Raw genomic sequence first — 55,613 nt, 5'->3', positions numbered from 1 at the left:
GGGCAGGCGTGGGCCGATTGCACACCGCCTGCGCTCAGTGGGGAAGCGGACTTTTCTTTGTGCAAGAACTGGCCGGCTTATCCGCAGCTGACGATTACCGCGCTATCGACGTTTGTGCCCGATCCCGTCTATGACCAGGACGGCAGGGTGGGTTCATACGATCTGGCTCTGGCCGTCACTACCGCTGGCAGCCCCAAGCCGCTGGCGACCTATCATCAGCGGTCGGCGTTTCTCTCCGATGCCATCGCGCTGGAGAGTCTGGAACTCGACACGGCGCGTTATAAACTCACGCCCGACCTTCGTGCATTCGGCGTCCGCGCCCATTTCAAAGGCTCGTCGCGCGTCAATCCGCTGGATGAAACCCTGCTGTCGCTCTACGTGAAAGAGGGCGACAAACTGCGCTCGGTGCTGGATCGCTTGGTCGTCTACAGCTTCAGTGGCGAATGGGATGGCAATTGCGCAGGAGAGCGCTCGGAGACGGTGCGTACGCTTGAGATGGGCAAAACCAGTTCCCATGGTTACGCCGATATCATTGTCCGCTCGGTCACCACGGGGCTGGTCGGTGAGGGGCCACCCGACACCTGCGAATCGAAAACTACCCACGAAAAGCCGGTGCTGACCACGTTGCGCTATGACGGCAAAACCTACGTTTTGCCGCAAGGTTTCAAGGGCATGTGACTGGTGTTACTGATACGAATAGTTCAAGGAAGAATCATGAATCTGCATCTCCGAATCTATATCGCCCTCGGCTTGTTCGCGCTTACGGCCCAGGTCCATGCCGCTTGCGAAGTAAAAAAATTCGACGGCCATACTCTCTCGCGCTGCAAAATCTGGCCTGCGTTCAACACTCAATCAATTGCAGCGAAGGCCACCTTCGTTCCCGATTCCGCGGGTGCTCAAGACGGCGTGTTCGATCTGGCACTGTCAGTAATCAACGCCACGACGGGCAACACAGTCGCCAGTTATGCCAAACCCGGCGCTTACAACTCCGATGCGATCAGCTTCGATGATCTGATCATCGATACGGCGCGTTACCGCTTAACGGCGGATGTCCGTGCGTTCGGGCTGCGATCGACGTTCATGAGCCACGGTTCCAGAGCGAATCCGTACTCCAAAACCGACCTGGCTTTGTATGTTCGCGAAGGCAATCGCTTACGCCCAGTGCTGGAAGGCTTGGTGGTGCGCAAGGATTTCGGTGAGGGTACCGGGGAGTGCGATACGCGAGACACACGCATTCGCAGGACTGTCGAAATCGGCTCATCCAGCCACAACGGGTTTGCGGATCTGATCGTCAGTTCCAGCGGTTCGTTGATGAAGTCTTTCACTTCGGGCAAACAATGCGCTTCGAAAACCACCAACCTGAAGAACACCCAGGTCACCCTGATCTACGACGGCCAGCAATATGTCGTTCCCGAAGACCTCAGAGGTTACTGATTCGATGCTTACCGGTCTTAACCACCTGACCCTGGCCGTCCGCGATCTGCAGCGCAGTCTGGCGTTCTATCGCGATGTGCTGCAATTGGACGTCGAAGCGACGTGGGATAACGGCGCCTATTTGTCACTGCCCGGACTGTGGTTGTGCTTGTCAGAAGATCCTCAGCGCAGTGGGGAGCCGGGCGCGGACTATACCCATTACGCTTTGAGCGTGAGCGCGGCAGACTTCACTTCACTGGTTGAGACGTTGAAATCGGCTCAGGTGCCGCAGTGGCGAGACAACCGTAGCGAGGGCGCGTCGTTCTACTTTCTCGACCCCGACGGCCACAAGCTGGAAGCCCATGTCGGCGATTTGCAGTCGCGGCTGGCTGCGTGTCGGCAGAAACCGTACCCCGGCATGCGTTTCCGCGACGAACCCTGATCCGCTTCAATCTTGTTGATATAGACTCTGCGCCACGTGTTCTGGCGCTTGCAGGTTTCTCATGACTCCATCATTGCTGTTGGCCGTTCTGGCTTCGGGTTTCATCTACGGGATCACCCCCGGGCCGGGCGTGCTGGCGGTGTTCGGGATTGGCGCGGCCCATGGCCGGCGCGCCGGGGCGGGTTTTCTCTGCGGGCATCTGCTCGGCGATGTGATCTGGTGCAGCACCGCGCTGGTGGCGATTGTCGGTGCGCGGGAAATCGGCAGCACCGCGTTCGATGTGCTCGGCGTGCTCAGCGCGTTGTACCTGTTCTGGCTCGGCTGGCGTGCGGTGCGTGCCCAACGCCGCAATGGCGACGAGGCGCAAGGGGCGGCGCGGCAGCCGTTCTGGCACGGTATCGTCTTCGGCCTGACCAATCCCAAGGCCTACCCGGTGGCGGTGGCGACCTTCACGGCGCTGCTGTCGAGCCGCGCCGAACTGCTCAATTGGTCGATGCTGCCGGCGCTGATCGCCCTGAGCTTTATCGGCGGTGCGCTGGCTTACGCTATCCTCATCGGCGTGGTCGGCGCGCAGCGGGTGCGCACGGTGTATCAGCGTCATGAACTGCTCATCACCCGTTTATGCGGCGTGATGTTTATTGGCTTCGCCATCAATGCGTTGATGCACGCGCTGCCGGGGCTGCTGCCGAACAAGACTTGATGAAATGGCAGGGACGCGCAACCACGATCACGGACGATTGAAATCGCTGCACTGTGCGGACATCCCGTAGAACCATGGAAAGCCCTAACCCTGCGCCGCTGGCGAGCTACATGGACCTGTTGCTGGACGCCGTTTGCGCGGTCGACAAACAGGGCCGTTTCGTTTTTGTCAGCGCTGCCTGCGAGCGGATTTTCGGCTACACGCCTGACGAACTGATCGGCCGCTCGATGATCGAGCTGGTGCACCCGGCCGATCGCCAGCGCACCCTCGCGGCCGCAGGCGAAATCATGGGCGGCGACCCGAAGCACAATTTCGAGAACCGCTACCTGCGCAAGGACGGCAGCGTCGCGCATATTTCCTGGTCGGCGCGCTGGTCGGAGGTCGACCAACTGCGCATCGCCGTCGCCCGCGATATCACCGAGCGCAAGCAGGCCGAATCGCGGCAAGCGGCGTTGTACGCAATTTCCGAGGCGGCGCATGCGGCGGAAGATTTGCTGGCGCTGTTCAAACGCGTCCATTTGCTCATTGGCGAGTGGCTGCCGGCGCTGAATTTTTCTGTGGCGCTGTACGACGAACACTGCGCGCAGCTGAATTTTCCCTATCACGTCGACGATCACGAATTGCAGCCCGAGCAGCCCGGCACGGTCATCGGACGGCTTTGCGCGCAAGTGATCCGCAGCGGCCAGCCAATGTTGCTGACCCCGGACAGCGCCGATGCCACGCCCGACTTCGCTGCGCTGGTCGCGGAACAAAACGCGCCTTGCTGGCTCGGCGTACCGCTGAGCTCAAAAAACGGCACCATCGGCGCCTTGATTGTCAAAAGCCTCGCTGGCGGCGAACGCTACACCGAGCAGGACAAGGAACTGCTGCAATACGTCTGCGCACAAGTCGCCACGGCCATCGAACGCCAGCAACTGCATGCGCGGCTCAAGCGCATGGCGCAATACGATCAACTGACGCAACTGCCCAACCGCGAACTGCTGCGTGATCGGCTCAGGGCTGCGCTGGCCCATGCGCGAACCGTGCACGGACACATGGCGCTGCTGTATGTCGATCTGGATCGCTTCAAACAGGTCAACGACACCCATGGCCATGCCGTCGGTGACATGCTCCTGCAAACCGTGGCCAATCGGCTGAAAGGCTGCGTGCGTGAAACCGACACTGTGGCGCGTATCGGTGGCGATGAGTTTGTCGTGCTGTTGCATAGCGTGCATGCCGCCGAAGATGCCGACAGTGTCGCCGGAAAAATCCGTCAGGTGCTGGCGCAGCCCATGCGCCTCGACGGCCATGACCTGCGTATCGAACCGAGCATCGGCGTGGCGCGCTTTCCTGAACACGGTGAAGAAGAACAGCAACTGTTCCGGCATGCCGATCAAGCCATGTATGCGGCCAAACGCCTGAATCATCGGGCCTTGGGCATCTAAAGCGAGCGCACCGTTCGTCGCGGCCTCGGCGGATTTTCTAAACCTTTGAACGCCAAAGCCTTCTTAACTGAGGCGGACCATTGTCCGCCGCGACTATTTGAGCAGCGGGCGAATCACGGCCCGCTTGAATTTTCAACGAAGGAGGGCGCGACCATGAGCCGGATGGCCACCCGTTTACGTAATGCCAGTTTTGCGACTCTGCTGGGCCTGTGCGCCAGCACTGCGTTCGCCCAGTCGCCTGCCGAATTCATCAACGATGCCTCCGCCAAAGGCATGGCTGACATCGAAGCCAGCCGTCAGGCCCACGGCAAAACCGAATCCAAAGAGGTCAAGGATTACACCATTGTTGTCATCAACGACCGCACCACGGCCAACCAGCATTTGGCGAAAATCGCCAAGAAGCTCGACCTGCCGGTTGCCCCCCGCGAAGAACTCGCTGACAAGGCAAAAGAGCTGATGCCGGAAGTGAAGGACGGCACCACATTCGATCAGGCCTACGCTGCCAGTCAGGTCAAGGCGACCGAAGAGGCCATTACCCAGATCGAGCAACAGGCACAGACCACCGATGTGCCGGAAATCAAAGCGTTTGCCGATGAGACCTTGCCGAAACTGCAAAGCCATCTGGAGAAAGCTCGAGCGTTGCAGGCCAGTCGCTAAAATTCAGCAGTCATCAGAAATCGGCCGCCCTGCATGAAGTGATGCAGGTGCGGCCGAAGTCTTTTCAGCACTCATTCAAATCCTGTTTTGGCTTGCTCTTGTCGCCAAGCCCCTCAAGATCAAACACCTGATTCTCACCCAGCGCGCGGTAATGCCGGCGCAGCGCTTCAAGCTGCTTCAGATCCAGCGCCTCCAGCCCGAGCATCGCGTTCTGCGCTTCCTTGTTCACCCGCAGCAGCTCATCGAGTTTCAAGTGCAGAATGTCGGTGTCGCGGTTTTGCGTGTTCTGAATCAGGAACACCATCAGAAACGTGATGATCGTCGTCGAAGTATTGATGATCAGTTGCCAAGTGTCGTTGTAACCAAAAATCGGCCCGCTCAAACCCCACAACCCGATCAGAATCAACGCCCCCATGAATGTCTTCGGGCTACCGGCCCACAGGGCAAGTTTTTGGGCAATTTTTGCGAATTTCATGATGGGAGTCCTTGTTTTGGGAGCTTGAAATTCAGACATCGGCGTTGCGCTGAAAATTCTGTTTACAAGTTTCGGTGCAGGACTTTGGTAGTGAAGGCGTACCGCGCAAGTCGCTGTATCGTGTCGGCAGTCGACAGGAAACCCCGACAGGAGAACGCAATGAGTTGGTCTGCCAAGCAGTACGTCGCTTTCGAAGATGAACGCACCCGTCCGGCCCGTGATCTGTTGGCGGCGATACCCACGGCGCACGCCCGGGCGGTGGTGGACATTGGTTGCGGACCGGGCAATTCCACCGAGTTGCTGGTGCAGCGTTTTCCCGATGCGAGCGTCAGTGGCCTCGACAGTTCGGCGGACATGATTGCCGCCGCGCGCAAGCGCTTGCCTGAGGTGCGGTTTCAGGTGGCCGAGGTCGACAAATGGGCCGACGAAGGCCCGTTCGATGTGATCTTCGCCAACGCGGTGTTGCAATGGGTGCCTGATCACGCTTCGTTGCTGCCAGCCCTGGCGAGCAAGCTTTCAGATGGTGGCAGCCTGGCGATCCAGATGCCGGACAACCTCAACGAACCGTCCCACCGCTTGATGCGTGAAGTCGCCGCCAATGGGCCGTGGGCGAGCAAGCTCGCAGACGCTGCCGGGCAGCGTACCGACATGGCCAGTGCCAGTGAGTATTTTTCAATGCTGCGGCCGCACTGCGCGCGGGTCGATGTGTGGCGCACCACCTATCACCATCAGCTTCGGGACGGGGCGGCGGGGGTGGTGGAGTGGTTCAAGGGCAGTGGTTTGATTCCGTTTCTGAACCCGTTGACCGAGGAGGAACGGGCGCAGTATCTGCAGCGGTATCTGACGGAAGTTGCCGAGGCTTATCCGGCCTTGGCTGACGGCTCTGTGCTGCTGCCGTTTCCACGTTTGTTTATTGTTGCGACTCGCTGAATCACGCCTCTAACTTTCTTGAGTTCGCCACGTTATCTCAGGTCGGCGCATCCCTTGAAAGCAATCCGGTCGGTTCCCTCTCCCTCGGGAGAGGGCTAGGGTGAGGGGCCTCTTGGCGCATGCAAATCCGATCACCGCTGCACCGCCACCATCATCGTCCTCTGGCATCCTTTCAACTCGTTCACGCTGAACTCGTCGGAAATTTCCTTCTGTTTTCCAGGCTTTTACACGTGGTGCGCCATGGCTGTTTAAAGTTGAATTGCGTTACGTCCAGCTGCCTACAAAACCTTGCGCCGCTGCCTACCGGTACGCCAGAATCCGCCGGCTTGTGCGCCTGGAGGGCGGTCGGTAACTTGGCTCGCGTCACTGATTTCCAGTGATCGGGTTTAGCAGCCCGGCCAGGATTGACCAACGGTTGCACATGTACCTTCCAGTCAGGCTTCGCCTGCACTTGATGGTGGCTGTGCGCATGGCACCCTCGGGTGCGCCGGGTTTTGGACTTCCTACCGGTCTGCTAACTTGCGTACAGCTGCCACCCTTTCGTATAGCAGCGGGATGGTTGCAGTTACCACTACAGGAAGATTCCATGTTCAAGGTAACGCCAAACCCACCGGAAACCGATCCGGCCTCTCCGTACGAGTCCCTCGATTCGAAAAAACTCCACGAAGCCGCCGAACGCGCCCTCGACCACTATCTCATCCCACCAAAAACCAGCTCACCGCCGTACCAGACCAGCAGCATGTTCCAGGTCAACCCGAGCACCGACACCGAGTCGCTATTGGTCAACGCCAGCGAGTCCCTCGGCTCGGCCAGCGTCATGCTCGGCGACTTCGCCGCCTTGCTCGACGGCAGCCAGCGCAAAACCCTGCTCGGTATAGCCCAGGTCGTCATGCTGGGCGAGCTGGCGGTGAATCAGGTGCTGGATCATGTGGTGCCGGTGGGTTAGCCGGCGCTGATTTCCGGGCAAAAAAAAACCGGTCGTTGCGACCGGTTTTGCATGCGATAGTTTTCTTCAGACACTGGCGAGCAGGCATTCATAAGGAATACGCAAGCCATCGTGCAGACGTTTGATCATTGCCAGACTCAGCTTGCGCTTGCGGTTCAATACTTCCGAAACACGCCCACTGGTGCCAATAAAGGGCTCGAGATCCCGCGGCGTCAAGCCTTGCTGATCCATACGGAATTTGATGGCTTCAATGGGATCAGAGGGCGGCATCGGAAAATGCTGCTCCTCATACTTTTCAATCAGCAGAGCGAGAATTTCCAACTCATCGCCCTCTGGCGAGTCGATTTCTGCACCCCACAGCTGTTCCATGCGCAGCAATGCTGCGCTCAGGTCTTCCGGGCTACGAATGGGTTTGATGTTCATTAAACGGTCTCCGCGTTGATCTGGTCGTATTGAGCGTGGGTCCCAACGAAGCGGATAAAACCAAGTTGCCGTTGGTAGTCGATCGCCAGAATCACTCGATATTTATTCCCGCCGATATTGAATACCACCCTGGCTCCCTTGAGGACACTAGCCGTTCGCAGCTCAGCTTTAACCTCTTGCGGAGTTCGATAAATCGCCTTCTCCATATGGCGGTACCATTCAACGAGAGGTGTCTGGGCATCAGCATGAGCTGGTGTGCTTTCCCAAAATTGTCTTAGCGTCGCTCTTGCAATTATCCGCATCCATGCCTCCTCCCGATATGGGAGATACTAGTCGTTACTCAGTGGAGGGGCAATCTTGAATGTGCTTTGTGAACGGGCGTTCAACATTGAATTGCAAAGCATGTATGGGTCATATGAATTTTCTTGCAATGGTTCATAAAAGATCCGTAATTCAGCATAACGATCCACAATGGCTCCATAAAGACCAATTAAGCCTTGAAGGGTTTGCCATGTCATTCATGCATTTGCTTCACTCGCCGGCTGAGATCGCTAGAAATGTCGGAGAAAACGCCAAAATCCTGCGGCTCTCCAAAAACCTTTCCCGCAAGACGCTCGCAGAAAAGGCGGGGGTTTCCGAATCCACCATCAAGCGATTCGAAGCGGCCGGGCTCGTGACGTTGGAGGCTTTGATCCTGATAGCCACTGCGCTTGATGAAGTCAACGCTGTGACCAAGCTGTTCAAACCAGAGCAACCGAGCTCGCTGGATGAGCTGAAGAATGCCAGGCGCAAGAGAGGGATGCGCTGATGATCAAGCCTTTCAAACACACAGAAGCGCTGAATGTTTTGAAAGAGGGCGCCAAGGTTGGTGAGCTGATCAAAGTCGCGGGCCGCTGACTTCGGTGGCCGCACTCCCGGCACGCCTACGCGCAAGCGAATCATGGAGATCTGCAAGGAATACAAATACCTCAAGGCCGAGGAATATATCGAGCAGACTCTCGCTGCGCTCGCCAACTGGAGGAAAGTATTCACTCGATTGAATGTCCCGCACAAAGCCGGGGAGCCGATCTTCAATGTACTGGCGAGGCTGCATCTGGATTTCGAGAAGTAATCCGGGGAGAAAGGGCTCAGCGATCTTCTGCAAGTCTTCACCGCCAGCACTATTCAACTTCCAGACACAAAAAAACCGGCCATCAAGGCCGGTTTTTCATTTCTGCATCCCCCGTCAGACAACACAACGCGAGATCAATATTCGGTGGAGCGGGTAGAGGGAATCGAACCCTCATCTAAAGCTTGGGAAGCTTTCGTTCTACCACTAAACTATACCCGCTCAGAGCGGCTGACTTTGTACCAGACTCGGCCACGGATTTGAAGTTTTCTTTTCTCTGCGAGGGCTTTGCCGCGCAGAAATCGGTCGATCGCGAGCAAGGTCTGCGCCGGTGCAACAGGCACTTCAAGCTTGCAGCCTTGCCCGCGATGACGCTGTTTCAAATGGCCAGGGCATGGTGATCCTGCACAAACGAGTAGCGCGTTCGGCTGGCTTGCGGCGCAGGTTTCAGAAAGCCGAGCAGAGCGTTCTGGCTGTCGCGGCAGGCGGCTTTGTGCTCCATGTCGAGGAAGTGCCCGGTGGCTTGCAGGGTGGTGAAGCTGCTGTGTGCTACGTGATTGCCAAACAGGCGTGCGTCTTCAGCGGCGGTGTATTCATCCCATTCGCCATTCAGGAACAGTACCGGCACGTTGATCTTTTTCGCCGCATTCAGATAGCACTGGCGATCGCTGTGCAGCACGTCGTTGATGTGAAAGTGCATCTGCCCGTACTCATGCTCGGCGAGGCTGCTGACATGGCGATAGTTGAAGCGCTTGAACAGCGACGGCAGGTGTTTGCCGATGGTGTTGTTGACCAGATGGCCGACCCGGTCGCCGTCGCGGCTGCCGAGGTAGTCGACGCCGCGCTCAAGGTAATCGAGCATGTGCGCGTTGATCAACGGGGAGAACGAGCTGATCACGGCTTTTTCGATGCGCCGGGGCTGCTGGGCGAGGGCGACCAGAGTGGCGGCGCCGCCCCAGGAGAACGACAGCACGTGTTCGGCGGCGAAGTGATCGATCAGCTCCAGCAGAATCTGCCCTTCGACTTCCTTTGTCAGATGTTTCTCATGCCGGTTGTGGGCTTTTGACCGTCCCGCGTAGGGCTGGTCATAGCAGACCACGTTGAATTGCGGGTGCAGGTTTTTCACGGTCTGTGCAAACGACGCAGTCGTGGCCATCGAGCCGTTGACCAGAATGATGGTCTTTTCTGCGGCGTCTGCGCGATAGAACTCCGTGTAAACCCGATACTGACCCTGTATATCCAGCACAGCGATTTCTGGCCTCATGTCATAAGACTCCTGGCAAGCAAGCGGGTATGCGCGCAATCGAGATTGCACGAGCTTTGTGACAGGTAGGCATACGCCTGAAATTTGCTGGCCCATGTCGATCCGGTACGGCAGGTCGACGGGTGTTGTTATTGGCGGGCAGATTGCCGGCTGAGGCGCAGCCCTTGAGGGCAGACGACCGACAAAAAGTTTCTTGGAAGTATGTGGTGACTCATCGGTCACATTTCGGCCGACGTCCTGATTCAAGCAGGGGACTCAGGATCACGCAAGTGCCGTCGGCGAATTGTTCGACAACTTCGGCTGAGCGGTCGCCGGCTTAGAACAAATGAATCTCTTCGGTGCGCAAAGCGCGGTATTCGCCCGGTTTTAGCGCGTGATCGAGGGTCAGTTCGCCGATGGATTCGCGGTGCAGGCGCAGGACTTTGTTGTTGAAGAAACCAAACATGCGCTTGACCTGATGGTAGCGGCCCTCAACGATGCTCAGCCGCGCCGAGCGTGGGCCGAGCAGCTCAAGCTGCGCCGGTTGCGTGGTCAGATCTTCGAAGGCGAAGTAGATGCCCTCGGCAAATTTCAGCGCGTAGCTCGGTTCGATGTCCTGTTCGGTTTCGACGTAATAAACCTTCGCCAGTTTGGTTTGCGGCTGCGTCAGGCGCCGCGACCAGGCGCCGTCATTGGTGATCAGCATCAGCCCGGTGGTATTGAAATCCAGACGCCCGGCGATGTGCAGATCGTCCTTGTGCGGTTCATCGAGCAGGTCGAGCACGGTCGCATGCTGCGGATCGCGGGTGGCGCTGACGCAACCCGGCGGTTTGTGCAGCATGAAATAGCGCGCCGGTTTACCGCTTTGCAGCACCTCATCATCGACTTCGACCCGACTGAATTCCAGCACCTCACTGTGCGGGTCGCTGACGACTTTTCCGTCAATCCGCACGCGCTTTTCCACCAGCAACAGGCGTACCTGCTGACGGTTGTAGCGGGGCAGATTGCTGAGGAAGCGGTCGACGCGCATGGTCAGGATTCAACGGACGAAGGGCCGCGCATCTTACGGGATCGGCCGCCGGCCTGCTTGCAGTTGCGCTTCGACCTGTGCGCAGCGCGGGCACAGGCAGGCTTGATTGCGCAGCGCGGCCGGCAGCGCTTCGAGCACCGCCGGGTCGATGGTCACGCCATAGCACCAGCATTCGCGGTCGGCGGTGCGCGGGTCGGCGAGGCTGCAATCGTTGCGCGCACCGCAGGCCGGGCAGTGGTCGGGTTTGACGTCGTTATCAGGCATAGGTCGAGTGCGGCATTTCCATGCAGGTGCGGTTGCGCCCGGTTTGCTTGGCGCGGTACATCGCATGATCGGCCCGCGACAGCAGAGTGTGCAAGTTGTCATCGCGTTGCACGGTGGTAGCGCCGATGCTCACGGTCAGATGCAGGCTGTGGCCATCGTAGGCATATTCGTGTTGTTCGACGTGCTGGCGGATCTTCTCGGCAATTTTCTGCCCGGTCTCACCGTCGGTGTCTTTCAACAAAACGATGAACTCTTCACCGCCCCAGCGGCAGACGATATCGGCGTGACGCAGGCAACTTTGCAGGTCGCGGGCGAAACCGATCAACACCTGATCGCCAGCCATGTGGCCGTAGGTGTCGTTCAAGGCTTTGAAGTGGTCGAGGTCGAGCAACAACGCGGTCAGCGGCTTGGTTTCCCGTTGGGCCTCGTGCAGCGCTTGCGCGGCGAGGATGTCGAAGCCGCGTCGGTTCGGCAGTTCAGTGAGACTGTCGAGGGTGGCGTGCGCCTGAATCTTCGCCTGAAAGCGCTTGATGACCCGATTGAGCAGCGCCAGCACGATCAACGTCACCAGCAGGCAGATCAGCAGATTGAGATACAGCGACTGGCGGATCTCGCTCAGCGCGCCGTCCTCGCGTTTATCGACGAACAGGTACCAGTTCAACTCGGGGATAAACCGCACGTTGAGAAAATGCCCCTGGCCCTGAGTGGAATATTCGTAGCTGCCGCTGTGCGGCTTGGGCAACTGGCTGACCAGACTTTTCATGCTTTCCAGTTCGCCAAGACTCTGGCCGATGTGCGCACCTTCCGGACCACCCTCGGCACCGGTCAGGACAAGACGGCCGAAGGTGTCGACGAAGTACACGCTGCGTTGATAGCGCTGTTGATACTTGTCGATCAGCTTGATCACCGCGTCCACCGTCAGGCCCACGCCCGCGGCACCGATGAAGCGGTTGTGGTAGTCGTAGACCTTGTAGTTGATGAAGAACGTCAGGTTGTCCTTGTTGGCCAGATCCGGGTCGACGTTGATCTCGTACGGGTCCTGCATGTCGCGCACGCGGAAGTACCAGGTGTCGCGCGGCTCGTCGACTTTGACCTGCTTGAGCACGCCTTTGGCGTGATAGTAGGTGAGCGTGGCATTGGAAACGAAGAACGCCGTGTAGGCGCCGTAATGGGTCATGACCTCGTCGAGATAGCGGGTCATCTGCTCGGGACTCTGCTCGCCATTGACCACCCAGTCGCGCATGAACGTATCGCGGGACATCATCGAGGAAATCAGGATCGGCCGGACCAGGTCTTTCTGGATTTCCGAATAGACCGTGTCGGAGGTCAGCGGCAGTTCGGTGTTGACGATGTTGTCGCGGATCGACTCGCGGGAGGCGAAATAGCTCAACAGTGACGTAGCGAGAAAGCCGGCGCCGAGCAGGGCAACCAGGGTGAGCACCAGTGAACGTTGCGAGTACAAGGGAGAACGAAGCGGCATGGCAGATCCGTTGGCAGTGGCCCGATGGGATGCATTCTAGTGGCACTGCGCGCAAATAACTGCTCCCTGTGCGGCGTGAATGGTCGTTCCTTTATTCGGGGGGGGGGCCAGAACCTGTGGGAGCGAGCCTGCTCGCGAAGGCGGTGGGTCAGCCACATCAATGTTGAATGACATACCGCATTCGCGAGCAGGCTCGCTCCCACAGGGCGACAGATTCAGGCCAGGGTTTTGAGGTATGCCCGCCATCCCCCCAAATGACTGATATCCACCGCACCCTCCAACCCATACGGCTCACAGATAAACCCGCTCTCCCAGCGCCCATCCGCCAGTTGCACCTTACCCAGCCCCAGCGGCGCCGGAATCCCGGTGAGAAACGAGCCCAATTCGCTGCTCGGCAACTCCCAAACCTCCACGGCAATCGCCTCGCCGCCATCCTTGACCCGCACCATCCCCGGCCGCAATGGCGGGCCGCCGGCGAGGGCGTGCAGTCGATAGTCCGGCGAACTGAACGTGGTTTCCAGCAAGCGCCCGCCACGCTGGGTCAGTTGCCAGTTCAACGCCAGCCCTTGCAGGTGCGCGCCACATACCACCAATCGAGCGCGGTCATTGCGCGCAGGGTTCGTCGGAGTTGGCAGGGCACTGTCCTGCTGGCGCTGCAAGGCATCGGCCACGCTCAACAGATACTGATCGGTAAACACCCGCCCGAACAACGTCACACCCCACGGCAAACCGTTGCTCATGAACGCGGTCGGCACGGCGACGGCGGCGTAGTCGAGCAGGTTCATGAAGTTGGTGTAATAGCCGAGTTCAGAATTGCGCAGCACCGGCTCGGCCTCAAGCTCGGCCAGGGTCACTGGACGGCCGATGGTCGGTGTCAACATGCAGTCGAGATTTTCCAGGGCCTCGTCGCAGAGGGCCTTCAGCGCCTGTAATCGATATTGCGCGCGGAAGGTCTGCACGCCGTTCACTGCCGGTGCCTTGGCCAGCACCGCTCGGATCACCGGCAGCACCGCTTCGGGATTCTGCTCCATCAGCTCACCGGCGACGCTGTAACGCTCGGCCACCCACGGCCCGTCGTAAAGCAACCGCGCCGCTTCCAGAAACGGTGACAAGTCCAGCTCGACGGCTTCGCCACCCAAGGCCTTGAGCCGTTCGATGGCCGCTGCGAACAGTTGCGGCCCCTCGCTGCAACCGAAAAACTCCAGATCCTGTGCCCGTGGCACGCCGAAGCGAAACGGCCGTGGCGCGCCAAATGCCGAGCCGTCATTCCAGGCCGGATTGCGTCGGCTGTACTCATCGCGAGGATCGTGTCTGGCCGTCAACGCCAGCAACTGACTGGCCTCGCGGGCGGTGGCGGTGAAAGTGGTTACGCAGTCCAGCGTGCGGCACGCCGGCAGCACGCCGGCGGTGGAGATCAGGCCTTTGCTCGCCTTCAATCCCACCAGATTATTCAGCGCCGCCGGCACTCGCCCGGAACCAGCGGTGTCGGTGCCCAAGGCAAAACTCGCCACGCCCAACGCTACCGCCAGCGACGAGCCGGCGCTGGAGCCGCCGGACGGATACTCCGCCAGCACACTGTTCGGGCACGCGCCGTATGGCGAGCGGCTGCCATTGAGGCCGGTGGCGAACTGATCGAGATTGGTCTTGCCCAGCGGGATCGCCCCCAGCGCCAACAGTTGCTCGACGATGGTCGCCGACTGCTGCGGCACATAGGCGAACGCCGGGCACGCGGCGGTAGTGGGAATGCCGGCCAGATCGATGTTGTCCTTGATCGCGAACGGCACGCCGTACAGCGGCAGACTGTCGAGGTCACGACCGTCGAGGGCGGCCAGATACGGCTCCAGTTCATCGACGCTGAGCAGGTGGATGAACAGGTGATAGTCAGGGTTCAGCGCAGCGGCTTTTTCGCGCAATTGCAGCAGCAGTTGGCGCGGTGTGGTATCGCCATCGCGATAGGCCTGGCGCAGTGCATCGAGTTGCAGATTCATCGGTTGATCCTCATAAAAAATGGCTTCAGTCGAGTTCCAGCACCACCACCCGTTGTCCGGCACGCACCGCCGAACCGGGTTGCACGCGGATCTCTCGCACCACACCGGCCAGCGGCGCGAGCACAGGGATTTCCATCTTCATCGACTCGAGAATCACCAGCACATCGCCCGCCGCGACGCGCTGGCCGGCCTCGACCTGCACCTGCCAGAGATTGCCGGCGATGTGGCTGTCGACGCTGTGTTCACCGCTTTGCAGTGGAGCTTCTTCGCTGGCGTCAGGCACGGCTTCTTCGCTGTCGAAATGCGCCTGGCCGCTGGCGATCCAGCGCTCGCGTTCAGCCTTGAACGCGCCCTGTTGCTGCGCGCGGAAAGCGCTGATGCCCGCGGCTTCCTGACTGAGAAATGCCTGATAGTCGGCGAGGTTGAGCTGGCTGTGTTCGATGTTCAGATCGAAGCGCCCCAGGGGAAAATCGCGGCGGATGCGCAGCAGTTCTTCGGCGCTGACCGGGTAGAAGCGGATCTGATCGAAGAAGCGCAGCAGCCACGGTTTGCCATCGAACGCGGCGACTTCGCGATAGCGATTCCACATCTGCAGAGTGCGCCCGACAAACTGATAACCGCCCGGGCCTTCCATGCCGTACACGCACATGTAGGCGCCGCCGATGCCGACCGAATTTTCGGCGGTCCAGGTGCGTGCAGGGTTGTACTTGGTGGTCACCAGACGATGACGCGGGTCGAGCGGGGTGGCCACCGGCGCGCCGAGGTAAACATCGCCAAGGCCCATCACCAGATAACTCGCATCGAACACCGTGCGCTGTACTTCTTCGAGATTCGGCAGGTCGTTGATGCGCCGGATGAACTCCAGATTGCTCGGGCACCACGGCGCGTCCTTGCGCACCGTGGTCATGTATTTGTCGATCGCCAACTGGCAGGCCGGGTCGTCCCACGACAGCGGCAGATGCACGATGCGCGATGGCACTTGCAAGTCCTTGGCGGCGCACACCGCGTCCCATTCGCCGGCGATGATGCCGAGCAGATCGGCCAGCGGCAGTTGCTCGGGCTGGTAGTGCACTTGCAGCGAGCGAATGCCCGGGGTGAGGTCGATCACCCCATGCAGGGCTTGGCTTTCCAGCGCCTGCATCAGCGCGTGGGCGCGAAAGCGCAGGACCAGATCGAGCTCCGGCGCGCCGATTTCCAGCAGTAAATGAGTGTCGCCAGAAACCCGTGCAACCAGTCGCTGATCGCCTTGACCCAACTCCAACACCACAGGCGACATCAAACCCTGTGGGAGCGAGCCTGCTCGCGAAGAGGCCGTGTCAGTCAATATCGATTTGTCTTTGCCGACGCTTTCGCGAGCAGGCTCGCTCCCACAGGGGGCATCCCATTTCAGGGCGAGATCGCGGGCGGTTTTGAGGTCGACGGGGATGAACTGAATTTTATCGCCCGCCTTGAGCTGCCCCAGCTGCCACAGATCCGCCTCGATCACCGTCACCGGGCAGACAAACCCACCCAGACTCGGGCCATCCGGGCCGAGGATCACCGGCATGTCCCCGGTGAAATCCACCGCGCCAATCGCATACGGATTGTCATGGATGTTCGACGGGTGCAGACCCGCTTCACCGCCATCCTCACGCACCCACTCAGGCTTCGGTCCGATCAGGCGCACGCCGGTGCGGCTGGAGTTGAAGTGCACTTCCCACTGGGTCGCGAAGAACGTGGCGATGTAGTTTTCGCTGAAGTATTCCGGCGCGCCGTGCGGGCCGTAGATCACCCGGATCTGGCGCACGCTCTGCAGCGCAGTGATGTGCTGTTCGGCCAGTTGCTGGCCGGCGCTGTGGTCGGCCAATGCCGGCACATGCAACACGTCACCGGCCCTTAACGCCCGTCCGCCATGCCCGCCGAACTGGCCGAGGGTGAAGGTACTTTTGCTGCCCAGATAATCCGGCACCTGCACGCCGCCGCGCAGGCACAGATAACTGCGCGCGCCGGCGCCGCTGATGCTGCCCAGTTGCAATGTCGCGCCGGCCGGGATGAGCAGCGCGGTGTTCATCGGCACCGGTTCAGCGTCAAGCGTAAGGGCAATCGGCGCGCCAGTGACTGCGACCACGGCATCACAATTGAAACGCAGGATCGGCCCGCTCATGGTGATTTCCAGTGCGGCGGCGCCTTGTTCATTGCCGAGCAGACGATTGCCCAAACGCAGCGCTCGGCTGTCCATCGGTCCCGAGGGCGGCACGCCGACGGCCCAATAACCGAGGCGGCCGGGGTAGTCCTGCACGCTGGTCTGCGTGCCGGCGCTGAGCACTTCGAAGGTGTTGGCGTGATAGAGCAGATTTTCCAGACAACGGGTCCACGGCTGACCGCTGGCGAATGGAGTATCGAGCAGAATCTGCCGCAGATAGTCGCGGTTGGTTTCCACGCCGTACAACAGGCTATCGCCCAATGCCTGATGGAGTTCGGCGCGAGCCTGTTCGCGGCTGGGCGCCCACGCGATGAGCTTGGCAATCATCGGATCGAAATACGGCGGAATGTCCACGCCGGCCTCGACCCAGGTGTCGATACGCAACTCAACGCCGTTGGCGGGCGGAAATTGCACAGCGGTCAGCAGGCCCGGGCTCGGCTGGAAATCACGCCCCGGATCTTCCGCGTACAGACGTGCCTGAATCGCATGGCCCTGCGGTTCCAGGCCTTGATACAACTCGTTCAGCGGCGGCAGATCACCAGCGGCCAGCTCGATCATCCAGCGCACCAGATCCACGTCCCACACCTGTTCGGTGACGCCGTGCTCGACCTGCAACCGCGTGTTCACTTCGAGAAAATAGAAGCGCTGGGCCTCGCTGTCGAAGACGAATTCGACGGTGCCGGCGCTGCGGTAATTCACCGCTTGCGCCAGTTTGATCGCCGCTGCGCACAGCTCATCGGCCATGCCTTCTGGCAGGTTCGGCGCCGGGGTTTCTTCGAGGACTTTCTGGTTGCGCCGCTGCACCGAACAGTCGCGCACGCCGAGAGCGATGACTTCACCGCAGCCGTCGCCGAACACCTGCACTTCCAGATGCCGCGCGCGTACGATGTACTTCTCGATGAACACCCCGGCGTCGCTGAAGTTGTTCTGACCGAGGCGTTTCACCGCTTCGAATGATTCGCTCAATTCACTGGCGCTGCGGCACACGCGCATGCCGATGCCACCGCCGCCAGCGGTGCTTTTCAGCATCACCGGGTAGCCGACCTGTTCGGCGGCACTCAGCGCGCAATCGAGGCTGTCGAGCAGGTCGGTGCCTTCGAGCATGGGTACGCCGTGCTGTTTGGCCAACGCGCGAGCAGTGTGCTTGAGGCCGAATACCCGCAATTGCTCCGGCGTCGGCCCGATGAAGGCGATGCCCTGCGCTTCGCAGGCTTCGGCGAACGCTGCGTTCTCGGAAAGAAATCCGTAGCCGGGATGAATGGCGGTGGCGCCGCTTTGTTTGGCGATCGTGAGGATTTTGTCGACCGCCAGATAGGTCGCGGACGCCGCGCCTTCGCCGAGGCTGTGCGCTTCAGCGGCCTGGGAAATATGCAGGCTGGCCGCGTCGGCTTCGGAGTACACCGCGATGCCTTTGGCCTTCAGCACATTGATCGTGCGCAGGATGCGACAGGCAATCGCGCCACGGTTGGCGATCAGGATTTTTTCGAACATGGCATAACCCCTGAAGGGGGAGCGGGCCGTCCCGCTGTTTTTCGACAGACATCCGGGCCGTCCCGGATGGAAAAAACATCACTCAAACTCACCGCAAACTCCTGTGGGAGCTGGCTTGCCAGCTATGAGGTCGGCACATCCAACATTGTTGGTGACTGAAACACCGCAATCGCTGGCAAGCCAGCTCCCACAGGACTATCAGTGCCTTGAAGCTTTCAGGCACTGCCCGGAACGCGCCTGGCACAGGGCAAAAAGCCAACGGCGTAAACGGCTGATGGTCAGTTCCATACGAGCAACTCCGCCGGGGTCGGGTTGTAGGCATTGCACGGGTTGTTCAACTGCGGGCAGTTGGAAATCAGCACGATGACGTCCATCTCCGCGCGCAAATCAACGTACTTGCCCGGCGCGGAAATACCGTCCTCGAAGGTCAGCCCGCCATCCGCCGTCACTGGCACGTTCATGAAGAAATTGATGTTCGGCCCGATGTCGCTCTTGCTCAATCGGCCGTCGTGGGCGCAGGCGCGCAGGTAGTTGTCGCGGCAGCTGTGCATGTAGCGTTTTTCCAGGGCGTAGCGCACGGTGTTGCTCTCTTGCGCGCAGGCGCCGCCGAGGGTGTCGTGGCGCCCGCAGGTGTCGGCAACGATGGTCAGCATCGGCTGGCCGAGGTTGGAATACAGCACGCTGCCGGTGCTCAGGTAGACGCTGTTCTGTCGGCGCAAGGTGCGTTGCACGTCGTAGCGTTCCTTGGGGTTGGCGAGGCTATAGAACAAGGTGTCGACGGCCTGATTGCCTTCCAGATCGAGGATGCGCAGGGTCTGCCCGGCCTTGACTTCCATCAGCCAGGGTTCACCGGCGGGAATGGTCGCGCGGTAGATCGCGCTGTCGGCTTGCTTGTGCGAAGTGGCGATTGCGAGTGACATGGCTGCGATCCTCAGGCGAACAAACGGTCGGTGTTGATGAAGCCGCGCTCGTTTTCCGGGCGCGAAGTGCGGCAGTGTTCGGCGACGCTGGCGTCGGCGTTCATCCAGCTCAGCTTCAAGGGTTTCGGAGCGTATTCGGGGGACGGGTCCATCGGATGTTGCAGGGCGGTGAGCACCATCAGGGTGTCCATCGGCGCGTACAACTCGATGTAGTCACCGGCCTTCGAGTTGCCTTCGACGAAGTGGAAACGCCCGGCCTCATCGACGTTCACGCGGCTGAACAGATTCAGGGTCATCAGCAGGTCGGACAGGCCCAGGCCCCACTTGCCGAGTTCCACCAGCAGGTTATCGGTGCCGTTGCGAAAGAAGCCGTTGCGCAGTTCCTGGTAGCGGCCCTGACCGTACTTTTCGGCGACTTCCTGTGCGCAAAGCACACCGCCGAGGCTGTCGCTCCAACCGCAGGTGTCGGCGGTGATCGCGGCGAGTACGCGGCCCATGTCCGAGTACAGGCAGTGGCCGGCAGTGAGCTTGGCGGTGTGTTGGCATTTGAGGCTGTCGGGCAGGTTCAATCGCTCGGTTTTTTCATTGGCATTGAGCAAGGTCAGGCTGACGTTAGCGCCACCGCGCAGGTCGGTCAGGCGCAGCAATTGGCCGCGCTTGAGCACGAAGGAACGGTGGCCGCCGCCCGGCAGCATTTCTTCAGCGAAGGGTGGGAATAGTTGGATTGAATCAGTCATTGGAGCAGTCCTCTCAAGCAGTGCGAAGGGTGCCCGCCAGCGGCAGCGGCAGGGCCTCGACGGCGGCGCGCTGGGCGTGGCGGTCGCTGTTCAACGGGATGTCGTAGGTGATGCGGGCGCCATAGGCACCTGGGGCGTGCGGGTCGAGGCGCACCTTGTCGAACACCAGCAGACGCGTGCCGAGGCTGAAGCCCTCGGACAGGTCGTGGGTGACCATGAACACCGTCAGTTGCGTCTCGCGCCACAGCTCCAGCAGCAGCGCGTGCATGTCTTTGCGAATGCCCGGATCGAGCGCGCCGAACGGCTCGTCGAGCAACAACACGCGCGGCTTCATGATCAGCGCCTGAGCGATGGCCAAGCGTTGCTGCATGCCGCCGGACAGCTGTGCCGGGTACTTGTCCAGCGCATGGCCGAGGCCGACTTTTGTCAGCAGGGCTGCAGCCTGTTCGCGCGCCTCGCGTTTGGCGTTGCCGAACAGCCGGCCAAGCAAGGGCGCGCGCGGCAATTCGAGACCGAGGGCGACGTTGTCGAGCACGCTCAGGTGCGGGAACACCGAGTAGCGCTGAAAGACCACGCCACGGCTGGCATCCGGCTCGCTGGCCAAGGGCTGGCCGTCGAGCAGAATCTCCCCGCGACTGGCGCTTTCCTGGCCGAGCAGCAGGCGCAGGAAGGTCGATTTGCCGCAACCGGAGGCGCCGACCAAGGTGCAGAACTCGCCTTCGTTGACGTTCAGGTTCAAGCCTTCCAGAACCACTTGATCGGCGTACTGCTGCCAGACGTTTTTTACCGTGATGAAGCTCATTTCGGTGCTCCCTCGTACCAAGGGAAAGCGCGCTGGGTCAGCTGTTTCAAGCCCCAGTCCATCAGCCAGGCGAGCAGGGTGATCCACACCACGTAGGGCAGGATCACATCCATCGCCAGGTAGCGCCGCACCAGAAAGATCCGGTAGCCGAGGCCATCGGTGGAGGCGATCGCTTCGGCGGCAATCAGGAACAGCCACGCCGAACCGAGCATCAAGCGCAGCGAGATCAGCAAGCGCGGCAACAGCTGCGGCAAGACCACGCGCAGCATCAGCGTCCAGGTCGAGGCGCCGAGGGTCTGCGCCTTGATCAGCAGTTCGACCGGAATGTCACGGGCCCGCTGTTCCAGATCCCGGGCCAGCGCCGGGGTGATGCCAATCACGATCAGCATGACTTTCGACAACTCGCCCAGGCCGAAAACGATGAACAGAATCGGCAGGATCGCCAGCGGCGGCACCATCGACAGCACGGTCAGCAACGGCGACAACGGCGCGCCGAACAGCGGCAGCGTGCCCGCCGCTATACCGAGGCAAAGACCCGCCAGCGCCGCGATGCCGAGGCCGATGGCCAAACGGCGCAGACTGGACGCAGTGTCTTGCCACAGCAGGTATTCACCGGTGCGGCTGTCGGCGTTGAAGGCCAGGCGTTTTACCGCGTCGCTCATCTGCACGGCGCTGGGCAGCAGTTTGTCGTTGGGGTTGTCCGCCAGGCGCTCGGCTGAGCCTGTGAAGTAGGCGAACAGCACCAGCGCGAACGGCAGGATCACCAGCAACAGGCGACTCGGGCGATCAGGGTGGCGATTGATCAGGCGCATGGCCAAATCCTCCGTGGCTTACAGCTTGGCGTCGGCGGCCATCTGCACGTAGGTCGGATCGAAACGCAGCTTGAGGTTGGCGGTGTCGCCGCTGGTCACGCCGTTGGCGAAAGACATGCCGACCGCGCTCGGGTCCTTCGCGCCTTCGCCGAGCAGGCCGTGCTCGAAGGAGAATTCGGCGACCTTGCGCATGGTGTCCGGCAGTTGTTTGCTGGTGGCGAAATTCAGCGCTTCGCTCGGCGTGGCGAACAGTTTTGTGGTGTCCAGTTGCGCCTGGAAGCCGGCGAGATCAGTACCCGAGGCCTTGGCCATGTGCTCCAGCGCAGCTTTGCTCGCAGCATTTTTTGCGTTCATCAAAGCGACCACTTCGAACCACGCGCCGGTCAGCGCTTTGCCCAGTGCCGGGTTGTCTTTGAGGGTGGCGCTGTTGACCACCATCATGTCCATGATCTCGCCGGGGATCTGGCTGGAATTGAACACTTCGGTGACGCCGGGTTTGGCCTTGATATCCGAGAGCATCGGGTTCCAGGTGGTCACGGCGTTGACGTCGTCGGTGTTGAATGCGGCGGCAATGTCGGCGTCGGAGGTGTTGACCACTTTCAGGTCTTTCTCGGTGAGGTCCACCGAGTCCAGCGCCCGGGCCAGCAGGTAATGGGAGACCGACAGCTCGACCAGATTGACGTCCATGCCCTTGAGGTCGGCGACTTTCTTGCCTTCACCCTTGAGCACGATGCCGTCGTTGCCATTGGAGAAATCACTGACGATCAACGCGGTGCTGTCAACGCCGCCGGCAGCGGGAATGGTCAGCGCATCCATGTTGGTCATGGTGCAGCCGTCGAACTGGCTGGCGGTGTACTGGTTGATTGATTCGACGTAGTCGTTGAGCTGCACGACGTCGATCTTGATCCCGTATTTCTTCGCCCATTTGTCGACGATGCCCTGGCTGCCGGCGTATTCCCATGGCATCCAGCCGGCGTAGATCGTCCAGCACACACTGAAGTGGTCTTTCTGGGCGGCGGAAGATTGCGTACTGATGAGCGCGGCGAAGGCGGCGGCGAGCAGGGCGGGGAAACGTAGTCGGATCATTGCGGATTCTCCAGTTGATCGAGGGCGGACAGGAAGGCAACGCGGCACCGCGAACGGTGGCTTGTCTCCCGGGCTTTTGTCCCGCCGTGTAACCTCAACTGGAGGTCGCCAACTCTCGGACCAGCCACTCGCGATTGCGAGCCGGAACCCTAGTCAGCCATTGCAAATTGTGGTGCCGCGAACCTGTGATGACTCCTGCACGGGTTTGCTAAAGCGAGAGGCGTGCCAAGTCGCGCCGAGGCCTCTGCGGCGGGGATCTGCTGGATTGCCGAGGTGAGCGGGGCGAGCGACGGCGCATCGTGGTGGTGCGTGGTTGCACCGTCATGCAGCGCGTTTACGCATAACTGGTCGCTGATTTTGCGGATAAACAAGATTTCATGATCACTTGTTTCAACTTGTTGCAGGAACGCACCAGATTCCGAAACCGCTGTCTGATTCTTCGACAGTCACTCAATTGCTGACGGTCGCCTGCCAGCGTCGCTGGTGTGGCCAACCCGCGGTCCAGGAGGCCGCCATGTATCGCCGAATCGTACTGCTTGCCGTGATGCTTTTTTCCCTTGGCGGATGCGTTCCTTATTCCTATGGAGACAGCTACTACAGGTCAGAGGTCTACACATCACCCGCACCGGCCTATTACAGCGGTGGCGGCTCCTATTACCGCAGCGGCGGCACTTATTACACTCAGCCGCGCTACTACCAGCAACCGCGGTATTACCAGGCGCCGCGGCACTATCAACCGGCCCCGCGTTATTACGAAAGCCGTCGCTGGCACGGCAACGATCGCGGACGCTGGGACGGCCACCGTCGCGGCGGTTGGGACAATGACCACCGGGGTCGCGGCAACTATGATCGTCACAGCGGTCGCCGTGACTACAACGGCCGTGGTAACCGCTGGTAACTGACCGTAAATAAAAAAGCGGCGCATGATGTGCCGCTTTTTTTTTGCCCGTCGAAAAGTCCTTCCGTTGGCCATCTCCTAGGACAATCCCGGAAGCGTCCTACAGTTTCATTTCGTGGTGTTTGTTAGCGTTCGTGGATGCCGAACGAGGCGAGCAATCCTCAGCTCGATAGCGGCGAAAAATGGACGTTCAGCGCTATGAAGCTACTGGTTATTCATCAAAATTTTCCCGGTCAGTTCCGTCATGTGGTACTGGCAGCGCTGGAGCGCGGAGATGAGGTTGTGGCGATCGGCCGGGACACGGCACCGGGCGTCGCCGGTGTGCAAATCCATCGATATCGAGCGACCAGCCGAGCGCCCGGCAATATTCACCCCTATCTGATCCGCTACGAACAAGCGGTGATCGACGGGCAGAAGGTTTTTGAAATTCTGGGCAGGCTGAAACGTTCGGGTTATCAGCCAGATGTCATTCTTGCTCATCCCGGATGGGGAGAGACGCTGTTCGCCAAGGACATCTATCCCGATACGCCACTGATTCACTATTGCGAGTATTACTATCGAGCGCAGGGCGCCGATTGCGGGTTCGACCCCGAATTCCGCCGAGCTACAAGAGAGTCGTCACGGCTGCGCGTGCTCAACTCGCTGCATCTGTTGAATCTTCAACAATGTGATATCGCAATCGCGCCGACCCAGTGGCAGCGCAGCCTGTTTCCGGCCGCTTACCTGTCGGCGATTCGGGTCATTCACGAAGGTGTGATTCAAAGTTCTGACCTGGCGAAAGTCGGGGCAGTCAGATTGCCCAATGGAATCGAGCTCAAAGCCGGACAGCCGATCGTTACCTATGTCGCCAGAAACCTTGAGCCTTATCGCGGCTTTCACAGTTTCATGCGAGCGATCCCGCTTATTCAGGCCGAGTGCCCCGATGCGCAGATCATCGTGGTTGGCGGTGACGGTGTCAGTTATGGGAGTAAGCCGGTCGGGTACCCGGATTGGCGCAGCAGGATGGAGGCGGAGGTCAGTTTCGATCACTCCAGAGTGCATTTCACAGGGAAACTTCCTTACCAGACTTACCGCGCGGTTCTGACATGTTCCAAAGTCCATGTTTATTTGACGTATCCGTTTGTCTTGTCGTGGTCGTTACTGGAGGCGATGGCGTCTGGTTGTGTGGTTGTTGCGTCGGATACGGCTCCGGTAAGGGAAGTCATTGTCGATGGGGCTAATGGCGTGTTGGTGGATTTCTTCGACCATCAAGGAATTGCCAGAAGTGTAAGCAAGGTTTTGAAGTCGGCAGGTGAGTACGAGGGTCTTGCCAGCGCCGCGAAGTTGACGGCAGGTCGGTTCAGTGTGGAATCGGGCGTGAGCCAATACTTTGAGGTTTTTGCAAGCGCGATATCCGGGCATAACGACATACCAACCGTTCCGTCGTTCGATCGGGAGGTTTGAATGTCCAGGAAGTCGCGTAAGCAGGCGATCAAGTGGTTTAAAAGGTTATTGAAGTATGGATTGTTCTTTTATGTCTGTTATTGCGTAGCGGAATTTTATATTCGCAAAGAACAATCTGCCGAGTCGGCGGCTATTCACCAGGCAAACGAGAAAGCTTGCCAGAACAAGCTGGCGAGCATGCAGCAAGTGCCGATATTAGGCGGCGCCTATATAGATAAGACGCTGGTTCCTGAGTTTTACGTTGGCATGCCTGAGATGGTGAACAAGAAAGCGTGTCTGGCGATTGCTCTGAAGGGGCTTTTCTGGTGGACCGGGACGGGGCTGCATCGGCACCAGAATCAGCGCCTGGAACCGATCCCCGAAAGCTGGCGGCTCTATAAATTGAATGCCGGGCTTTTTACCAGGAAGGAAACTACCGAGCCCCATGAACGGGGTTATCGGCACGTCAACTGGCCGGATGAGTTGATTGTGAAACTAAAGAATTATCCGGGGCTGGAAGTTTGGCTGAATGCTCCGCCACCGCATTTCAAGAATGTGTCATCCGTACGAAATTTTGTCATTGCAGGTTGGCCGCGGCGAGACGGAACCCCTCGGCTGATCAAGTGTGACGGCTTGATTCGCCCGGCTTCCGAAGAGCAACTGACTGACAAAAAGCTGGCAGGTTTTGGTAGGGCTGAATTGGAGGATCTGGATTTCGGCAAGCTGAATTTCTTCTGCACGGTCAATCTGGATAACTTCGACTTCGCTGGAGGGCACGGTAGTGTAGGTCTTGGTCTGTCGTCATTACGCGAAGCACCTGAGATGCTCAAGTATCTCAGTGATTATCTTTCACGCTCTGTTATTACAAGGAAGTAACAATGAGTTATGTTTTTAACGATATGGAAAAATCGGAAATTTTCAATGCGGCAAATAATTGCAAAGGCATGACATTAAATTCTGAGGGTGTGGAGTACATTGCATTGGAATTAGCAGGGGCAAGCTGCGCCCCCCTGTACCAAAAGCTGTTCGACATTATTGGTGAAAAAGTTTCTGACGTTGCAGCCGCCGATAAAGAGGCTCGAGACGTACTGAAAAGCGCCAGACTCTGGCTCGCCGTGGCCATTGATGCCAACGGTGGAAACGGTGCCTACTCTGCCCTGATTCGTGGTTACACCTCACGCCAGGGTGAACTCAGACTGAATACAATTTTCAGTGAAGACCTGATGCAGCTTTCATCCAACCAGGTTGCCGTCAACTTCATCAATACCCTGATCAACGGATCCCTTGCCGGTCAACTGGCACCCTGGACTGTTCCGTCAATCAGCCAGATCGCAGAAATCGACGCCAGCGCGATTGGCGAGGCCCTGTTCAAGGAGGTTTGCGGGGAGGACGACACCGCCGTGAAACGTAACTCTGGTTGGTCTGGAACAGTCGGATTCAGCCTGTTGGGCGGTAAACCTCCCTATGAAACGTGGAGACTGATCTCTGCGGGCGATCCGGATGCGGAAGATGACGGCCCACCCACTCAGGCAAAAGCCAATCGGCTCGACGACTATAAAAACATTCTCTTCGCCATCGATTCCTACAGCGTAGGCCTGCGAACGGCGATCAATAATTTCGGCGTCAATCCACTGCAAAGTCTGCTTTCAGTGGTGCCGGAGCAAATCAATATCGCGCTGGCCAGTGGCAGTGTGAATCCGCTGATTCAGCATGTAGTCAAAGGCACGCCTGCTGCCGCCGTGGTCGACTTGATCTTGCGCTACGGCCAGAACGAATTTCTCGACATGTTCACGCGCACTTACGCTGGCGATTCTGCTGCCACACCCACCACCAACGAAACCTTCGCCAGCAACGCTTACGCATTCTTCTCGGCATTTTCCCCAGAGCAGTCGCAAAGCATCGTCACCCGGACAATAAGCGAGTTCGGTAATACCAATGCATGGGCAAAACTGGCAGGCGAGGCGACGCCGCTCGGTCTGGCGTTGCGCAACTCTTTGCAGCAACTCAGTGAAGTCGTCATAGAACGAGCCGACGGTTATCCCGATCGCAACCTCGAGCTTTACGATCCGCACACTGGCGAAGGCTTTATCACCGCGCAGTGGCTGGCGGATCGAGCGCAAATGCTGGCGCGGTTGATTGCCCGAACCCAAGGCTCGTTTGGCGAACACTCGCTGCAGCAGTTTTCCTACTCCGATCTCGCCTCAGGCAAACAGGCGCCGATGACCACCGGAGTGCTGAACCCGCTGGCCATGTTCGGTGATGACGGTGGGCGATCTTTCGCCGGCGGCGCAAATGCCGATCATCTGTATGGCGGCGTGGGCAATGACTCGATCCATGGGATGGCCGGTCACGATGTCATTGAAGGTGGTCGCGGTAACGACTCGCTAACCGGAGGTGACGGCAATGATGAGTTGTACGGGATGGCCGGTGACGATGTTCTGCTCGGAGGAAAGGGGAACGATTCTTTGATCGGGGGCGAAGGCAACGACCGTTATGAATTCGCCAGCGGCGATGGCATCGACGAGATTCTTGATGCCAACGCCGATGGGCAACTGTGGGTCAACGGCGCGCCGATTTCCCAACTCAAACGCTGCGCGCCTCTGAGCAATATCTGGTCTACCGAGGATCGGTCCATCACCCTGACGCTTGTTGAACACACCCTCAACATCAAATATGGCCAGAGCGATCTGGTGGTCATCAAGAACTTCCAGCCCGGGATGCTTGGCCTCCGTCTCCCTGAATACGAAGGGCAACCGGTCACCGCTGCGGCTTTGACGCTTCAGGGCGACTGGAAAGCCAAAGACACAGATCCGAGTGTCCCCGGCGATCAGCCCTCCTTTGATGAACTGGGCAACGTGGTGCTGCTGCCCCAGGTAAAACAGCGCAACAAGGCCGACGTACTTTACGGTTCCGCCGCAGACGACGTCATTCTCGGCTTGGGTGGTTCTGATCGATTGTTCGGCAAGGCTGGAGACGATCGGTTATTCGGCGACAAGCAGACGACGCTCGAAAAAGCTATGGCCGACGGTGACGCCAAGGGCAAGGCAAGTCGCGGAGACTGGCTCGACCGCGGGCAAGGTGACGATTTGCTTATCGGTACGGCATCCCGAGATGTTCTGCTCGGTGGTAATGACCGGGATACTTTGATCGGCGGTGCTGGCGCCGATGTGTTATCCGGAGACGAAACCACCGGTGCACTGGAACAAGGTTGGGCGGTCAAACGCGCTGACGTCTCTATAGCTAGCGGTGTGACCAGTCACCGAGCGGTCTATTCAAAGGCCTCGATAAACAGCGCGCCCGAGGGCGCTGACGACGTGCTGTACGGGCAGGGCGGCAAGGACATTATCAACGGCGGCTGGGGGGAGGACCTGCTTGACGGCGGAGCTGACGACGATTTTCTCAAAGGCGATCAAGGTAACGACACCCTGGCCGGTGGCAGCGGCAACGACGTGATGCTTGGTGACAACCTCGATTGGGGCGGTGGCCTGCCCAGCAGACACCATGGCAACGATGTGCTGGACGGCGGCAGTGGTGATGATTCACTCGGCGGTAACGGTGGCAGCGACGCTTTGTATGGTGGCCCTGGCAACGACATTTTGCAGGGTGATGACGGCGTACTGGACGGGGTCGAAGGCGATGCCGCGCATTTTTTTGGCGATGATCTGTTGGACGGTGGCTCCGGCGATGACACGCTCTGGGGCGGCGGTGGCGATGATTTGCTCTTCGGCGGCGAAGGCCATGATGATCTGATTGGCGATAGCCCTGAGCATCCGGTTCGCTATCACGGCAACGACTTTCTCGATGGCGGCGCGGGGAATGACACCCTGCGCGGCATGGGCGGCGCGGACACGCTGACGGGTGGCGCAGGGGCTGATTTTCTCGATGGCGATGTGTCTGACCTGGAACCGGGCGGAAGCAACAATGACGTGCTTCAGGGCGGTGAAGGAAACGATACGTTACAGGGTGGTTTCGGTGCCGACACCCTGTACGGCGGCGCGGGTGACGACATTCTTGCCGGCGATTACGAGAACAGCGCTGAGGCCGAGCAGAATGCCGATTATCTGCACGGTGGCCCAGGTAACGACACGCTGCTCGGAGGCGCTGGCAACGACACCTTGCTGGGCGGGGAAGGGACGGACTACCTTCGCGGCGATTCTGGCGACAACGTGTTTGATGGCGGTCCCGGTGCTGACGTGCTGGATGGCATGGATGGCGCCGACATCTACTATTTCGGCGCTGGCGACGGCCTGGATATCGTCACCGATGCCGGCGGCCGCAACATCATCAGGTTCGGTGCAGGGTTTTGCGCGCAAAGTCTGAAGGCCGACGTTATCGAAGTTTCCGTCGGTACGGTGTTGCGACTGGCCAATGGCACAGGCGACGCGATACTCATCAAGAATCACGAGAAGTGGAAGGATTCCACATTCAGTTTCAGCGACGGCGGGGTACTGGATTACGCAGATGTCCTGCGCAAAACATTGCCACCGATAGAGATGTCCGAGCCACCCGTACCGGAACCTGTCACCGCCTCGGCAACCCCTGAAAGCAAAGTTGAGGATCCGGTTAAGCCAGACGATGTCACCGCTGCGGCGCGAGGCTCAGTGGCATCTGTTCAAACGGTCAACTGGACCGATGAGTTCCTCGCGCAAATCAAGTCAAAACGCTCCGCCCGCAGACACGCCACAGGTTTTACCTTGAATGAGCAAGGCGTCTGGGTGCGCAGTCATGTCACCACCAGCGACACCGGTTACACCACTCACACCGAGCTGATCGATGGCAGCGTCGAAGCGGGGACACTGTCTGAAACGCCGCCATGGATGAAGGCGGATGCAGGGCAAGCCGTAGTCAGTGAAAGGCAGTCGACAACCACAACCCGTGTCGAACATAAACCGGTGAAAGCCGAGGGAGCAATCGCCTCCTCAAATCAGGCGCCTCGCTATTATCGATCCGGCTCGGCCAACGGGTTTTCATTCAATACGGGCGACGTATTGGTTGAAGACCGAAAGCAATCCGGCGCGCTTGAAGGCTGGTACGTCTACCCGGCGGCAAGCTTCAGTTCGGGCGTAACAGTGCCCAAGGCGTTTCGCTGGGATGTCACAACTGAAACGATCAAACGCAAAATCGTCCATGGCAACGATGCCGGCGGGCGAGTCAACGTTGAAGTGGAAAACGTTTTCCACGGCGGCGCGGGAGACGATCTGATCGTCGCTTATGCAGGCTCCCCACTTGACTACGGCACTGTCGGCGACAGAACACCGGGCGCGTTTTTATCCGCAGGTGCAGGTGACGATACCTTGCTCGGCTCCGAGGGCGCCGACTATCTGCTCAGCGGCTCGGGTGATGACTGGCTCTACGGCGAAGACGGCGCCGACACCTACATCGTGCAAGCGCATGCCGGGGCGACAACCACGATTGCGGACGTGCTCAACCCTGTTTTCCACCGAGCAGAAGTTGGCGTAGCGGGGTGGAAAGACGAGTACGGATTGATCGATCAGGACACGGTCGTTCTTCCAGCAGGCGCGCAGCGCGATGCACTGCAATTGAGCTGGGGTGCTGCGCTGATAGAGACCACCCATGTCGAGCTCGAGCCCAACCCGGCTCGCGCGGCTTACCGCAACCCGCCGCGAGCAAAAATGCTCCATCCGACGCTCGATATCCAATGGGGCGGGACGCAAAAAGTCCGCATCGTCTTGCCCCACAACGGTGAACTTGAGGGCGCCGGTATTGAGCTCGTCAAGTTCGCCGATGGCTCGGTCGCAAGTTTGAAGCAGCTCCTGGAATCAAGTCAGCTCGGCCCTGCGCCCGAGACTTTTCATACGGGTGTCATCGTCAACCACCCCACCCGTTCAACTTCCTTGCGAGACGGACGAGCGCTGCCACTCGTGGGCGGTCGCGGCAACGACACCATAAGCGGCGCGGGGGAGATCCGAGGCATGCACGGGGATGACGTGCTCACGGGCAGCCCCGGGGATGATCTGCTGCTGGGTGGGCCGGGAAATGACACGCTGGCGGGCGGCGCTGGCAATGATCTCTACCGATACGATGGCCTCGGCAGAGACGTGATCATCAACAACGGAGGCGGCCTGGACGGGATCGATTTTTCCGAGCGCAGGCTGACGATCGACAACCTGAAATTTCACCGTGAGCGCGATGATCTGGTGATCGTGGTCGATTACGGCATGGCGCCGAAAATCCGGGTTTCCAGGCACTTTGCCGCAGGTGAAAGCGCTATTGGCTTCATAAGAGTGAGCGAAGGAACAGCGATTCAAGACTACAGCGCGACGCAGATTGCCGAGCGTCTGCATCCTTTTCCGCCATTAAGGGATGTCGAGGATATTTTGATAAAGGGCGACGATGAAGCGCAGCGGGCCATGAAGGAAATCATTGAGTTCTACGAACTGAATGTCTGACAAGACGACCGATTGAGCCGGCCCGCGATGGCAATCCAGTCGCCGCCGCGGGCCTCGCGTCACCTCAATACTGGGTCAGATCCGCTAACGGATGCCGCCCCTCCCAGACTTTATGAAAGTGCGCCTCGACCACCGCATCCGGCACGTTATTGATGTCCGGCCAGTGCCAGTGCGGCTTCTGATCCTTGTCGATCAAACGCGCGCGCACGCCTTCGCTGAACTCCGGATGACGGCAGCAATTGAGGCTCAGGGTGTATTCCATCTGGAATACTTCGGCCAGCGACATGTGCCGCGCACGGTTGATCTGTTCCCAGACCAGATGCGCGGTCAGCGGTGAACCCTCGGTCATGGTTTTCGCCGCGCGGGCAATCAACGGATCGCTGCTGTCGCGGTGCAGGCTGATGGCTTTCCACGCACAGGCAACGTCGCTGACATCGAGCAGTTCGTCGATCTGCGGACGACGCGGCAGCCACTGCGCTTCGGGCATTTGCTCAAGTGCCTCCTGCTGCAGAGCCTTGAGCAGGCTGTTGAGCTGCATGGCGGTCTGTTCCTGCCAGTTCAATTGCAGCAAGCCTTCGATCAATTGCGGTTGCTGTTCGTCGAGCAGGAAGCGGTCGGCCAGATCCAGATCCAGCGCATCACGGCCGTTGATGTGCGCGCCGGTCAGACCGAGAAACAAGCCGAGCTTGCCCGGCAATCGTGCGAGAAACCAACTGGCGCCAACGTCCGGATATAGACCAATGGTGATTTCCGGCATCGCCAGACGGCTGCTCGGCGTGACGATCCGCGTGCTCGCGCCCTGCAGCAGACCCATGCCGCCACCGAGCACATAACCGTGACCCCAGCAGATCAGCGGCTTCGGATACGTATGCAGGCTGTAATCGAGGCGATATTCCGCGCTGAAAAACTGCGCGGCCAACGGAGGGACTTCGCCGGGGTGAGCGCGGCAGGCTTCGACCAGGCTGCGCACTTCGCCACCGGCGCAGAAGGCTTTGGCGCCGTTACCGCGCAGCAGTACGCAGACGATTTGCGGGTCATTGGCCCAGGCGTTCAATTTGTCGCTGAGCGCGTTGATCATCGGCAGGGACAGCGCGTTCAACGATTTTTCGGCATCCAGGCTGGCGATGCCGATGCGGGCGCCGTCGGTGCCGGTAAGTTCTTCGAAGTGCAGATTCATCGTGACCTCGATCGGGAATTTGAGCGAACAGTATGATCGCTATGGGGGAAAGTGCCGGATCTGCGTCAGATCAATTGACAAGCGTGGTCGGCTTTCCTAGGGTTCGCCCCATTGTTTTTGCCGGAAATGACCATGACTGCTGACGACCGTATCAAACTCGAACCGAGCTGGAAGGAGGCACTGCGTGCTGAGTTCGACCAGCCTTACATGGCAGAGTTGCGCAGCTTTCTGCAGCAGGAGCGGGCAGCCGGCAAGGAGATCTATCCGCCGGGACCGATGATTTTCAACGCACTGAACTCAACGCCCCTGGACAAGGTGAAAGTGGTAATTCTCGGCCAGGACCCGTACCACGGCCCGGGCCAGGCCCACGGTCTGTGCTTCTCGGTGCAACCGGGCGTGCCGGCGCCGCCGTCGCTGGTCAACATCTATAAAGAGCTGAAGCGCGACCTCAATATCGACATTCCCAACCACGGCTACCTGCAGAGCTGGGCCGAACAGGGCGTGCTGCTGCTCAACACCACCATGACGGTTGAGCGCGCCAACGCCAACGCGCACAAGGACAAGGGCTGGCAACATTTCACCGACCGCATCATTGAGGTGGTCAGCGAACGGCAGCCGCATCTGGTGTTCATGCTTTGGGGCGCCCATGCGCAGAGCAAGCAGAAGCTGATCGACGCGACCAAGCACCTGGTGCTGACCTCGGTGCATCCGTCGCCGTTGTCGGCGTATCGCGGGTTTTTGGGCTGTGGGCATTTCAGCCGGACCAACAAGTTTCTCGAACAGAATGGCGAAACGCCGATCGACTGGCGCTTGCCACCGATTTGATGTGTCGACCGGGTTGGCCCCTTCGCGAGCAGGCTCGCTCCCACAGGAATTGTGTGCAAGCCACAAACCCCCTGTGGGAGCGAGCCTGCTCGCGAAAAGAGCAACTCGATCTCGCAGACTTAGGCGGGATGACGATTCCAATACCTGAACAACGGCTCCGCCAGAAACAGCACAAACAACAGCCGCATCACCTGCATCGCCGTCACCAGCGGCACCGACAGTTGCAGGGTCTCCGCCGTCAGGCTCATCTCGGCGATACCCCCCGGCATCATGCCCAGGGTCAGTGAACGCAGATCCAGATGGGTCAACGCACTCAAGCCCAACGCCGCCAGCGACGCGATCAACATGGTCAGCGCCGTGCCGATCAACGTCCGGCCCATGAACGACGGCGCGCGGCGGAAGAACTGCCGATTGAAATGGCAGCCCAGACCGCTGCCAATCAGCCATTGGCCGATCTGACTGCCGCCGTTGGGTAAGCCGATGTGCAGATCCCACGTAATGCTCACCGCCGCACTGACCAGCAACGGCCCGAACAACCATGGATTGGGTTGCCGCAGCCGCTGCCAGAGCCAGGCGAGCAGGGCGCCCGCCGGAAACAGAATCGCCAGCCAGCGCCAATCGACGCTGCCTGCATGAGAAATCGGCGTACCGTCACCGAGCAGATACTTGAACGCCGCCGGCACGCACAACACCACCACCAACACCCGCAGACTCTGCCCGGCCGCGACATGGCTGAGCAGTGCACCATTACGAGCGCCGAGGTTGACCATCTCCCCGGAACCACCGGGCATGCTTGAGAAAAACGCCGTGGCGCGATCCTCGCCGGTGCGGCGCATCAGCCACACGCCGACCACCGCCGAAAGGCTGGTGACCAATGCACCGAAGAAGATCAAACCGAAATGACTGAGCACCTGTTCCATCACCAGCGGGGTGAAGTGCAGGCCGATGCCGATGCCGACGATCCACTGGCCGCACTTGCGCCCGCCAGGGATTTCCGCCAGTTGCCACGGCGTCAGGCAGCGCACCAGGATGATCGCCAGCAACGAGCCGACCATCCACGGTAGCGGCCAGCCGATCTGGCTGGCGATGAAACCGCCAAGCAGACCGACCAGCGGGGTGCCCCACCAGGCTTTCAGGGACAAGCGATCAAACATCGGCAATGACGCGCCGTGCCGCCGAACGCTTGCGCCAGATGCGGATCAGCGGCATCAGCAGCATGATCGCGGTGAGGATCCAGCAACCGAAAGTGATCGGACTCGACCAGAGAATCTCCAGCGCGCCATTGGAGATCGACAGGGCGCGACGCAGGTTCTGCTCCATCAGGCCACCGAGGATGAAGCCCAGCAGCAGCGGCGACAGCGGGAAATCCAGCTTGCGCAGGATGTAACCGAAGATGCCGATACCGATCATCAGGAACAGATCGAAGGTGGTCGCGTGCACCGCGTAAACGCCGATCCCGGTGATGATCGCGATGATCGGCACCAGCGCCCAGTTCGGCACGGCGAGGATGCGGGTGAATACGCGGATCATCGGGATGTTGAGGATCACCAGCATCACGTTGGCGATGAACAACGACGCGATCAGGCCCCAGACGATGTCCGGTTGCTGTTGGAACAGCAGTGGACCCGGGGTGATGTTGTACAGCGACAGCGCGCCGATCATCACCGCCGTGGTACCCGAACCCGGAACGCCGAGGGTCAGCATCGGAACGAGAGCGCCGCACGCCGCGCCGCCGATAGCGGTTTCCGGCGCGGCCAGACCACGGGGATCGCCTTCACCGAATTTGCCGCTGGTGCCGGCGATGCGCTTCTCGGTCATGTAGGCCACGGCACTGGCTAGCGTTGCGCCAGCACCGGGCAGCACGCCCATGATGAAACCGAGCACGCCGCAGCGGACGTTGACGACGAATACCGACGCCGCTTCCTTGAAGTTGAACATCATCCGGCCGGTGGCTTTCACCGCTTCCTGGCCGTGGTGGGTTTTTTCCAGCAGCAGAAGGATTTCGCTGATTGAGAACAGACCCAGCACCAGCACAACGAACTGGATGCCGTCGGTCAGGTGAATGTTGTCGCCGGTGAAACGGTACACGCCACTATTGGCGTCGATGCCGACGGTGGAAAGGAACAGACCGATCAGCGCCGCAATAAAGGTCTTCAACGGTCGATCACCGGCCATGCCGCCGAGACAGACAATTGCGAACACCATCAGCACGAAGTATTCCGCCGGTCCGAAGGCAATCGCCCATTTCGCCAGCAGCGGCGCAAACAGGACCATGCCGCAGGTGGCGATGAACGCGCCGATGAACGAACTCCACGCCGACAGTGACAGCGCGACACCGGCCATACCTTTACGAGCCATCGGGTAGCCGTCGAGGGTGGTCATGACGGTGGAAGCTTCACCCGGAATGTTCAGCAGGATCGAGCTGATCCGGCCGCCGTATTCGCAGCCCAGATAGACCGCCGCGAGCAGGATCAGCGCCGACTCCGGCGGCAGGCCGAGTGCGAACGCGATCGGAATCAGCAACGCCACGCCGTTGATCGGACCAAGGCCCGGCAACAGGCCGACGACGGTGCCGATCAGGGTGCCGCACAGGGCGGTCACCAGGTTGTACGGGCTCAGCGCGACGCCGAAGCCCTGACCCAAATAGCCAAGGGTATCCATATCAGTTCTCCAGGACGCTGAGCAGGCCGAGGGGCAGCGGAACATCCATCAAGCGATCGAACAGCAGATAGAGACCAACCGCCATCAGGCTGATGATCACCACGCTCGGCAGCCAGCGGCCGCCATAGAGACGGGCCATCGGTACGCCGGTAATGATGCTGGCCACGATGAAGCCAAGGGGTTCGAAGGTGCCGGCAAACACCAGCAACAACACCACGCACAGACCGATCTTGGTCAGGGTTTCGCGATCCAGCGGCGGCTCATCCGGGTTGTGTTTGATCGGCGCCGGGCGAAACACCATGTACAGCAGCGCCAGGCCCATCAGGCCGAGCATCAGCAGCGGAAAGGCGCGTGGGCCGACCGGTTCATAGGAAAAAGCCGCTTGGTACGGCCACGCCATCAGTGCCAGGCCGGCACACACCAGCAGCAACACCGAGGCGAAAATGCGTTGAATAAGCATGGGAGCTCCTGTGCTGCGTCCCCGCGTAGGAGACGCAGCCACTAGACAGAGACGATCACTGGATCAGGCCGAACTCTTTGGCCAGCACTTTGTAGTCGGCGACCTGCTTCTTCACGTAGGTGTCCAGTTCCGGGCCGGTCATGGCGAACGGGAACAGCTCACGCTGATCGCGCAGCTTGGCGAACTCGTCGGAAGCCAGCAGTTTGTCGAACGCGTCTTTCCACCAGGCGTAGTCTTCGTCGCTGACTTTTGGCCCGAGGTAGAAGCCGCGCACCACTGGCCAGACGATGTCGTAGCCTTGCTCGCGAGCGGTCGGGATGTCCTTCATTTCCGGTTCGTCGAGACGCTTGTCCGAGAACACCGCGAGCAGACGCATGTCACCGCTCTGGATGTGCGGCATGGAGTCGGAGATGTCGGTACTGCCGACCTGGATGTGGCCGCCGAGCAGGGCCGTGGCGATTTCACCACCGCCTTCGAGTGCCACGTAACGCAGCTCGCGCGGGTTGATCCCGGCAGCCTTGGCGATCAGTGCGGTCTGCATCCAGTCCTGGCTGCCGACGGTGCCGCCGGAGCCGATGACCACCGAGCCTGGATCTTTCTTCAACGCCTGAACGAGATCGTCGAGGGTCTTGTAGGGCGAATCGCTTTTCACTGCGATGGCGCCGTAGCTGGTGCCGACGGCCGCGAGCCAGCGCACGTTGGTTTCATCGAAGCGGCCGAACTTGCCCTGCGCCAGGTTCAACAGCGAACCGCTCGACCACGCCACCAGCGTGCCGGCATCCGCCGGGCGTTGCGCCACTACTGCGTTGTATGCCACCGCGCCGACACCGCCGGGCATGTAGGTCACGCGCATCGGTTTGCTCAGCAGCTTCTGGTTGACCAGCGCGCTCTGCACCAGTTTGCAGGTCAGGTCGAAACCACCGCCGGGGGAGGCGGGGGCAATGCATTCCGGACGTTTCGGCTCGGCCATGAGTTGGCCGGCAAACAGCATCGCGCCAGCGGCGAGAGCGACTTTACGCAGTGATACGTTCATTTGAGTCTCCAGAGGAGTTGTTGTTATGGATGGACCGAATGACCAAAGGGCAACGCGAAAACCTAGCGGCAGGCGCAGTTTTCTCGCGGCGGGCGCGCAACGACTGAACCAACGGAGGGGATACAGGACTGCGGCGAGAAGCCGACGGTGTAACGGTGGAATCGAGCAAGGCGAGCAGGCATTACAGCCTCGGTGCGCATGGAGGGCATGCTGGGGTACTCCGTTATTGTTCTTATGAGTCGAAAACGCTTCATGGCGTTTTGCGTTGCGCTGTGTGGCGGCAGCGGCGACAGTCGAAACTGTCCGTGGGCCGACTCTAACCGGCTAACCTTTCAACAACCTTTCAATTGTCTTTCACGGTTTTTCGGGCTTCACAGCGGCGGTTGCGGCTGTAAACTCCGCGGCAAAGCGTGGCGTCGGCCAACCCTGAACGAGGTAAAAATCCATGCGTGTCCTGCTCGTCGAAGACCATCTGCAACTGGCCGAAAGCGTGGCTCAGGCGCTCAAGAGCACCGGTCTGACCGTGGATGTGTTGCACGATGGCGTGGCCGCCGACCTGGCGCTGGGCAGTGAGGAATACGCCGTGGCGATCCTCGACGTCGGCCTGCCGCGCATGGACGGTTTCGAGGTGCTGGCGCGGCTGCGTGCACGGGGCAAGAACCTGCCGGTGTTAATGCTGACCGCGCGCAGTGACGTCAAGGATCGCGTGCATGGCCTCAATCTCGGTGCTGACGACTACCTGGCCAAGCCGTTCGAACTGACGGAACTGGAAGCGCGGGTCAAAGCCTTGCTGCGCCGTAGTGTCCTGGGCGGCGAGCGTCAGCAGCGCTGTGGCGTGCTGGCTTACGACCTCGACACACGGCGCTTCACCCTCGGCGACGAACTGCTGACCCTCACCTCACGCGAGCAAGCTGTCCTCGAAGCGTTGATCGCGCGGCCGGGGCGAGTGATGAGCAAGGAACAACTGGCCGCGCAGGTGTTCGGCCTCGATGAAGAAGCCAGCCCCGACGCCATCGAAATCTACGTGCACCGCTTGCGCAAGAAACTCGATGGCCAGCCCGTGGCCATCGTCACCTTCCGCGGCCTCGGCTATCTGCTGGAAAGCCGCGATGCATAAGCCCAGCAGCCTGCGCTGGCGGTTGCTGTGGAACCTTGGATGGTTGCTGGTGGTGCTGATGCTCGCCAGTGGTTTGAGCGCTTACTGGAACGGTCGCGAAGCCGCCGACACCGCGTATGACCGCACGCTGCTGGCCTCGGCACGGACCATCGCTGCCGGGTTGTCGCAGCGCGATGGCAGTCTCAGCGCCGACGTGCCTTACGTGGCGCTGGACACCTTCGCCTACGACAGCGCCGGGCGAATCTATTACCAGGTCAACGACATTCACCAGAAGCTGATTTCCGGCTACGAAAATCTTCCCGGGCCACCGCCCGGCACGCCGCGTACCGACAGCTATCCGGCGCTCGCGCGCTTTTACAACGCGAAGTACAACGGCCAGAACGTGCGTGTGGTCAGCCTGCTCAAAGCGGTAAGCGAGCCGAACATGAACGGCATGGCGGAAATCCGCGTGGCTGAAACCGACGAAGCGCGGGTCAGCATGGCGCGCAGTCTGGCGGCTGACACCCTGTTGCGCTTGGGCATGCTGGCCGTGGGTGCATTGCTGCTGGTGTGGTTCGCGGTGAGTGCGGCGTTGCGCCCGCTGGAGCGGTTAAGAACCGCTGTTGAGGAACGCCAGCCCGACGATTTGCGGCCGCTGCCGCTGGTGGAAGTGCAGCATGAATTGGGACCCTTGGTCCGCGCGCTCAATCATTTCACCGAGCGCCTGCGCGGCCAGTTCGAGCGGCAGGCGCAGTTCATCGCCGATGCCGCTCACGAGTTGCGTACGCCGCTGGCCGCACTCAAGGCACGCCTGGAACTGGGCCTGCGCTCGAACGAGCCGGAGACCTGGCGCACCACCCTTGAATCGTCCGCGCAAAGCACCGATCGCCTGACCCATCTGGCCAATCAGTTGCTGTCGCTGGCCCGGGTCGAAAACGGTGCGCGGGCGATTGCCGAGGGCGGTGCGCAGTTGCTCGATCTGAGTCAATTGGCCCGAGAGCTGGGCATGGCCATGGCGCCGTTGGCGCACAAGCGCGGCGTGGCGCTGGCGCTTGAAGCGGATGAGCCGGTGTGGCTGCGCGGTGAGCCGACGCTGCTCAATGAGCTGCTGAGCAATCTGGTCGACAACGCGCTGGCGCATACGCCATCGGGCGGCAATGTGATTCTGCGGGTCACGGCCCCGGCAGTGCTTGAGGTTGAGGACGACGGGCCGGGCATCCCGCTGCACGAGCGTGATCGAGTGTTCGAACGGTTTTATCGGCGCAATCAGCAGGTTGCCGGTTCAGGTCTGGGCTTGGCGATTGTCGGCGAGATCTGTCGCGCGCATCTGGCGCAGATCACCTTGCATGATGGCGAGCAGGCAGGGTTGAAGGTGCGGGTCAGTTTTATTGCCGGGTAATACTTTTGTGGCAAGGGTTTTTTGTGGCGAGGGGATTTATCCCCGCTCGGCTGCGCAGCAGTCGCAGTTCAGCGATCACAATCTGTCTGGAAAAAAACCGGGTCGCAGAGTTCAGGGTCGCTTCGCAACCCAACGGGGATAAATCCCCTCACCACAGGTCAGTAGAACATCGACCGCGATTCTTCCAGATCCGCGCAGAACTGCTTGTTCTCCGGATCAATCCCGAGCTTTCTGAACGCCGGCACGCTAAACGGGTCAATCCGCGCAAACGGATGGTCGGTGTCCTTGCGGCAATACAAATTGGCCACTTGCACGATATCGACGTAATCGATGCGCGCCGAGTCGCGGCTGAAGTCTTGATACAGCAACGGCAAATGCACCAGGCGCTCGGGAAACTCCCAGACCCGCAGCAATTTCTCGCCGAGCAATGGGTGAATCTGCTCAATCACATGGGTCAGGCTGACCGCATCTGAGAGCAGTTCATTGTGGTCTTCGGCGTAAGTCAGGATCGGCAGCACGCCAATCTGATGCACCAACCCGCCGAGTGCCGCCTGATCGGGTTTGAGCTGAGTGTGACGACGACACAGCGCATAGCTGACGCCAGCGATTTCCAGACTGCTGCGCCAGACTTCGCGCATTTTCTGTTCGACCACTTCGGAGCGGGCATTGAAGATCTGCTCCATCACCAGACCGATCGCCAGGTTGCTGCTGTAGTTGATGCCCAAACGGGTGATGGCGGTGTGCAGGTCGGTGACTTCCTGCGCGGCGCGCAGCAGCGGACTGTTGACCACTTTGATCAGGCGCGCCGACAGCGCGGTGTCGCGGCCGATGACTTTGCTCAGATCGCTGACGCTGATTTCCGGATCCTCGGCGGCCTTGCGAATCTGCAGGGCCACTTCCGGCAACGTTGGCAGAACCAGGTCATCGTTATCGATGGCCGCAACCAAATCCTGTTGGACCTTTTCCGCCAGTTCGCTCATTTGGACTCTCTAGGGTGTTGCAACAATGCTGCGATCAACGCTGGATTTCGCGGTCGCGATCCAGTTCGTAAGGCAGGTCGAGCACGTGCAACGCGGGGCCTTCGAGGGCGCCCAGACGCAAATCACCGGCTTCGGCAGCTTCGGCCTGCAACACGGCCAGGAGTTCAATGTTTCCCACGGCATTGGCCGCCAGCACCACTTCGCCGATCGAGCTGTTGTGGCTGGGAGCGAACAGCTGAGTGCCGGGCTCCGGCAACTCGGCTGCTTCGAGGCGCAAGCGGTACAGCCGACGCTTGAGCTTGCCCAGGTACTGCATGCGCGCAACGATTTCCTGGCCGGTGTAGCAGCCTTTCTTGAAACTCACCCCGCCGACCGCCTGCAGATTGAGCATCTGCGGGATAAACAGTTCGCGAGTGGAAGGCATGACCTGGCCGATACCGGCGCGGATCTGGCCCAGCAGCCATTGATTCAGTTCGGCCTCAGGCAGCGCGGTCGACAGTTGGCTTTGCACGCTTTGCGCCTGAGCGGCAGGCACCCAGAGTTCGGCGCGCTCGGGCGAAACGCGAATTGCGATCAGGCCTTCATTGCGCACAACGCTGTCGGTTTCGGCGGGCAGTGCCAGACCGAGGCTGGTCAGGGCTGCATCGCCATGCGCCAGACCGAAGCGCACCCAGGCGGCGCTTTCATCGGTCAGTTTCGATTTGGAGAACACCGCGTACTTTTTCAGGTCGGCCAGTTGCGGCTCGAGCAGCGCGCTGGCCATCGCCATCACCACGCCGTCGCCCTCAAGCAGGATGCGGAAGCTCGACTGCATCCGGCCTTTCTGCGTGCAGCGGGCGCCGAGGCTGGCGCGGGTGTCGCTCAGGTAATTGATATTGCAGGTCAACTGGCCTTGCAGGAATTTTCCGGCGTCCGCACCGCGAACCGCGAGTACGCCTTCATGAGACAGGGTGCAGAAAAAAGCAGAATCGGCCATGGGTCATCGCAGGGTAAATAGACTGGGGCACATCATAAGGGGGCAGGGTTGAAATGGGTAGTTGATAAAGGATCAAGGGTCCCCGACCAAAGCCGACTGTGCGGCCCGCGCCGGGGCTGTATACTGCCCGGCAAATTCGAGGAGGGCTCCATGGTCGAACAAGTTGAACTGAATCGCCTCTTTTGGCACAGCCGTCGCGGCATGCTTGAGCTTGACGTGCTGCTGGTGCCGTTCGTGCAGGAGGTTTACGCGACGTTGAATCAAGTGGATCGCGATCTGTACGTGCGTTTGCTGACCTGTGAGGATCAGGACATGTTCGGCTGGTTCATGGAGCGCAGCGAGTCGGAAGATCCCGAGCTGCAACGCATGGTCCGGATGATTCTGGATCGTGTCCAGCCCAAGTAATACGTTCGAATGCCGCTGGCATGCCTCACGGCAGTTGCTGGCGGCGTATCTGTTGGCCCAGGCGTTCGCCATGGGTTCGCTGTGTCTGCTGTCGATTCCGCTCTGGGCCAGTCTGCTCGGCGCTTGCGCCTGTGCGCTGCACGGTTTTTGGATGCTGCCACGGCAGATTTTGCTGAGTCATCCGAAAGCATTTTGCGGGTTGCGGCGCGACGGCGATGGCTGGCAGGTGTGGAATCAGGCTGATGGCTGGCAAGCGGTGCAACTGCGCCCGGACAGTCTGGCGCTGCCATTGATCGTGGTGCTGCGCTTTCGTTTGCGCGGAGAGTGGCGGGTCAGGTCAATCTGCGTGCCACGTGACTCGCAAGCGGCGGATCTGCACCGACGCCTGCGAGTGCGGCTCAAGTTCAGCCGGCGTAGGTGGGCGGCACCAGAATAGTGTCGAGCGCTTCGGGCAGCATATCCGGATAGTCGAGGGTGTAATGCAGCCCGCGACTTTCCTTGCGTTCCATGGCTGAGCTGATCATCAATTCGGCAACCTGTGCCAGGTTGCGCAACTCGATCAGGTCACGGCTGACTTTATAGTTGCTGTAAAACTCATCGATCTCATCCAGCAGCAGACGCACCCGGTGCTGCGCCCGTTGCAGACGCTTGTTGGTGCGCACGATGCCGACGTAGTCCCACATGAATCGGCGCAATTCGTCCCAGTTGTGCGCGATGATCACGTCTTCATCCGAGTCGGTCACCTGACTGGCATCCCAGACGGGCAGGGCGCTTGGCGCCGCCACCTCATCGAGTTGCGCAAGAATGTCCGCCGCTGCCGAACGGGCATAAACGAAGCATTCCAACAGCGAGTTGCTGGCCATGCGGTTGGCGCCGTGCAGACCGGTGAAACTGGTTTCGCCGATGGCGTAGAGGCCGGGCACGTCGGTGCGACCGTGCTGATCGACCATCACGCCGCCACAGGTATAGTGCGCGGCGGGGACCACGGGGATCGGTTGTTTGGTGATGTCGATGCCGAAGCCCAGGCAGCGTTCATAAACAGTCGGGAAGTGAGTTTTTACGAACGATTCAGGCTTGTGGCTGATGTCGAGATATACGCAGTCGACACCCAGGCGCTTCATTTCATGGTCGATGGCCCGCGCGACAATGTCACGAGGCGCCAGCTCGGCGCGTTTATCGAAGCGATACATGAAGCGCTCGCCGTTGGGCAGCTTCAAATGCGCGCCCTCGCCACGCAGGGCCTCGGTGATGAGGAAGCTTTTGGCTTGCGGGTGATACAGACAGGTCGGATGGAACTGGTTGAATTCCAGGTTCGCCACCCGGCAACCGGAGCGCCAAGCCATGGCGATGCCGTCACCGCAGGCGCCGTCGGGGTTGCTGGTATAAAGGTAGACCTTGGCCGCGCCGCCCGAAGCCAGAATCACGAAACGTGCGCCGTAGGTGTCCACTTCGCCCGTGGCGCGATTCAGCACGTAGGCGCCGAGGCAGCGGTCGCCTTCCAGGCCCAAGCGGCGTTCGGTGATCAGATCGACGGCGACGCGCTGTTCCAGCAATTCGATGTTCTCACGCTCTTTGGCCTGGGCCAGCAAGGTCTTGAAGATCGCCGCGCCGGTGGCGTCGGCAGCATGGATGATCCGTCGATGGCTGTGGCCACCTTCGCGGGTCAGGTGAAATTCGAAACCACCGTCTTCAGTGCCGGACTGTTCGTCGCGGGTGAACGGCACGCCCTGGTCGATCAGCCATTGGATGGCTTCGCGGCTGTGCTCGACGGTGAAGCGTACGGCGTCTTCGTGGCACAGACCGCCGCCAGCATTGAGAGTGTCATCGACGTGGGATTCGACAGTGTCGGTATCGTCGAGCACCGCAGCGACGCCGCCCTGGGCCCAGAAGGTCGAACCGTTGGCGAGATCGCCTTTGCTCAATACGGCAATGCGCAGATGACCGGGCAAGGTCAAAGCGAGAGTCAAACCGGCAGCACCGCTGCCAATCACCAGGACATCGTGTTGGAACTGTTGGCTCATTTCAGGATTCCGCTCAAAGCGACCCGGGTCGGGGTTGGCGCAAGACAGCTGGATCGGCGAGTCAAGACAGCCACACAGCCCACTAGTATATAGAGGGGTTGGGCGGCACAATAGCCGGGCCCAGATGGCATTGTGAGACTACTGCGCGGTGAAAAGCGCTGTGCTTCGTCGGAAGATTTTTTTCGCAGGTGTGGGAAAAGACACCTGTATCGGCGCTGAAACAGACTTTTCCGCCCACGGTTGCGCAATCTCAGGTGGGTACGGCTATAAATAATTGGAACTTTTGCCAAAGGCCCAAGATCAATAGACGGTGCCAGAAACCAGGGACAGTGTCGGCTTCAGTGCGGAATCTGCGTTTGGATTCCTGCCGGCGAAACCGATAACAAGATTATTCGCGCAGCCGGTTTATCCCGCGCTGCGTTTTTCGTGCGTGCCAAATCAGAGCCCGCAGGAAACTTGCTTGGAGGGGGAGAACTTTTGCGAAAAGCCCGAGTCTATGTTTGCAAGTCTGGTCGTTTAGTAATGCAAGTCTCCTCCGGGCTTATCGAGGAGTGTTCATGCTAACCCAGGAAGAGGATCAGCAGCTGGTCGAACGCGTACAGCGTGGCGACAAGCGAGCTTTCGATCTGCTGGTGCTGAAATATCAGCACAAAATTCTCGGGTTGATCGTGCGTTTTGTGCACGACACCCATGAAGCCCAGGACGTTGCTCAGGAAGCCTTTATCAAGGCGTATCGGGCACTTGGAAATTTCCGCGGTGACAGTGCGTTTTATACGTGGCTGTACCGTATTGCCATTAACACGGCAAAGAACTACCTGGTTTCCCGCGGCCGTCGGCCGCCGGATAGCGATGTAAGTTCGGAGGATGCAGAGTTCTACGATGGCGATCACGGCCTCAAGGATCTCGAATCACCAGAACGTGCATTGCTGCGGGATGAGATCGAAGGCACTGTCCATCGGACCATCCAGCAACTGCCAGAGGATTTGCGTACGGCTTTAACTTTACGTGAATTCGATGGTCTGAGTTACGAGGACATTGCGAGCGTCATGCAGTGTCCGGTGGGTACCGTGCGCTCCCGGATTTTCCGCGCTCGGGAGGCCATCGACAAAGCCCTGCAACCGTTGTTGCAGGAAAACTGAGACAGCGGCGACAGCCAAGAGAGGAACGCCATGAGTCGTGAAGCCCTGCAGGAATCGCTGTCCGCAGTGATGGATAACGAAGCGGACGAACTGGAATTGCGTCGAGTGCTCAGCGCACTGGATGATGTTGATACCCGTGAGACCTGGGCTCGTTACCAGATCGCTCGGGCAGCCATGCACAAGGATCTGCTGCTTCCGCGTCTGGATATCGCTGCGGCAGTGTCCGCTGCGCTGGAAGACGAAACGGCTCCGGCCAAAGTATCCCGTAGCCCATGGCGCAACCTGGGTCGCCTCGCTGTTGCCGCTTCGGTGACCGTGGCCGTACTGGCCGGTGTTCGCCTGTACAACCAAGACGAAATTGCTGGTGTTGAACTGGCCCAGCAGTCGAACCAGCCTACTTTGGCCACTCCACAGGTCAAGGGTCCGGCAGTTCTGGCTGGTTATAGCGAAAGCTCGGAAGCGACTGGTCCGATGGCCAACGGCGTTCTGCAAGGTCAGCCAGGCTGGCATGATCAGCGTCTGCCAGGCTATCTGCGTCAGCACGCTCAGCAGGCTGCACTCAAAGGAACTGAAAGCGCGCTGCCATACGCACGTGCCGCAAGCCTGGAAAACCGTTAAGGAGGATCATGCGCGCCATCCCTCTACTTTCGCTTCTGCTCAGTGGCTGGTTCATAGTTCCAGCCCACGCTGACGAGGCCCAGGACTGGTTGACCCGTCTGGGCCAGGCCGAGCAGCAGCAGAGCTTCCACGGCACTTTCGTTTACGAGCGCAACGGCAGTTTTTCCACGCACAATATCTGGCATCGCGTCCAGAATGGCCAGGTCCGCGAGAGGTTATTACAGCTCGACGGCTCGGCTCAGGAAGTCGTGCGCATTGATGGACGTACTCAATGCGTCAGCGGCACCCTGATTGCGGGATTGGGTGATTCACCCAACGCTGCCGCCCGTGCGCTGGATCCCAAAAAGCTGAAGAATTGGTATGACCTTGCCGTCATTGGCAAGTCGCGCGTGGCCGGTCGTGATGCAGTGATCGTGTCGCTGACCCCTCGTGATCAGCACCGTTACGGTTTCGAGCTGCATCTGGACAAGAAAACCGGGCTGCCGCTCAAGTCGTTACTGTTGAACGACAAAGGGCAGTTGCTCGAGCGTTTCCAGTTCACCAGCCTCGACACGGATGAAATCCCGTCGGACAAGGACTTGTTGGCGGACCCGGATTGTAAGCCGATCAATATCGCAAGCGACAAGGCTTCTGCAGCTAAAACCGTGCAAAACTGGCGTTCGGACTGGCTCCCGCCAGGCTTTGAGCTGACCAGCAGCAGTTCGCACAAGGATGCGCAAACCAAGACCCAAGTCAGCAGCTTGATGTATGACGATGGTCTGGCGCGTTTCTCGGTGTTCCTTGAACCGTTGAATGGCGCAACGGTCACTGACACCCGCACTCAGTTGGGCCCGACCGTCGCGGTATCCCGTCGCCTGACCACGCCGCAAGGCGAAATGATGGTCACGGTGGTCGGCGAAATCCCGATTGGCACCGCCGAACGAATCGCTCTATCGATGCGTAACAACGATGGCGCTGCGACCAGCAAGCAGTGAGCTGATTTCAGTCATTTCCACTTCGTCGTCGAGACGTCGAAATGTTTGCTGAGCATTTTCATTTGCAAAACCCCTGAAAATTTTTTATAGGTCAGAGCCTCACGGCTCTGGCCTTGTTTGTTGTTCCCGGAACAAAAATGCCGGTCTGTGGTTTCCGGTGTTCCTTTGCTCCATATCGCTTAACCCTGCTCGTCGTAACGGGAGCTGTATGTCGATACCAAGTTTGAAGTCTTATCTTTCCATCCTCGCCACCGTGCTGTTGCTCGGTCAGGCGGTGCCTGCTGCGCAAGCGGCCGATCTGCCTGATTTCACCCAATTGGTCGAACAAGCGTCGCCTGCGGTGGTGAACATCAGTACCACGCAGAAACTGCCGGACCGTCGGGTCAACCAGCAGATGCCGGATCTGGAAGGCCTGCCACCGATGCTGCGCGAATTCTTCGAGCGCGGCATGCCGCCTCAGCAGCGCTCGCCACGTGGCGATGGCCGCCAGCGTGAAGCGCAATCGCTGGGTTCGGGTTTCATCATTTCGCCGGATGGCTACATCCTCACCAACAACCACGTGATCGCCGATGCTGACGAAATCCTCGTCCGTCTGGCTGACCGCAGTGAGATGAAAGCCAAGCTGGTCGGCACCGATCCACGTTCTGACGTGGCGTTGCTGAAAATCGAAGGCAAGGATCTGCCGGTGCTCAAGCTCGGCAAATCCCAGGACCTGAAGGCCGGCCAGTGGGTCGTGGCGATCGGTTCGCCATTCGGTTTTGACCACACCGTGACCCAAGGCATCGTCAGCGCTGTCGGCCGCAGCCTGCCGAACGAAAACTATGTGCCGTTCATTCAGACCGACGTGCCGATCAACCCGGGCAACTCCGGTGGCCCGCTGTTCAACCTGAACGGTGAAGTGGTCGGCATCAACTCGCAGATCTACACCCGCTCCGGTGGCTTCATGGGCGTGTCGTTCGCGATTCCGGTCGACGTGGCGATGGATGTTTCCAACCAGCTCAAGAGCGGTGGCAAAGTCAGCCGCGGCTGGCTGGGCGTAGTCATCCAGGAAGTGAACAAGGATCTGGCCGAGTCATTCGGTCTGGACAAGCCGGCCGGCGCTCTCGTTGCGCAGATCCAGGATGACGGCCCTGCGGCCAAGGGCGGCCTGCAGGTTGGCGACGTGATCCTGAGCATGAACGGTCAGCCGATCGTCATGTCCGCCGATCTGCCGCATCTGGTCGGCGCGCTGAAGGCTGGCGCCAAAGCCAATCTGGAAGTGATTCGTGAAGGCAAGCGCAAGAACGTCGAGCTGACCGTCGGCGCAATCCCGGACGAGGACAAGGAGCTGGCAGGTCTACCGAAATCCGGCGCTGAAAGCAGCAGCAACCGCCTCGGTGTTGCGGTCGGTGAATTGACCGCCGAGCAGAAGAAAACCTACGACCTCAAAGGTGGTGTGGTGATCAAGGAAGTGCAGGACGGTCCTGCGGCCCTGATCGGTCTGCAACCGGGTGACGTGATCACCCACCTGAACAATCAGGCCATCGGCTCGGCCAAGGAGTTCACCGACATCGCCAAGGCATTGCCGAAGAACCGTTCGGTGTCGATGCGCGTGCTGCGTCAGGGCCGTGCCAGCTTCATCACCTTCAAACTGGCTGAATAAGCCAGCAACAAGGTAAAAAAGAAACCGCCTCGAAAGAGGCGGTTTTTTTGTGTCTGGTTTTTGTCTTGTCTCGAAAGACTCAGCCCATCATGTCCTTGACCATACGCTCCTGCTCCATCAACTCGCGCTGGCGGGCATCGATGCGCGAGGACAGCGGGAAGTTGTTGCCCGCCTTGCGCTTGGCGAAGTCCAACTGCTGAATGGCCTGGCGGTAATCGCCGACCAGTGCAAAATACTCGGCGCGCGCCTGATGCAGGCCGATGATGTTGCCCGACAAGCCGCGGGTTTCAGCAACCTGATACCAGACGTCCGGATCATCCGGGCGCGACTTGAGCAGACTGTCGAGTGCCTTCTCGGCATCGGCGGCGCGATTCTGTTTCAACAGCAGATCGACACGCACCTGATTCAGCGGGTAGTTGCCCGGGAACTGCGTGAGCATGCGGTCGACCCGTGACTGCGCATCAGGCAGACGATTGTTGGTGATGTCCAGATCGACCTGCGCGAGGTTGTAGATGATCTCGTTCGGCGACTTGGCCAACAATTGCTTGAGGTTCTCTCGCGCTTCGTTGAGCTGGCCGCCCTTGATCTGCGCGATGGCGAGGCCGTAACGCGCGACATCGTTTTTCGGGTTCTCATCGAGCAGGGCGCGGAAACGCTTGGCGCCCAGCCCCGGGGTTTCCTCGTAGATCAACTGGACCCGCGCGCGAATCAACTGGTAGCGCATGCTGTCTTCGATGCCGCCCGGTTTCGCCTGCTCGGCGCGGTTGCGGGTGTCGGCGATACGCGATTCGGTAACCGGGTGAGTCAGGAGGAATTCCGGCGGCTTGGCGTCAAAGCGGTACTGGCGCATCAGGCGTTCGAACATGGTCGGCATCGAGCGCGGATCGTAACCGGCCTTTTCCAGGTTGAGAATGCCAATGCGGTCCGCTTCCTGTTCGTTCTGCCGCGAGAAGCGCCGTTGTTCCTGCAGAGCCGCAGCCTGGCTGCCGGCGATGGTGGCGATGCCGGCATCACCGCCGCCTGCCGCCGCGATGACGATACCCGCCAGCAACGCGGCCATCATCGGCACCTGCATTCTTTGTGAGGCTTCGACGCCTCGAGCGAAGTGACGTTGCGACAAGTGCGCCAGTTCGTGAGCGAGCACCGAGGCGTATTCACCTTCGGTCTGGGCGTTGAGGAACAGGCCGCCGTTGACCCCGACCACGCCGCCCGGCGCTGCGAAGGCGTTGAGTTGTGGGCTGTTGATCAGGATGAATTCCAGGCGCCTGTCGGAGACCTGGCTGGTCTCGACCAGCTTGTACACGCTGGATTCGACGTAATCCTTGAGCTGCGGATCGTTGAGCTGGGAAACCTGACTGCGCAGCATGGCCAGCCAGGCGCGGCCGAGCTGGTATTCCTGTTGCGGCGAGACAATGGCAGAGCTGGCGTCGCCGAGTGACGGCAGATCGTCGGCAAAGCCTGGTGAGGCGAGCAGGCAAGCGAGCGTCAGCAGGGTAGGGCGCAGAAAAGTCATGCACAAAGCCTTGGAGGACAAAGACCTTACTGTAGCCGGACACCGAAGCCGCGACCAGATATTCTAGGCAGCTCGACAACCCGAACCGGAGTGACGCAATGACTGACGCTGTAGCCCATGACGTGGAACTGGACGCCAGTGGCCTGAACTGTCCGTTGCCGTTGCTCAAGGCAAAAATGGAACTCAACAAACTGCAAAGTGGCGCTGTGCTCAAGGTGATCGCTACCGATGCCGGCTCGCAACGCGACTTCCGTACCTTTGCCAAACTCGCCGGTCATGCGCTGTTGCGCGAAGAAGACGAGGCTGGCGTCTACCGTTACTGGTTGAAAAAAGCCTGAAGCGCCGCGCCTAAAATCGAAGGGATTATTGATGTTCAAAGTGTTACGCGACTGGATTCAGCGCTACTTCTCCGATGAAGAAGCCGTGGTGCTGGCAGTGCTGCTGTTTCTCGCCTTCACCGCCGTGCTCACCCTCGGCGGCATGCTTGCGCCGGTGTTGGCCGGGATGGTGCTGGCGTATCTGATGCAGGGCCTGGTGGTGACGCTCGAGCGGCTGCGCGTGCCGGGCGGGGTGGCGGTGGGGCTGGTGTTTGCGCTGTTCATGGGCGCGCTGATGCTGTTTATCGTCGTAGTGCTGCCATTGTTGTGGCATCAGTTGATCACGCTGTTCAACGAGTTGCCGGGCATGCTCGCCAAGTGGCAATCGCTGCTGCTTCTATTGCCCGAGCGCTATCCGCATCTGGTGTCTGACGAGCAAGTCCTGCAGGCGATCGAAGCGGCGCGGGGCGAGATTGGCAAGTTCGGTCAGTGGGCACTGACTTTCTCGTTGTCGAGTTTGCCACTGCTGGTGAACATCATGATCTACCTGGTGCTGGTGCCGATTCTGGTGTTCTTCTTCCTCAAGGATCGGGCGATGATCGGCGAGTGGGTGCGCGGCTATCTGCCTCGCGAGCGCGCGCTGATCACCCGCGTCGCCCAGGAAATGAACCGGCAGATCGCCAATTACATACGTGGCAAAGGCATCGAGATCGTGATTTGCGGCGGCGTGACCTACATCGCCTTCATCGCGCTGGGCCTGAACTACGCGGCGCTGCTGGCGTTGCTGGTCGGCTTGTCGGTGGTGGTGCCGTATGTCGGTGCGGTAGTGGTGACCGTGCCGGTGCTGCTGATTGCGCTGTTCCAGTGGGGCTGGAGCGATCAGTTCATCTACCTGATGGCGGTTTACGGAATCATTCAGACGCTGGACGGCAACGTGCTGGTGCCGTTGCTGTTTTCGGAAGCAGTGAATCTGCATCCGGTGGCAATCATCTGCGCGGTGCTGTTGTTTGGCGGATTGTGGGGATTCTGGGGGGTGTTCTTTGCGATCCCGCTGGCGACGCTGTTCAAGGCAGTGCTGGATGCGTGGCCGCGAAAGGAACCGGTGGTGGCGCCGTTGCTTTAGCGGTTGATCCGGATTTTGCAGAGAGGCTATTCGCGAGCAGGCTCGCTCCCACAGTGATTACATTTCAATTGTGGGAGCGAGCCTGCTCGCGAAGGCGTCTTTACAGGCGCAGCAAAACCATCAGGCTTTGTTCAGAGCCTCAGCCGCCGCCAGCACGGCATCAACATGCCCCGGCACCTTCACGCCACGCCATTCCTGACGCAGCACACCGTCCTTATCAATCAGGAAAGTGCTGCGATCAACGCCCAGGTATTCCTTGCCATACAGCTTTTTCAGCTTGATCACGTCGAACAACTGGCAAACCGCTTCGTCCTTGTCACTGATCAGTTCGAAGGGGAATTCCTGTTTGCCTTTGAAGTTTTCGTGCGACTTCAAACTGTCGCGGGAAATGCCGAAGACTTCGGTGTTGGCAGCCTTGAACGCCGCATATTGATCGCGAAAGCCCTGGCCCTGAGTGGTGCAGCCCGGGGTGCTGTCCTTCGGGTAGAAGTAGATCACCACTTGCTTGCCCTTGAGTTCGGACAGGCTGACGGTTTGCCCGCTGGTCGCAGGCGCGGTGAAATCCGCAACCGGTTGGTCGATGACAACGGCCATGAAAGCTTCCTTACATTGGGTTCTGTGGGCGCCAAGGTTCGATCAGGGCATCGAGGTTCATCGCATCGGCGAAATCGAGGAACTGATCGCGCAGCCAGCTGATCTGCGTGTTGGCCGGCAGGGTCACGGTGAACGTGGCGTTGAGCATGGTGCCGCCGGTCTGTGGCGCCTGATAGGTGTCGCAGGTGAGGTTTTCCAGCTCGACGTTATGATCCATGAAGAACTGGCACAGCTCATTGATGATGTCCGGGCGGTACGCCGAGCTGACGTAAGCCACGTAAGGCAGCGCCTGCGGGCGATTTTCCAGAGCGGCGCTGCGCACCACGTTGACGGTGAAAGCGTGACGCTTGGCCAGCAATGGCAGGCTGCCTTCGAGGCGCGCGAGGGCGTCCCAGCTGCCGGAAATTTCCAGCACCAGGGCGCTGCACTCGCCGTGGCGGGTCAGGCGAGAGGTGACGACGGCGCAGCGGTTTTCATGGCTGGCGCGGCACAGGACGTTGGTCAGCTCCATGGGGTTGGCGCCGAGGGCACTGATGACAAGGAATTGTTCGCGAACTGTGGGGGTGGACATGCAGCATTCCTAAAGCGATGAGCGGTCGGTAGGTTGACGGGCGTTGGTGGCCGGGAGTGCCTGTTCTGGCGGTCCGTATAAAGAGCTCCGTCCAGCGTTCGCGGCTCGCTCCACTGTGCGGGAGCGCGTCGATGCGACGCAGGAACGGGGCCTGGGAGGCCGAAAGGGGAGGCTGAAACCCGGCGTACAAGCTGATCTGTACCGATCAAAGTCTGAAGGGTAGCGAAAAGCGGCGCCAAGGGGAATGGCGGCGGCGCAGTACTTCGCTTGTGCAAGCATCTTGGCGCCAGTACCATTACCGCTCTCTTTTTCCGGCAGGAGCGGTTTCATGATTGCGGGCAGTATGGTGGCACTGGTCACTCCCATGGATGCACAAGGGCGTCTTGACTGGGACAGCCTCAGCAAACTCGTGGACTTCCACCTCAAGAACGGCACCCATGCCATCGTCGCCGTCGGTACTACCGGCGAGTCGGCCACCCTTGATGTAGAAGAGCACATCGCCGTCATCAAAGCCGTGGTCAAACAGGTTGCCGGGCGCATTCCGGTCATCGCCGGCACCGGCGCCAATTCGACCCGCGAAGCCGTCGAGCTGACCCGCAACGCCAAGGCCGCCGGCGCCGATGCCTGCCTGCTGGTTGTCCCGTACTACAACAAGCCGACCCAGGAAGGCCTGTACCAGCACTTCAAGCACATCGCTGAAGCGGTCGACATTCCGCAGATTCTCTACAACGTTCCCGGCCGCACATCCTGCGACATGCAGGCCGAGACGGTGATTCGCCTGTCCACCGTGCCGAACATCATCGGCATCAAGGAAGCCACTGGCGACCTCAAGCGAGCCAAAGCGATCATCGATGGCGTGAGCAAGGATTTCATCGTGCTGTCCGGCGATGATCCGACCGCTGTCGAGCTGATCCTGCTGGGCGGCAAAGGCAACATCTCGGTCACCGCCAACGTCGCCCCGCGCGAAATGGCTGACCTGTGCGAGGCCGCGCTGAAGGGCGACGCCGATACCGCACGCGCAATCAACGAAAAACTGATGCCGCTGCACAAGGACCTGTTCATCGAAGCCAACCCGATTCCGGTGAAGTGGGCTTTGGTCGAAATGGGCCTGATGCACGAAGGCATCCGCCTGCCACTGACCTGGCTGAGCACCCCTTGTCATGAAACGCTGCGCTCGGCCCTGCGCCAGTGCAACGTCCTGGTTTAATTGAGGAAGTACAACGCATGAAGCGAATGGCCGGACTTTCCGCACTTGCCTTGATTATCTCCAGCACCAGTGGCTGCGGATGGGTCTGGGGGCCGGAAGGTTATTTCCGCGACCGTGGAAGCGATTACCTGCAAGCGCAACAGACTGCACCGATGCAATTGCCACCGGATGTGAGCACTGCCAAACGTCTCGATCCGCTGTTGCCGATCCCGCGCAACGTGGCCGATGACACCGCGACGGGCGAGTACGTTGTGCCGCGTCCTCAGCCGCTTTCGGCGGTTGCCGACGCAACTGATTACTCGCTGCAGAAGAGCGGTGATTCGCGTTGGGTCGTGGCTCAGCACCCGCCGGCCGAAGTCTGGCCAGTGGCGCTGCAGTTCTTCCAGGACAACGGTTTCCGTCTGGATGAACAGCGTCCGCAGACCGGTGAGTTCACCACCACCTGGCAGCACTCCGACGAGCTGTCCGCGTCGATGGCCAAGCGCCTGAGTGCGGCCGGTATCGCCAGCGACAGCGAAACCCGCGTGCGTGTGCGCATCGAGCCGGGCGTGCAGCGCAACACCAGTGAGATCTACGTGGTCAGCGGCGAGCGTCCTGCCGGCAGCACGGCCGACGTGGCTTTCACCAACCGTTCGGTCAACACTGGCCTCGACGCTGCGCTGGTCGACGACATGCTCGCGAGCATGAGCCGCACCTCCGAGAAGGGCGGTTCGGTGTCGATGCTGGCCTCGCGTGATTTCGATGCGCCGAGCCGTGTCAGCCTGAACGAAGACGGCAGCGGCAACCCGGTGTTGAACGTCGGTACCGATCTGGACCGCGCCTGGTCGAGCGTCGGCCGTGCGCTGGAACAGGGCGAATGGCGCGTTGAAGACATCAACCGCAGTCTGGGCCTGTACTACATCAACCTGGCCGAAAAAGCCGAGAAGAAAGACGACAAGCCCGGCTTCTTCAGCAGCCTGTTCGGCAGTGCGCCGAGCAAGGAAGAAGTCGAAGCCCGCGCCGAGCGTTATCAGGTTCGCCTGAGCAAGGTGGGCGAGAACATCCAGGTTACCGTCGAAAAGAACATCAACACCGTCGCGCCGGCCGATGTCGCGCGTAAAGTGTTGAGCGTGATTCAGGACAACCTGGGCTGATCCGATATGCGTTTTGCCGTTCTCGGCAGCGGTAGCCAAGGGAACGGCACGCTGATCGCCAGTGCTGATACGTACGTGCTGGTGGATTGTGGTTTTTCCCTGCGGGAAACCGAAAGACGTCTGTTGCGCCTGGGTGTGCACCCGGCGCAACTGAGCGCGATACTCGTGACCCACGAACATGCCGACCACGTGCATGGCGTGGGTTTGCTGTCTCGGCGCTACAATCTGCCGGTCTACCTCAGTCGCGGCACGTTGCGCGGGATGCGCAAACCGCTTGAACCGGCAGGCTTTCTGGCCGGCGGCGAGCAGCTGCAGATCGGCGCACTGAACGTCGGGGTCATTGCCGTGGCCCACGACGCGCAGGAGCCGACCCAGTACGTTTTCAGCGATCAGGAACAGCGGCGCTTCGGCCTGTTGACCGACCTGGGATCGTTCTGCGAGCGGGTGCTGGATGGCTATCGGGACC

General features: G+C 60.0%; 53 protein-coding genes, 1 tRNA gene and 1 riboswitch (2 of these 55 running past the window's edge). Of the genes, 28 read left to right on the top strand and 26 right to left on the bottom strand.

Annotated features, from left to right (window positions below):
- The 6 genes from AC0IXA_RS08005 to AC0IXA_RS07980 form a co-directional block, all read left to right on the top strand.
- Positions 1–678: the 3' portion of a PA3715 family protein gene (locus AC0IXA_RS08005; RefSeq protein WP_341638664.1), read on the top strand. It extends 57 nt beyond the left edge of the window; only the last 678 of its 735 coding nucleotides appear in the window; its start codon lies off the left edge, out of view; its stop codon occupies positions 676–678.
- 36 nt (positions 679–714) lie between these two features.
- On the top strand, positions 715–1,434 hold the full coding sequence (locus tag AC0IXA_RS08000; protein ID WP_341638665.1) for a PA3715 family protein: 720 nt from the start codon (positions 715–717) through the stop codon (positions 1,432–1,434).
- A gap of 4 nt (positions 1,435–1,438) precedes the next feature.
- Positions 1,439–1,855 carry a fosfomycin resistance glutathione transferase gene (gene fos, locus AC0IXA_RS07995; RefSeq protein WP_129998874.1) on the top strand — a complete coding sequence of 139 codons (417 nt, stop codon included), beginning with the start codon at positions 1,439–1,441 and terminating at the stop codon, positions 1,853–1,855.
- Positions 1,856–1,916: 61 nt separating this feature from the next.
- On the top strand, positions 1,917–2,555 hold the full coding sequence (locus AC0IXA_RS07990; protein WP_071174649.1) for a LysE family translocator: 639 nt from the start codon (positions 1,917–1,919) through the stop codon (positions 2,553–2,555).
- Positions 2,556–2,629: 74 nt separating this feature from the next.
- The gene (locus tag AC0IXA_RS07985; RefSeq protein ID WP_341638666.1) at positions 2,630–3,979 is read left to right on the top strand and encodes a sensor domain-containing protein; all 1,350 of its coding nucleotides are present in this window, start codon (positions 2,630–2,632) and stop codon (positions 3,977–3,979) included.
- A 153-nt stretch (positions 3,980–4,132) separates the two neighbouring features.
- Positions 4,133–4,636, top strand: coding sequence for a DUF4142 domain-containing protein (locus AC0IXA_RS07980; RefSeq protein ID WP_341638667.1), 504 nt, complete (start codon positions 4,133–4,135; stop codon positions 4,634–4,636).
- Between the two features lie 64 nt (positions 4,637–4,700).
- On the opposite strand, the gene AC0IXA_RS07975 is transcribed toward AC0IXA_RS07980, so the two are convergent.
- On the bottom strand, positions 4,701–5,111 hold the full coding sequence (locus AC0IXA_RS07975; protein ID WP_016771301.1) for a low affinity iron permease family protein: 411 nt from the start codon (positions 5,109–5,111) through the stop codon (positions 4,701–4,703).
- Between the two features lie 159 nt (positions 5,112–5,270).
- Between AC0IXA_RS07975 and tam the strand changes: the two genes are divergently transcribed.
- Positions 5,271–6,041 (top strand): trans-aconitate 2-methyltransferase, encoded by a 771-nt coding sequence (gene tam, locus AC0IXA_RS07970; protein WP_341638668.1) that lies wholly within the window; start codon positions 5,271–5,273, stop codon positions 6,039–6,041.
- A 586-nt stretch (positions 6,042–6,627) separates the two neighbouring features.
- Positions 6,628–6,987 (top strand): DUF6124 family protein, encoded by a 360-nt coding sequence (locus AC0IXA_RS07965; protein WP_341638669.1) that lies wholly within the window; start codon positions 6,628–6,630, stop codon positions 6,985–6,987.
- Between the two features lie 66 nt (positions 6,988–7,053).
- On the opposite strand, the gene AC0IXA_RS07960 is transcribed toward AC0IXA_RS07965, so the two are convergent.
- Positions 7,054–7,410 (bottom strand): helix-turn-helix domain-containing protein, encoded by a 357-nt coding sequence (locus AC0IXA_RS07960; protein WP_252887440.1) that lies wholly within the window; start codon positions 7,408–7,410, stop codon positions 7,054–7,056.
- Complete coding sequence (locus AC0IXA_RS07955) at positions 7,410–7,712, bottom strand: type II toxin-antitoxin system HigB family toxin (protein ID WP_252887441.1); 303 nt, start codon at positions 7,710–7,712, stop codon at positions 7,410–7,412. Before AC0IXA_RS07955 ends, AC0IXA_RS07960 begins: the two co-directional genes overlap by 1 nt.
- Positions 7,713–7,921: 209 nt before the next feature.
- On the opposite strand from AC0IXA_RS07955, the gene AC0IXA_RS07950 reads away from it, so the two are divergent.
- Both AC0IXA_RS07950 and AC0IXA_RS07945 read left to right on the top strand, forming a co-directional pair.
- Complete coding sequence (locus tag AC0IXA_RS07950; protein ID WP_471812631.1) at positions 7,922–8,218, top strand: helix-turn-helix domain-containing protein; 297 nt, start codon at positions 7,922–7,924, stop codon at positions 8,216–8,218.
- Between the two features lie 132 nt (positions 8,219–8,350).
- Positions 8,351–8,521: a hypothetical protein gene (locus AC0IXA_RS07945; protein WP_177345030.1), complete on the top strand. Its 171-nt coding sequence runs from the start codon at positions 8,351–8,353 to the stop codon at positions 8,519–8,521.
- Between the two features lie 145 nt (positions 8,522–8,666).
- Here the strand turns inward: AC0IXA_RS07945 and AC0IXA_RS07940 are convergent.
- From AC0IXA_RS07940 to AC0IXA_RS07885, 12 genes are all read right to left on the bottom strand, one after another.
- Positions 8,667–8,740: transfer RNA gene (locus tag AC0IXA_RS07940), tRNA-Gly, on the bottom strand.
- A 157-nt stretch (positions 8,741–8,897) separates the two neighbouring features.
- Entirely contained in the window at positions 8,898–9,782 is an 885-nt protein-coding gene (locus AC0IXA_RS07935; RefSeq protein WP_471812501.1) for an alpha/beta fold hydrolase, read from the bottom strand.
- 316 nt (positions 9,783–10,098) lie between these two features.
- Positions 10,099–10,791, bottom strand: coding sequence for a pseudouridine synthase (locus tag AC0IXA_RS07930; RefSeq protein WP_341638670.1), 693 nt, complete (start codon positions 10,789–10,791; stop codon positions 10,099–10,101).
- A gap of 33 nt (positions 10,792–10,824) precedes the next feature.
- A complete protein-coding gene (locus tag AC0IXA_RS07925) occupies positions 10,825–11,055 on the bottom strand; it encodes a cysteine-rich CWC family protein (protein ID WP_024011976.1) in 231 nt (76 codons plus the stop codon).
- A complete protein-coding gene (locus AC0IXA_RS07920) occupies positions 11,048–12,535 on the bottom strand; it encodes a sensor domain-containing diguanylate cyclase (RefSeq protein WP_471812499.1) in 1,488 nt (495 codons plus the stop codon). Before AC0IXA_RS07920 ends, AC0IXA_RS07925 begins: the two co-directional genes overlap by 8 nt.
- A 215-nt stretch (positions 12,536–12,750) precedes the next feature.
- Complete coding sequence (atzF, locus tag AC0IXA_RS07915; RefSeq protein WP_471812497.1) at positions 12,751–14,523, bottom strand: allophanate hydrolase; 1,773 nt, start codon at positions 14,521–14,523, stop codon at positions 12,751–12,753.
- A 25-nt stretch (positions 14,524–14,548) separates the two neighbouring features.
- Positions 14,549–18,196: an urea carboxylase gene (gene uca / locus AC0IXA_RS07910; protein ID WP_471812495.1), complete on the bottom strand. Its 3,648-nt coding sequence runs from the start codon at positions 18,194–18,196 to the stop codon at positions 14,549–14,551.
- Between the two features lie 278 nt (positions 18,197–18,474).
- On the bottom strand, positions 18,475–19,116 hold the full coding sequence (locus tag AC0IXA_RS07905; RefSeq protein ID WP_016771291.1) for an urea amidolyase associated protein UAAP2: 642 nt from the start codon (positions 19,114–19,116) through the stop codon (positions 18,475–18,477).
- 11 nt (positions 19,117–19,127) lie between these two features.
- Entirely contained in the window at positions 19,128–19,853 is a 726-nt protein-coding gene (locus AC0IXA_RS07900) for an urea amidolyase associated protein UAAP1 (RefSeq protein WP_471812493.1), read from the bottom strand.
- Positions 19,854–19,866: 13 nt separating this feature from the next.
- Positions 19,867–20,655, bottom strand: coding sequence for an ABC transporter ATP-binding protein (locus AC0IXA_RS07895; RefSeq protein WP_471812491.1), 789 nt, complete (start codon positions 20,653–20,655; stop codon positions 19,867–19,869).
- Positions 20,652–21,467 carry an ABC transporter permease gene (locus AC0IXA_RS07890; protein ID WP_336464329.1) on the bottom strand — a complete coding sequence of 272 codons (816 nt, stop codon included), beginning with the start codon at positions 21,465–21,467 and terminating at the stop codon, positions 20,652–20,654. Before AC0IXA_RS07890 ends, AC0IXA_RS07895 begins: the two co-directional genes overlap by 4 nt.
- Positions 21,468–21,485: 18 nt before the next feature.
- On the bottom strand, positions 21,486–22,553 hold the full coding sequence (locus AC0IXA_RS07885) for a putative urea ABC transporter substrate-binding protein (RefSeq protein ID WP_471812489.1): 1,068 nt from the start codon (positions 22,551–22,553) through the stop codon (positions 21,486–21,488).
- 63 nt (positions 22,554–22,616) lie between these two features.
- A riboswitch (guanidine-I (ykkC/yxkD leader) is annotated at positions 22,617–22,717 on the bottom strand.
- A gap of 350 nt (positions 22,718–23,067) precedes the next feature.
- Here AC0IXA_RS07885 and AC0IXA_RS07880 point away from each other — a divergent pair.
- The 4 genes from AC0IXA_RS07880 (at position 23,068) to AC0IXA_RS07865 (ending at position 31,283) form a co-directional block, all read left to right on the top strand.
- Complete coding sequence (locus AC0IXA_RS07880) at positions 23,068–23,451, top strand: hypothetical protein (RefSeq protein ID WP_375123241.1); 384 nt, start codon at positions 23,068–23,070, stop codon at positions 23,449–23,451.
- Positions 23,452–23,589: 138 nt separating this feature from the next.
- Positions 23,590–24,894, top strand: a complete 1,305-nt coding sequence (locus AC0IXA_RS07875; protein ID WP_471812487.1) for a glycosyltransferase family 4 protein — start codon at positions 23,590–23,592, stop codon at positions 24,892–24,894.
- Positions 24,895–25,749 carry a hypothetical protein gene (locus AC0IXA_RS07870; protein WP_341638679.1) on the top strand — a complete coding sequence of 285 codons (855 nt, stop codon included), beginning with the start codon at positions 24,895–24,897 and terminating at the stop codon, positions 25,747–25,749.
- A gap of 2 nt (positions 25,750–25,751) precedes the next feature.
- Positions 25,752–31,283: a calcium-binding protein gene (locus tag AC0IXA_RS07865; protein ID WP_471812485.1), complete on the top strand. Its 5,532-nt coding sequence runs from the start codon at positions 25,752–25,754 to the stop codon at positions 31,281–31,283.
- A gap of 64 nt (positions 31,284–31,347) precedes the next feature.
- Here the strand turns inward: AC0IXA_RS07865 and AC0IXA_RS07860 are convergent, their stop codons facing one another.
- Positions 31,348–32,460 (bottom strand): enoyl-CoA hydratase/isomerase family protein, encoded by a 1,113-nt coding sequence (locus AC0IXA_RS07860; RefSeq protein WP_341638681.1) that lies wholly within the window; start codon positions 32,458–32,460, stop codon positions 31,348–31,350.
- A 132-nt stretch (positions 32,461–32,592) separates the two neighbouring features.
- Between AC0IXA_RS07860 and ung the strand changes: the two genes are divergently transcribed.
- Positions 32,593–33,285, top strand: coding sequence for a uracil-DNA glycosylase (gene ung, locus AC0IXA_RS07855; protein WP_024011989.1), 693 nt, complete (start codon positions 32,593–32,595; stop codon positions 33,283–33,285).
- Between the two features lie 119 nt (positions 33,286–33,404).
- Here ung and AC0IXA_RS07850 read toward each other — a convergent pair whose 3' ends face one another.
- The 4 genes from AC0IXA_RS07850 to AC0IXA_RS07835 are packed head-to-tail and all read right to left on the bottom strand — an operon-like array spanning position 33,405 to position 37,439.
- Entirely contained in the window at positions 33,405–34,439 is a 1,035-nt protein-coding gene (locus tag AC0IXA_RS07850) for an AbrB family transcriptional regulator (RefSeq protein WP_122602179.1), read from the bottom strand.
- A complete protein-coding gene (locus AC0IXA_RS07845) occupies positions 34,432–35,946 on the bottom strand; it encodes a tripartite tricarboxylate transporter permease (RefSeq protein ID WP_016771277.1) in 1,515 nt (504 codons plus the stop codon). Before AC0IXA_RS07845 ends, AC0IXA_RS07850 begins: the two co-directional genes overlap by 8 nt.
- A gap of 1 nt (position 35,947) precedes the next feature.
- Positions 35,948–36,406 carry a tripartite tricarboxylate transporter TctB family protein gene (locus AC0IXA_RS07840; protein ID WP_016771276.1) on the bottom strand — a complete coding sequence of 153 codons (459 nt, stop codon included), beginning with the start codon at positions 36,404–36,406 and terminating at the stop codon, positions 35,948–35,950.
- A gap of 55 nt (positions 36,407–36,461) precedes the next feature.
- The gene (locus AC0IXA_RS07835) at positions 36,462–37,439 is read right to left on the bottom strand and encodes a Bug family tripartite tricarboxylate transporter substrate binding protein (RefSeq protein ID WP_016771275.1); all 978 of its coding nucleotides are present in this window, start codon (positions 37,437–37,439) and stop codon (positions 36,462–36,464) included.
- A gap of 445 nt (positions 37,440–37,884) precedes the next feature.
- Here AC0IXA_RS07835 and AC0IXA_RS07830 point away from each other — a divergent pair, with 445 nt between their 5' ends.
- Complete coding sequence (locus AC0IXA_RS07830) at positions 37,885–38,556, top strand: response regulator (RefSeq protein ID WP_024011992.1); 672 nt, start codon at positions 37,885–37,887, stop codon at positions 38,554–38,556.
- Positions 38,549–39,934: a sensor histidine kinase gene (locus AC0IXA_RS07825; protein ID WP_024011993.1), complete on the top strand. Its 1,386-nt coding sequence runs from the start codon at positions 38,549–38,551 to the stop codon at positions 39,932–39,934. Before AC0IXA_RS07830 ends, AC0IXA_RS07825 begins: the two co-directional genes overlap by 8 nt.
- Before the next feature lie 158 nt (positions 39,935–40,092).
- On the opposite strand, the gene AC0IXA_RS07820 is transcribed toward AC0IXA_RS07825, so the two are convergent.
- Together AC0IXA_RS07820 and ygfZ are read right to left on the bottom strand one after the other, a co-directional pair.
- Positions 40,093–40,914: an HDOD domain-containing protein gene (locus AC0IXA_RS07820; protein WP_056783523.1), complete on the bottom strand. Its 822-nt coding sequence runs from the start codon at positions 40,912–40,914 to the stop codon at positions 40,093–40,095.
- 34 nt (positions 40,915–40,948) lie between these two features.
- Positions 40,949–41,890, bottom strand: coding sequence for a CAF17-like 4Fe-4S cluster assembly/insertion protein YgfZ (ygfZ, locus tag AC0IXA_RS07815; protein WP_280074321.1), 942 nt, complete (start codon positions 41,888–41,890; stop codon positions 40,949–40,951).
- A 150-nt stretch (positions 41,891–42,040) separates the two neighbouring features.
- Here ygfZ and AC0IXA_RS07810 point away from each other — a divergent pair, with 150 nt between their 5' ends.
- Complete coding sequence (locus AC0IXA_RS07810; protein WP_007911418.1) at positions 42,041–42,295, top strand: FAD assembly factor SdhE; 255 nt, start codon at positions 42,041–42,043, stop codon at positions 42,293–42,295.
- Positions 42,279–42,731, top strand: a complete 453-nt coding sequence (locus tag AC0IXA_RS07805; RefSeq protein WP_262138439.1) for a protein YgfX — start codon at positions 42,279–42,281, stop codon at positions 42,729–42,731. Before AC0IXA_RS07810 ends, AC0IXA_RS07805 begins: the two co-directional genes overlap by 17 nt.
- Here the strand turns inward: AC0IXA_RS07805 and nadB are convergent.
- Positions 42,700–44,316, bottom strand: coding sequence for an L-aspartate oxidase (gene nadB / locus AC0IXA_RS07800; protein WP_471812481.1), 1,617 nt, complete (start codon positions 44,314–44,316; stop codon positions 42,700–42,702). The genes AC0IXA_RS07805 and nadB overlap by 32 nt on opposite strands.
- Before the next feature lie 557 nt (positions 44,317–44,873).
- On the opposite strand from nadB, the gene rpoE reads away from it, so the two are divergent.
- From rpoE to AC0IXA_RS07780, 4 genes are all read left to right on the top strand, one after another.
- Positions 44,874–45,455: an RNA polymerase sigma factor RpoE/AlgU gene (rpoE, locus tag AC0IXA_RS07795; protein WP_003172477.1), complete on the top strand. Its 582-nt coding sequence runs from the start codon at positions 44,874–44,876 to the stop codon at positions 45,453–45,455.
- Between the two features lie 30 nt (positions 45,456–45,485).
- The gene (locus AC0IXA_RS07790) at positions 45,486–46,073 is read left to right on the top strand and encodes a sigma-E factor negative regulatory protein (protein WP_008077804.1); all 588 of its coding nucleotides are present in this window, start codon (positions 45,486–45,488) and stop codon (positions 46,071–46,073) included.
- A gap of 8 nt (positions 46,074–46,081) precedes the next feature.
- The gene (locus tag AC0IXA_RS07785; protein ID WP_016771272.1) at positions 46,082–47,047 is read left to right on the top strand and encodes a MucB/RseB C-terminal domain-containing protein; all 966 of its coding nucleotides are present in this window, start codon (positions 46,082–46,084) and stop codon (positions 47,045–47,047) included.
- A 208-nt stretch (positions 47,048–47,255) separates the two neighbouring features.
- The gene (locus AC0IXA_RS07780; RefSeq protein WP_471812476.1) at positions 47,256–48,689 is read left to right on the top strand and encodes a DegQ family serine endoprotease; all 1,434 of its coding nucleotides are present in this window, start codon (positions 47,256–47,258) and stop codon (positions 48,687–48,689) included.
- Between the two features lie 79 nt (positions 48,690–48,768).
- Here AC0IXA_RS07780 and AC0IXA_RS07775 read toward each other — a convergent pair whose 3' ends face one another.
- Positions 48,769–50,202, bottom strand: coding sequence for a M48 family metalloprotease (locus AC0IXA_RS07775; RefSeq protein WP_123442919.1), 1,434 nt, complete (start codon positions 50,200–50,202; stop codon positions 48,769–48,771).
- Between the two features lie 98 nt (positions 50,203–50,300).
- Between AC0IXA_RS07775 and AC0IXA_RS07770 the strand changes: the two genes are divergently transcribed.
- Both AC0IXA_RS07770 and AC0IXA_RS07765 read left to right on the top strand, forming a co-directional pair.
- Positions 50,301–50,540, top strand: coding sequence for a sulfurtransferase TusA family protein (locus tag AC0IXA_RS07770; protein WP_016771269.1), 240 nt, complete (start codon positions 50,301–50,303; stop codon positions 50,538–50,540).
- A gap of 31 nt (positions 50,541–50,571) precedes the next feature.
- A complete protein-coding gene (locus AC0IXA_RS07765) occupies positions 50,572–51,642 on the top strand; it encodes an AI-2E family transporter (RefSeq protein WP_016771268.1) in 1,071 nt (356 codons plus the stop codon).
- Between the two features lie 120 nt (positions 51,643–51,762).
- On the opposite strand, the gene AC0IXA_RS07760 is transcribed toward AC0IXA_RS07765, so the two are convergent.
- Positions 51,763–52,236, bottom strand: coding sequence for a peroxiredoxin (locus AC0IXA_RS07760; RefSeq protein ID WP_041478861.1), 474 nt, complete (start codon positions 52,234–52,236; stop codon positions 51,763–51,765).
- 10 nt (positions 52,237–52,246) lie between these two features.
- The gene (locus AC0IXA_RS07755; RefSeq protein ID WP_071174673.1) at positions 52,247–52,807 is read right to left on the bottom strand and encodes a glycine cleavage system transcriptional repressor; all 561 of its coding nucleotides are present in this window, start codon (positions 52,805–52,807) and stop codon (positions 52,247–52,249) included.
- Positions 52,808–53,135: 328 nt separating this feature from the next.
- Here AC0IXA_RS07755 and dapA point away from each other — a divergent pair, with 328 nt between their 5' ends.
- The 3 genes in view from dapA to AC0IXA_RS07740 are tightly spaced (at most 17 nt apart) and all read left to right on the top strand, a layout consistent with a single transcriptional unit that may run on beyond the window.
- A complete protein-coding gene (dapA, locus tag AC0IXA_RS07750) occupies positions 53,136–54,014 on the top strand; it encodes a 4-hydroxy-tetrahydrodipicolinate synthase (RefSeq protein ID WP_016771265.1) in 879 nt (292 codons plus the stop codon).
- A gap of 17 nt (positions 54,015–54,031) precedes the next feature.
- A complete protein-coding gene (bamC, locus tag AC0IXA_RS07745; protein WP_471812474.1) occupies positions 54,032–55,147 on the top strand; it encodes an outer membrane protein assembly factor BamC in 1,116 nt (371 codons plus the stop codon).
- A 6-nt stretch (positions 55,148–55,153) separates the two neighbouring features.
- Positions 55,154–55,613, top strand: partial view of an MBL fold metallo-hydrolase gene (locus tag AC0IXA_RS07740; protein WP_024012002.1) — the 5' portion only. It continues 302 nt past the right edge of the window; only the first 460 of its 762 coding nucleotides appear in the window; the start codon lies at positions 55,154–55,156; the stop codon falls past the right edge of the window.

It is taken from the genome of Pseudomonas sp. AC083 (assembly GCF_979253165.1).
Note: the sequence above shows the minus strand (reverse complement) of the source record. Positions and strands in the feature narration are given on the sequence as shown.

Excerpts from the sequence above, each read along its gene's own strand:
- AC0IXA_RS08000 (WP_341638665.1), top strand. The coding sequence starts at position 715 with ATGAATCTGCATCTCCGAATCTATATCGCCCTCGGCTTGTTCGCGCTT.
- fos (WP_129998874.1), top strand. The coding sequence starts at position 1,439 with ATGCTTACCGGTCTTAACCACCTGACCCTGGCCGTCCGCGATCTGCAG.
- AC0IXA_RS07990 (WP_071174649.1), top strand. The coding sequence starts at position 1,917 with ATGACTCCATCATTGCTGTTGGCCGTTCTGGCTTCGGGTTTCATCTAC.
- AC0IXA_RS07985 (WP_341638666.1), top strand. The coding sequence starts at position 2,630 with ATGGAAAGCCCTAACCCTGCGCCGCTGGCGAGCTACATGGACCTGTTG.
- AC0IXA_RS07980 (WP_341638667.1), top strand. The coding sequence starts at position 4,133 with ATGAGCCGGATGGCCACCCGTTTACGTAATGCCAGTTTTGCGACTCTG.
- AC0IXA_RS07975 (WP_016771301.1), bottom strand. The coding sequence starts at position 5,111 with ATGAAATTCGCAAAAATTGCCCAAAAACTTGCCCTGTGGGCCGGTAGC.
- tam (WP_341638668.1), top strand. The coding sequence starts at position 5,271 with ATGAGTTGGTCTGCCAAGCAGTACGTCGCTTTCGAAGATGAACGCACC.
- AC0IXA_RS07965 (WP_341638669.1), top strand. The coding sequence starts at position 6,628 with ATGTTCAAGGTAACGCCAAACCCACCGGAAACCGATCCGGCCTCTCCG.
- AC0IXA_RS07960 (WP_252887440.1), bottom strand. The coding sequence starts at position 7,410 with ATGAACATCAAACCCATTCGTAGCCCGGAAGACCTGAGCGCAGCATTG.
- AC0IXA_RS07955 (WP_252887441.1), bottom strand. The coding sequence starts at position 7,712 with ATGCGGATAATTGCAAGAGCGACGCTAAGACAATTTTGGGAAAGCACA.
- AC0IXA_RS07950 (WP_471812631.1), top strand. The coding sequence starts at position 7,922 with ATGTCATTCATGCATTTGCTTCACTCGCCGGCTGAGATCGCTAGAAAT.
- AC0IXA_RS07945 (WP_177345030.1), top strand. The coding sequence starts at position 8,351 with ATGGAGATCTGCAAGGAATACAAATACCTCAAGGCCGAGGAATATATC.
- AC0IXA_RS07935 (WP_471812501.1), bottom strand. The coding sequence starts at position 9,782 with ATGAGGCCAGAAATCGCTGTGCTGGATATACAGGGTCAGTATCGGGTT.
- AC0IXA_RS07930 (WP_341638670.1), bottom strand. The coding sequence starts at position 10,791 with ATGCGCGTCGACCGCTTCCTCAGCAATCTGCCCCGCTACAACCGTCAG.
- AC0IXA_RS07925 (WP_024011976.1), bottom strand. The coding sequence starts at position 11,055 with ATGCCTGATAACGACGTCAAACCCGACCACTGCCCGGCCTGCGGTGCG.
- AC0IXA_RS07920 (WP_471812499.1), bottom strand. The coding sequence starts at position 12,535 with ATGCCGCTTCGTTCTCCCTTGTACTCGCAACGTTCACTGGTGCTCACC.
- atzF (WP_471812497.1), bottom strand. The coding sequence starts at position 14,523 with ATGAATCTGCAACTCGATGCACTGCGCCAGGCCTATCGCGATGGCGAT.
- uca (WP_471812495.1), bottom strand. The coding sequence starts at position 18,196 with ATGTTCGAAAAAATCCTGATCGCCAACCGTGGCGCGATTGCCTGTCGC.
- AC0IXA_RS07905 (WP_016771291.1), bottom strand. The coding sequence starts at position 19,116 with ATGTCACTCGCAATCGCCACTTCGCACAAGCAAGCCGACAGCGCGATC.
- AC0IXA_RS07900 (WP_471812493.1), bottom strand. The coding sequence starts at position 19,853 with ATGACTGATTCAATCCAACTATTCCCACCCTTCGCTGAAGAAATGCTG.
- AC0IXA_RS07895 (WP_471812491.1), bottom strand. The coding sequence starts at position 20,655 with ATGAGCTTCATCACGGTAAAAAACGTCTGGCAGCAGTACGCCGATCAA.
- AC0IXA_RS07890 (WP_336464329.1), bottom strand. The coding sequence starts at position 21,467 with ATGCGCCTGATCAATCGCCACCCTGATCGCCCGAGTCGCCTGTTGCTG.
- AC0IXA_RS07885 (WP_471812489.1), bottom strand. The coding sequence starts at position 22,553 with ATGATCCGACTACGTTTCCCCGCCCTGCTCGCCGCCGCCTTCGCCGCG.
- AC0IXA_RS07880 (WP_375123241.1), top strand. The coding sequence starts at position 23,068 with ATGTATCGCCGAATCGTACTGCTTGCCGTGATGCTTTTTTCCCTTGGC.
- AC0IXA_RS07875 (WP_471812487.1), top strand. The coding sequence starts at position 23,590 with ATGCCGAACGAGGCGAGCAATCCTCAGCTCGATAGCGGCGAAAAATGG.
- AC0IXA_RS07870 (WP_341638679.1), top strand. The coding sequence starts at position 24,895 with ATGTCCAGGAAGTCGCGTAAGCAGGCGATCAAGTGGTTTAAAAGGTTA.
- AC0IXA_RS07865 (WP_471812485.1), top strand. The coding sequence starts at position 25,752 with ATGAGTTATGTTTTTAACGATATGGAAAAATCGGAAATTTTCAATGCG.
- AC0IXA_RS07860 (WP_341638681.1), bottom strand. The coding sequence starts at position 32,460 with ATGAATCTGCACTTCGAAGAACTTACCGGCACCGACGGCGCCCGCATC.
- ung (WP_024011989.1), top strand. The coding sequence starts at position 32,593 with ATGACTGCTGACGACCGTATCAAACTCGAACCGAGCTGGAAGGAGGCA.
- AC0IXA_RS07850 (WP_122602179.1), bottom strand. The coding sequence starts at position 34,439 with ATGTTTGATCGCTTGTCCCTGAAAGCCTGGTGGGGCACCCCGCTGGTC.
- AC0IXA_RS07845 (WP_016771277.1), bottom strand. The coding sequence starts at position 35,946 with ATGGATACCCTTGGCTATTTGGGTCAGGGCTTCGGCGTCGCGCTGAGC.
- AC0IXA_RS07840 (WP_016771276.1), bottom strand. The coding sequence starts at position 36,406 with ATGCTTATTCAACGCATTTTCGCCTCGGTGTTGCTGCTGGTGTGTGCC.
- AC0IXA_RS07835 (WP_016771275.1), bottom strand. The coding sequence starts at position 37,439 with ATGAACGTATCACTGCGTAAAGTCGCTCTCGCCGCTGGCGCGATGCTG.
- AC0IXA_RS07830 (WP_024011992.1), top strand. The coding sequence starts at position 37,885 with ATGCGTGTCCTGCTCGTCGAAGACCATCTGCAACTGGCCGAAAGCGTG.
- AC0IXA_RS07825 (WP_024011993.1), top strand. The coding sequence starts at position 38,549 with ATGCATAAGCCCAGCAGCCTGCGCTGGCGGTTGCTGTGGAACCTTGGA.
- AC0IXA_RS07820 (WP_056783523.1), bottom strand. The coding sequence starts at position 40,914 with ATGAGCGAACTGGCGGAAAAGGTCCAACAGGATTTGGTTGCGGCCATC.
- ygfZ (WP_280074321.1), bottom strand. The coding sequence starts at position 41,890 with ATGGCCGATTCTGCTTTTTTCTGCACCCTGTCTCATGAAGGCGTACTC.
- AC0IXA_RS07810 (WP_007911418.1), top strand. The coding sequence starts at position 42,041 with ATGGTCGAACAAGTTGAACTGAATCGCCTCTTTTGGCACAGCCGTCGC.
- nadB (WP_471812481.1), bottom strand. The coding sequence starts at position 44,316 with ATGAGCCAACAGTTCCAACACGATGTCCTGGTGATTGGCAGCGGTGCT.
- rpoE (WP_003172477.1), top strand. The coding sequence starts at position 44,874 with ATGCTAACCCAGGAAGAGGATCAGCAGCTGGTCGAACGCGTACAGCGT.
- AC0IXA_RS07790 (WP_008077804.1), top strand. The coding sequence starts at position 45,486 with ATGAGTCGTGAAGCCCTGCAGGAATCGCTGTCCGCAGTGATGGATAAC.
- AC0IXA_RS07785 (WP_016771272.1), top strand. The coding sequence starts at position 46,082 with ATGCGCGCCATCCCTCTACTTTCGCTTCTGCTCAGTGGCTGGTTCATA.
- AC0IXA_RS07780 (WP_471812476.1), top strand. The coding sequence starts at position 47,256 with ATGTCGATACCAAGTTTGAAGTCTTATCTTTCCATCCTCGCCACCGTG.
- AC0IXA_RS07775 (WP_123442919.1), bottom strand. The coding sequence starts at position 50,202 with ATGACTTTTCTGCGCCCTACCCTGCTGACGCTCGCTTGCCTGCTCGCC.
- AC0IXA_RS07770 (WP_016771269.1), top strand. The coding sequence starts at position 50,301 with ATGACTGACGCTGTAGCCCATGACGTGGAACTGGACGCCAGTGGCCTG.
- AC0IXA_RS07765 (WP_016771268.1), top strand. The coding sequence starts at position 50,572 with ATGTTCAAAGTGTTACGCGACTGGATTCAGCGCTACTTCTCCGATGAA.
- AC0IXA_RS07760 (WP_041478861.1), bottom strand. The coding sequence starts at position 52,236 with ATGGCCGTTGTCATCGACCAACCGGTTGCGGATTTCACCGCGCCTGCG.
- AC0IXA_RS07755 (WP_071174673.1), bottom strand. The coding sequence starts at position 52,807 with ATGTCCACCCCCACAGTTCGCGAACAATTCCTTGTCATCAGTGCCCTC.
- dapA (WP_016771265.1), top strand. The coding sequence starts at position 53,136 with ATGATTGCGGGCAGTATGGTGGCACTGGTCACTCCCATGGATGCACAA.
- bamC (WP_471812474.1), top strand. The coding sequence starts at position 54,032 with ATGAAGCGAATGGCCGGACTTTCCGCACTTGCCTTGATTATCTCCAGC.